This window comes from Burkholderia sola (assembly GCF_905400185.1).
Classification (GTDB): Bacteria; Pseudomonadota; Gammaproteobacteria; order Burkholderiales; family Burkholderiaceae; genus Burkholderia; species Burkholderia sola.
Genome location: NZ_FR989676.1, coordinates 1,536,458 through 1,593,667, shown reverse-complemented (window position 1 = coordinate 1,593,667; position 57,210 = coordinate 1,536,458). Strand labels below are relative to the sequence as shown.

Below are 57,210 nucleotides of genomic sequence, written 5' to 3'. Positions count from 1 at the left end.
CGATGTGATACACCGCATAGGAGTTGCCAAACGTCGCGAATGCCAGTGTGGCGCGGTCGATGAACGCGCACGAGCGGGCCCAGATCTCTGCGGGCAGTAACGCCGTGGCGATCTTGTCGAGCGTCTCGCCGACGTGCCATACACACAGTGTGCGGTCATAGCTGAGACTGACGAGCAGCTTCGCACGCGAGTTGTACACTAGACGCTTGATACCCGCCGCATGTGCGCGGATCGTCTCGACGCGACCGCTGCGGATTACTACGATATTGCCCTCGTCGTTGCCCGCGTAAATACCGCCCGCTGCGTCGATCGCGATCGTGTCTGTTTCGACGCCGCCCACGTCGACGTCGGTCACTAGTTCGCCGGTGTCGAGCGACCAGCGTTTGACGGTGCCGTCGTCGCTCGACGAAATCAGGTAGTCGCCGCACGACGACCACACGACCGAGATTACGTCGGCGCGATGGCCATTGAAGCAGCGCACCAGATTGCCGGTTAGGTTGTAGACCATGATCCGCTGATCGCGCGATGCGGTCGCGATTAGTTCGCGATCCGGGTGGAACACTGCCATCTCCACGTCGTCGACGTGATCGGACAGCACCGCGTGCAGTTTCATATCGGGAAGCATCCATACCCGTGCGGTGTGGTCGCTCGACGCGCTAACGAGATATCGGCCGTCCGGACTGAACTCGACCTGGTTCGCCAAATGGTCGTGCAACCCGCGGCCCAGCGCGCGCTGGGTAAGCGCGTCCCATAGGATCACCTGGTTGTCGTAGCCGGCCGTCGCGACGAAGCGTCCGCCGAATGCGGCTACGCCGCTGATGGGAGAGCGATGCGCGATCATCTGATCACCTCCGGATTGTCCATGCTTATTGTGTGGTGCGCGACCCGCACCTTCGCTTCCAGATAGCGCCGATTGTGCTCGGCGACGAATACACCCGTCGGTATCCGCTCAGCGACGATGATGCCCGCCGCCTCGAGCTGCGCCTGCTTGTCGGGGTTGTTGCTCAACAAGCGGATCCGTGACACGGACAGGGCCACGAGCATCGCCGCCGCACTCCCGTACTCGCGTTCGTCGTCGCGAAAGCCGAGCAGTCGGTTCGCTTCGAACGTGTCATGCCCGTCGTCCTGAAGACGATACGCGGCAAGTTTCTGGTACAGGCCGATTCCCCGCCCTTCCTGCCTCAGATACAACAGGTAGCCGCCCGCGTCGTGCAGACACTGGATCGCCTCATTCAGTTGAGGGCCGCAGTCGCACCGGATCGATCGGAGCACGTCACCGGTCACGCATTCTGAATGCACACGAACCAGCGGGCACAGCGGATCGGGCGAACCCAGCACCAATGCGAAATGTTCGAGCCTATCGTGGAGCCCCGAAAAGCTCACGATCTTGCCGGACGAGACGCCGCCGCCCGGCAACTCGAGCGGCAGCGTCACCATCGACCTGATGGTTGCGGATTTCTTCATAGGACACCGTGCATTCCAAGGTCGGCAAGAATCGGCCGACAATCGATGGCCACGTCGCGTGGCATGCTGGCTACCGTCGTACTTCGCGCATGCCGCGCGGCCGGAGCGCTTGCGCGTAGTTCACTACATGCCGTACGGGTAAGCGCCGGGCTCGCTTCCTTGGGACCTGACCTCGGACAACGCGTCCGCATAGCGCGCGAGCTTCCGGATCGCGTAACGGCAACGCTCAGCGATCGGATCGCCGGCGAACTGCGGCGCCGTTGTGAGTGAGTTCTCGACGTCCCGAATAATCACGTGCTCAGGGATGTAGCAGAGTTTCGTGTTCTTGTAGCCGCTCGACCGCAGTTCCGATACGACGTACGCACCGCCGACCCCTGCGCTAATGGCCACGATAAGGGCTGGCTTGTCCTCAAGGCTGCCGGTATCGCCGAACAAGAAATAGTTCTTCAAGCGCGGCGGAGCCATCCCGTTCCACTCGGGACAAACAAAGATCAGCGCGTCGGCTTCGCGCTGATCGCGGCGTACCCGCTCGAGCTTCGCATCCCACGGCGATGCGTCGTCCCATACCGCCTCGTCCCAGAACGGAAGATCCATTTCGCTTAGATCGTGGATGGTGATGCTGGAGAAATGTGCAGGCAGGAAATGCTGACACAGGGTTTTCGCCACCCGGCCGCTTTGCGACTGTGCTCGATGGCTACCGCTGACGATCAATGCTTTCAAGATTCACTCCACGAGTGATTGCCGAAGGCTTTCGGAAACAATGCAGCATAATCGGAGGCGCCTTCCTGCTTGTCCTTTCCTAGCAGGTTCCTCAGATGCGGCGCGAACGGGATGATAAGCGTCGCGACTAGCGCACAAGTGAAGAGGCTGCCCAGCAGCGCACCGCTTCCCCACCCGCGAGCGACCCAGCCGGCGACGTACAAGGCGCCCGGCAGAAAGATAGACGAGATGAACATGGTGTTGGCGATCACGCGTGTCCGATAGTCGGGCGGCGTCGCTTGAAGACGCAGCGCGGTGAGATTGGTCGCGACGAGCACCGACGCGAAGCCGAGCGCGAAGCCGCCGGCCACCACCAAGGGCACGACCCTCGCACACGCGAACAGCACGACGAACGCCGCAACGTGCATTAGCAAGCCGAGGACCACCGTGCCGTAACGGCCGAATCGTCCGTTCAACGGTTTCACGACGAGGGTCGCGGCCACGAAGACGCCGCATCCAAACGCACCGTCGACCGCGCCCATTACCCATGCGCCGAGCGTCTCCTGCGCGAGCTGGGGCAGCGCGATCAACATGAACGTGCTTACGGCGACCGTCAGGAACGAGTTGCCGAACGCGATCGCCAGCTCGGTCCGAATCGCGATCACGCTGAGGAAACCATGCGCCAATTCTCGGACCCATCCGCTGGACTTGCGCGACGTAGCCCCCACTTGGGCACGAGCGCGCGGGCGTCCCGCGTCGGATGCCATGCACATGTAACCGCCGACGACCAGCGCCGCTGCGGCGAGATACAGCGTGATGGACGGCCCCATCATCGCAGTAACCGCCCCCCCGACAACCGGCCCGAGGATTCGAGACAGCGTGCCAAGCGCCCGACGCACGCGCTCACCGTCGACCAGTGCGTCGTTACCGATTAGTTGCGGAAGCAATGAGTCCGCGAGAGGATCCCGCGCGGCGTCGGCGAGTTGCGAGATCACCAATAGAGGCACGACGGCGACGAGGCTGAACGTCTTCAGAAACAGCGCGGCCGACGCGAGCATGAACAGGCACAGCGCTTGGATCGCGAACGTGACTTTGATCAGCTTTGCGCCGAAGCGATCGCCGAGCGGCGCCGCGAGCGGAACCGCGAGCAGTTCGAGTAGCACGGACGCGGAAATGACCGAGCCGAGCGCCACGGTGCTGTGCGTTTTTGCAAGACACCACCACGACGTGCCCAGGACCATCAGGCGCAATGCAAAATACCCAAATATGATCCCGCCTTGGAAGAGATAGAACTGCCGCGGCAACGAAAAATAGATAGGATTCTTGATCATGGTGTCATCCGGAACGGGCATCCGCGTCACGCTGCGTGAAAGATTCAGTGCTTCGTCTTCTCGAATATCTTCATGCAGATCACCTGCGCATCGTGCAGGCAAAACTGCTTCATGATCATGTCGCGGCCGTAGACTAGGAATTCACTCTCCGAGTCTTGGACTCGAATCATCCCCTTCGCGTAGTCGAAGTCCCAGTAGCTCGAACTCAGAAGTTCGCCCGTAGCAACGTCCCACACCATGATCAGTTTGTTATATGTGATGCCGACCAGAAACTTGCCGTTCTCGAGCGCGAGGAAATCCTCGACGGTGTTCGATTGGCCGTTGTAAAAATTCTCGTCATGGCGCCACTTGCCGGCGACGCACGTAATCCTGTCGATCGCGGAGCTGTGCACCGCGAGCAAGACGTCCTGATTCAGCCATTTCATCCGCTTGGGGATGCGCGACGATGTGTCGATCACTTCCTGCATCTCGCCTGCGTCGTCGCGCGTCAGAATGACGATTCGGCCCATCCGCTCGCCGACCGCGACTGTTCGGTTGTCCGGGTGGATCGCCAGCGACCAGAGCGGCTCGCTGGCACTCTTGAAGACCGTCCGGCAGGCGTCGGAATGTCGCCATGGGATCTCGACCAGACTGCCATCCTCCAAGCATGCCAGCACCGTCTCGGCGTCGACGAAGGCCAGATCGCGGACTGCCGCGCCAACTTCGCGGCGGCGGATACCGTCCGGATCGACGAGGACCATCGTCTTCGCAGACGTCCCGCAAGCCAGCTTGTTGCCATGCGACACCAGACGCTTGATGTAGTGACCGCCCGGGACGATGTCGTCGTCGCCCGGCGAGGGCCAGCCGGCGACGGTGTCGCCTACTGCGCGGAACAGCCCCCCCTCGCCACCGATCACCAAATCGTTGCCGAAATAGGCGGCGCTCCATAGAGCTGGAAGCGCCGTATGAATCGCCGCCTCCACGTGCCCGGTGTCGTAATCCACTTTCAGGAAGCTGCCGTTCCGGACTTGCAGGTACAGCTTCACCGCACCCGCTTCCGTGCCGGCCCGGATCCAGCGCAGCTTGAACGGCGCCTTGAATGCGACGCGCGTCGGTGCTAGCGACAACGGGTCGATCTCGTACACGTTGCGATCGAACGACGACGCGAAGATCTTGCCCGTCGACGGCTCGCGCGTCACGTGCTCGAAATCGTCGTTCGCGAATGGAGGGCCGATCTCATATTCGAGCGTCCGGTCGTCGAACCGAACTAGACGCCGTGCGTCTGTCGCGACAAGCCATGTGCCGGACGGCTCGCGCTCGAACCAGTGTATCGTTTCGTTGATGCCCTCGATGCGGGTCAGCGTCTGGTGCTCGCTCTGATAGTCATAACGCACAATGCTGCCATCAATCAGGCCAACCAGCAGAACGGTATCGGACGCCCATGCTGCGGTGGTCGGTGCCGCCGGGCTTTCATGCCGCAACGAGCGCCACGCGACGATCTGCATCGCATCGTTCAGATCGAAGATCAGCGTCTGCCCGGTCGGACCGTTCACCGCAATCCGATGACCACCAGGACTGAACGCTATTTCCTGACTTTCCGAAAAGGCAATCTGATAACCGTCTTCAACCATGTACTCGAGACTGTTGATCGACGTGACGATTTCAAGATTTTCATATGAAACCTTCAATATCGTGATCGTGAAATTCTTGTTCAGTGTGGCCACGAGATGACGCGCGTCGCAAACCGAGATGGCCTGAATCGTTGTGCTGCCAACGCTCGTCAGAGAGACAGTTTTCAGGTCCTCCGACTTAACCAGTTCTACACTTCCTTTCTTGTCACCTAGAACAAAAAGACCATCCTCTCTGAAATAGGCCAGGGAATTGATATGGTGCATGGTTTATGGTCGCGCATTCGTTCCAATCGACTCCGAACGAGTCGTTCCGCATGGCGTAACGCCAAACCATGCGGAACGACCTACAGATGATGCCGTTACTTTTGCGTGAAGATCTTAACCGCACGATCCGAGCGGGTTGTGCTCGTCTTTTCCATTTTCGTACTCCTAAATGTAAATTTAAGAACGCAAAAACCACATGCGCACTATTGGCCGAAATGGCCCTTCACGTCGCCGAGGCGAGGTGATCCACTGCCGGATCGAAAAGGTGGGGTCACCTTGATCGAACGGCGATTCCTGAAAAACTGAAAATCTTCTGCCTATTGCGCGAAGCGAATCAATGGAGAGCCGTCTCTGTCATTAGGTTCGCTTCGAATGTTCGCACGATATTTCCAGACAAAAAACGTCGCGTCAACATTTTTTTGACCACATCAAAAAAGTTTTGATGCACGCCAGATCCCTCATTATGAGAAATGTAATATATCGTTTAATAATAAGTAAGTTATTGATTTGTAAGTGTCTCGCTTGAATGCTGAAATAACCAGAGATAAACCCCGCAATGCGTTCAGTGTTGATTTCCATCGAATCTTGACCCCCACCCGTAACGGCGTCGAAGTGTGAAACTGCAGCGCGCGCTACGCCGCTGCGCACTTCGACGTTCAGTCCGCTTAGGAAGACCTGCCGATGAGCCAGCTTGTTCAGATTGCGCCGGGTGTCGTGTTCTCCGCCGATGTACTCGGGGCCGACTGGGCACGTAAGTATCAGCAGATCACTGAAATTGAAGTGCCAAACGGGCATGCGCAATCCGCAGCTCGGCGGAACCGGCCCGCGAAGGAAACCGATCAGGCGATCGACGAAAGCACATCGAGCCAGATGTCGTTGTTGTAGACGACCGGTGCGCCAACCTCTGCCCGTCCGCCTCGCATAGAGAAGATCAAGCGGCGCATGTTCATTGTTCGGCCAGCCGCTCGAGCTCGTCGAATTCACCAAAGAAGTCCTGCTGCCCTGGCAGTGCCGCCGGCGACCGACGTGCTGCTCGCGGCCGCGGATGCCCCGCTCTCTTCAACGTGCGCGCAATCGCATGAAGCTGCACCCAAATCTGATCTGCTTCGGCGCTCGACAAAGTGTCGGCCGCCACTTCGAGCGCACCAACGAGCCTCTCGAGCTGTTCGGGTGCGCCGGCCAGCACGGGGCGCACTTGATCGCGCGCCTTGCTTTCCCGATATGCTTCGAGCCATCGCTCGAGCAGCTTGCGCTCGTCGCGGGACAGAGTGTCAAGCAGCCCAGTCGGGACAGGTTCATCGACACGAAACGTACCGATGACGCATTCGCGCGCCCGCGCCCTGATGGAAGGCCGCTTCGGCGGCGCGGCCCGAAGCAACTTGATGAGGCGCCCTTGTTCTCGAATGAGCATCGTTCGTCTCTGATTCCATGCGATCACACCAGAGCATAACAAAACAGTACGTCATGGCCGGCCTCCCAGCGCTGGACCTGGCGCTCCTTCACGCCGAGCAGCGCGGCGGCCTACGCCCGGGTGCGCCGGCCACGCTGCCGCATCGCCTTGATCTCGTCGGGTGTCGGCCCGCCGTCGTACGGCGCGACTTCGAGCGTCACACCGCCGTCCCACTCCAGCGTGACCGGCTCGTAGCACTTCGCGCAGGTAGCGGCCGCGCCGTCGTCGCTGTCGTCCGGGTGATGAACCTCGCCGCGTTGGCCGCAGGCTCGGCAGCGATACACGTACAGCACGGACATGATGCCTCCTGAACAGAACCCGTCTTAAAGACGTGCACGAAAAGGACGATTACCCGGTCCTCGGTACTACCGAAAACACCCAAAAGAACCGTTCGGTTTAAAATGGTTGATATCATCACACGGTGTGACGGACATGGGCAGACCCAAGAAATTCAGTCGCGAAGGCGTGCTGCAAAAGACCCTCCCGCTCTTTTGGAAGTACGGCTTCGCCGGCACGTCGCTCCAGCAACTGGAACAAGCGACCGGCGTCAATAAGTCCGGCCTCTATTCGGAGTTCGAGGACAAGGAAGACCTGTTCCTGCATACCCTCGTCTACTACTACGAACATCGCGGTGCTCTGCAAATTCTCACCGCGGAACCGAAGGGCTACGGCAACATCGAGCGCTTTCTACGGCTGGGCGATCCGCAAGAGGACGGCTGCGTAGGCTGCTTCTCCGTCAATTCGATCCGCGAATTTCCGTCGCTGTCCGAACGCGTGCGCAACGTGGTCGGCGCGTATCACCACCGGCTGATGCCGCACATCGTCGAGAACATCGAGGCGGAGGCACACCGACTGCCCGCCGCGGCCATCGCCACCCTCGTGACGGTGTTCTTTACCGGTTACTGCATCGAACGCAACCTCCCCGCCGCCGCTGAACAGGACGCGGTCGGCGCATTCATGCAGGCGTTACGGCTGCTCTGACGCGCGGGCCGGGCGGCCGCCCATCGATAGGCCGACCATTTTGAACCGATTGGTTTTTTTAATTGGCGCCACATCACTTATCCGCACATAATGAACCGATCGGTTCAATAACGTGCCGATCCACAGCGGAGAGCAGCCATGAGCTTGAAGATTCACCCGATCAACTTCGGCAACATGTCGCTGGATTCGAGCGGCCTCGTCCTGTTTCGCGAACCGGGCAAGCAGGTGACGATACCGGTGCTCGGGTTTCTGATCACGGGCGGCACCGAGCCCGTGCTCGTCGATACGGGGTCGCGCAGCGTCGAGCAGTACGCGGCGTTCGGCCTGCCGTACGAAGTCACCCCGGAAATGACGATCGAGCATCACCTTGCGCAACATGGCCTGAAGATGGCCGACATCCGTCACATCGTGCATACGCATGCGCATATCGATCACGTCGGCATGACCGATCGGTTTCCGATGACGACCACGGTCGGCATCTCGCGCCTCGAGCTGGAATTCGCGGCCTCCGGAATCATGGGCCCGTTGATGTATACCGCGGCAGACACGAAGCATCTGATCGACCGCCTGCACACGCGCGGCGCAATCCGGCTGTTCGACGTCGACGGCACGTTCGAAGAGGAAGTCATTCCGGGCGTCGCGGTTCGCCTGTCGGGCGGCCATACGCCGGGGTCGCTGTCGGTGCTCGTTGAAACCGACGAGGGAATCGCGAACATCAGCGGCGACATCGCTTACAACCTGCAGGATCAGTTGATCGATCCGATCCTCGATCAGGCTGCGCACGAGCCGACGATCACCGCCAATCGCGCGATGTCAACGCTCGACGAGAAGCGCGCGATCAAGCGCGCGCTCGCGACGAGCCGCTTCCTGCTGCCCAGCCACGACGTGCCAGCGCTGGTAAGCGGCGGCAAAGTGGTCGGCGTGATGGAAAACGCCATCTCGAATCCGCACGCCGATGTCACGAAGGCGGCGAATTACACGCCCTTGACGCAGCATTGACCCGCCATGCGCGCCCTTCTGCGTCGAAGCGTCGGACTTCTGATTATCGCCGCGGGCGCATTGCACGCGATGTCCGGTCTGGTTCGGCACGCGCTCGGCACTTAGTTGGCGACCCGGTGCGTGCCCGTCGCAGCGTAACGGGGCGCGTACTTCTCGAGCCTCGAAAGGAACCCTGATGGCTACGCCCTTTTCCGCGCGCACGGCGCGCGCGCTCCGCATCCTCAGTCTCGCGTACTTCGTCCAGGCGACGGGCGCGCTGTCCGTCGTCGGCAGCCTCGATGCGATATCCCGTCAATGGGGACTCGCGGATTCGCAAAGCGTCTACCTCGTTACCGTGTTCGGCGTGACGTTCGCCTTCGCCGCTCCGCTGCTGCAAGTCGGTTTCGGCCATCTGCGGCGCCGGCGCCAGGTACTGCTCGGCCTGGCGCTGTTCAGTGCGGCAGCGCTCCTCCTCGCGGCCGCGCCGAATTACCCGGTGCTGCTGCTGTCACGCGTGCTGATGGGGCTCGGTGCAGGTTTCATCGGCCCCGTACTCGGCGCATTGGGCTCGAGCCTCGTCGAGCGCGACCAGCAAGGCAGCGCGATTGCGAGCGTGCTGCTCGGCCTGAGCGTCGCGGGCCTGGTGGGAATGCCGCTGTCCGCATGGATCGCGCACGCGTGGGGCGCACGGTCGCTTTTCGTCGCGGTCGGGCTCGCCGGCGCCGCGACCGCCGCGCTCATCGTCTGGGCCGTGCCCGACACGAGCAAAGGCGAGAACATCGAATTCTCGACGATGGTCTCGCTTCTGACGCGCATCGATACGCTCAGTGCGTTCCTCGTCGTGTTCTTCATCGCGGCCGGCGTCTATTCGACGTACGCCTTTATCGCGCCCATCATCCGCGACGTGTTCCACGCGGGCGCCGACATGGTGTCGACCTCCCTCGTGGTGCTCGGCGTAGCAGGCGTCGCGGGCAACCTCTTCGTCACGCGCGCCGCCCGGCGCCATAGCGCGGAAGCCGTGCTGCTCGCCGGCCTGGCGCTGCTCGCGGCGGACCTGGTGTTTCTCTGGTTTACGCCGCCGAGCCTGCACCTTCTTTTCGTCGCGCTGACGGCGTGGGCATTCGCAACCGATCTGCTGTGGCCGTCGCAGCAACGGCGCATCGTCGAGCTGATGCCGCACTGGCGCGGCATTGCGTTGGCCCTGACCGCATCGTTCGTGTTTTGCGGAATCGGCGTCGGGTCCGCCGTCGCGGGGTGGGTCTATCCCGCGTTCGGCCTGACGGGGTCGATCGGCAGCTCGCTGGTCTTTCTTGCACTGGCGACGGGCAGCCTGCTCGTGTCCCGTGCGTCGGTCAAGATCAAGGCCGGTGCCGCCGTGCACGCGCCATCCCTTCCGTCATAGGCGGCCGGCGCATCGCGCCGGCATGTGCGCATGCCGCCATCTCGTGAACGTCGGATGCCGACGGGGCACCGCGCATGGCAGTGCCGACCCGGTGCGGGCGGATGCCTTTTTCCGTTTGTCGCAGAAACTGTTTCTCGGTGTTTCGGGCTACACCGCGGCAAAGCGGCCGACGACAATTCGGATACCACTCCCATGCACACGAACCATGAGGCCGGAACCGCATGTTGAATGCCTTGTCAACCCTCCTCGCCAGCCAGCTCATTGGCGAGACGCTCGCGCATCTGACGGGTGCGCCCGTTCCTGGTCCGTTGATCGGCATGCTGCTACTGCTCGCCTTTCTCGTCAGGAACGGCGGCCCTTCACCGGAACTGGAAGGATTCAGCAAAAGCCTGCTGTCATGGCTCGCGATGCTGTTCGTGCCCGCGGCGACCGGCCTCGTGACAGGATTCCATCAGTTGACCGCGGACTGGTGGCGCATCGCCGCCTCCATCTTCGTGTCGACGTTGCTCGGCCTGGCCACGACGGGATTGATCATGGAGCGCCTCAGCAAAACGCTTCGCGCCGAATCGGAAGCAAAAGATGATGTCTGATCTCTCGCCCGTTTGGGCCGTGCTCCGGCACCAGCCGCTCTGGGGCTTGCTGGCAACGCTTCTCGCCTATCGTGCCGGCCTGGCCGCGAATCGCGCCATGCGGGGAAATGTGCTGGCGCATCCGGTGCTCATCGCCGTGGTGATCCTGGTCGCGTTCCTGGCGGCCACGGGCATCCCCTACCGTGACTACTTCGCAGGCGCACAGTACGTCCACTTTCTGCTGGGGCCGGCGACCGTGGCGCTCGCCATCCCGATGTTCCGCAGCTTGCATCACATTCGCCGAACGGCTCGCGCGCTCGTCCCTGCGCTCGCGAGCGGCTCGATCGTGTCCGCGGGCAGCGCCGCGTTCATCAGCAAGGCGCTCGGTGCCGCGCCCGTCGTGACGACGTCGCTGATTGCACATTCGGCGACGACCCCCGTCGCGATGAGCATCTCCCGCCACATAGGCGGCGACCCGTCGCTGACCGCGACGTTCACGCTGTTTACCGGCATCGCAGCGGTTCTGCAGATCGGTGTAGCGATGAAGGCCATGCGAATAACGGATGCCCGCGCGCACGGGCTTGCGGCCGGAACGGCAGGCCACGGACTCGCGACGGCGCGCATGCTGGCCGTCAACGAAACGGCGGGCGCGTTCGGCGGTCTCGCCATCGGAATGAACGGTGTGCTCACCGCCGTTGTCGCGCCGGTACTGGCGCTGCTCGCGCGATGAGCCACCCCGCCGCGCCGCTTCCGGCCACCAAAAATCACGGCGGCCGGAATCAATCCGGTCGCCGCGTCGTCACATGGGATGATTTCCGCTCGCTCAGATCAGCTTCTCGAGCAGTACCACGTGCAGCGTCGCCCTGCCTTCGAGCTCGCTCGCCAGTTTCCGGAATGCCGGCGCTTTGCCATGGATGTCGAGCGCGCGCTCGTCCCGCCATCGCTCGAGCATCGTAAAGCGATGAGGCGCTTCGCGGTCCCGATGCAGGTCATACTGCTCGCATCCTTCCTCGGTACGGACAACCGGGACGGCCGCCAACAACGCCGCTTCCACCATGGCGGCGTGTTGCGGATCTGCGGTAATCGTTGCAACGACAAACTGCCTGGTCATTTTCATCCTCCATCTCAAAGGGTTCATTCGAACTGCCATATCGTCGCGGCGCACCTCGACAACGTGCTTCACGCGTACGAAATCAAGCAGCGCCCGATGGGCGCTGCATGACGTTTCGCCAGGAAATACCACGGGTGAGGCGCCGGTCGACCCGGCGCCCGCCCCGTTCAGTCGACCGCCGGAAAGTCCAGCGTCGTGTCGTTCACACGGTTCACCAGATTGGTGAAGAGGATCGACGTCATGACGAGAATGATCTCGATGACCTGGCGCTCGGTATACCCGGCCGCCAGCACGGCCTGCAGCACGTCGGCGGGTACGGTGTCGCGCGTCGTCGCAATCGATCGCACGAACGAGAGTAGCGCATCACGCCGAGCATCGCCGGACGCGCGACCGGCACGGATATTCTTCATCACTTCCGGCGTGAGACCGGACATCTTGCCGAGCATCGTATGAGCGGCAAGGCAATAGTCACAGCCGGACAGCGCGCTGACCGCGAGACGCACCGCTTCAACATCGGCCTGATCCAGCGAACTTGCCGCGATGGCTGCGTCGACGTTCAACATGGCCGCGAGACCGGCCGGGCTGTGCGTGCCGATGGTCGCGTAGGCGTTCGGTACTTTCCCGAGTGCGGCCTTGATCTGACCGAATACGGCCGCGGTTTCGCCGGTTGCTTCCGACGGCTTCAGAGTAGTCAAGCGTGTCATAAATTCCTCAACGGGTTGAATAATGAAATGCCGGCTGGAAACGGCCGGCACGATGGCGGCGATGACGAGTCAGCGACTGCATCTCGTTTTTTACCGAGAAATAATCAATCCAATAAATGCAGCCACGAAAACCGCATGAGAACGCTCCGGCATCGCAAACCGGCGGCGACTACTCGATTACGGCAGTCGTCATCATAAGAAATTGCGATTTGAATCTGAATGCGATTTACCCGAAAACTGACTTTACTCAGCAACGGGCCTCGCGCATTCGCGCCGCGCAGGCGCGGGCCGTGCGCGAACGCAGCCGTATGCGCACGACGGGTCGCGGTGACGGGAATCAGCGGCCCGGCTCGCCCGGCACCAGATTGTTGGCGACGGACGTCACGCCTGCGACGCGAGCGGCACTGTCACCGGCGAGCTGCACCTGTTCGCTGTCGGGCACGTATCCGGTCAGCGTCACGGCACCGTGGCGAGCGAGCACCATCACGTTGATTGCATTCAGCCCTTTCGTTTTCGACAGCGCCCATACGATTTGCCGCGACAGCGAGCGATCGGCAGCGCGTTGCGCCTTCTTTTCGCTCTTCGTCGCTTCCTTCTGGCCGACGACCTGATCCGACGACGGTGCAGGCGTCTGCTCCGCTGCATGGACCGACATACCGAAAGCCAAATAGGTTACGTAGAGCATCGACGCAATGGTTTTCTTCATCATCTTCTCCTTAGCCAATGTGAGCGGAAAGTTATCCGGGGATAAAACCCGACTGAATGCTAAGAAAACATTTATCCGCTCTCAATGGCGTTTCTCCTAAAACAGCTTTCAATGCGCTCGCTGCATTCAGCACGACGCCCGTCGGCCACCTATACCGACGCATAGGTGCATTCATTATTTTCGACTAGCTCGAATACACGGCGAGACGATTTTCCGGCCCACATCGAAACGGCAAACTCATTGCATGTGCTGCTCGCCGGCCTGCGATCGATTATCGGCAAAGGGATCGGAAACCAGCGTCCGCGAGCCGCAAAGACCGACGCTGACGAAATTTCGGGACGGCATGCCGTCCCGCATTGGAGTGAGAAACCGATGAATACTACGTTGGGTGCCTTTCTGCATTCAGGCGCGCACCGCGGCGGCCGCGCGACGAAGAAGGCCGCGTCATGCCATCGCGTCGCCGACGTAATCGCGCATCGCGGCGATCATCGGCGAAATCTGCTCGCGCAGGTGAGCGTGGAGGTACCTGACCGCCTGCGAAAACTGGCGACGGTGCGGACACACGAGGCTCAGCGGCGCCGCCTCGCCTCGCTGCTCCGGCAGCAAGACCTGCAGCCGTCCCGCCCTGACGTCGTCATGAACGTCGAGCCAGGACTTGTACGCGATTCCCCTGCCCTCGACGGCCCAGCGCCTCGCGATTTCGGCATCGTCGCACAGCAGCACGCCCTTCACCGCGACTTGCCGCCTCACACCGCTGGTCGGAAACGACCAGCGGTCGTAGACGCGTCCGCCGAGCACGAAGGGCAGGCACTCGTGCAAAACCAGTTCGTCGAGCGATGCCGGCGAGCCCCGCCGTTTCAGGTATTCCGGAGCGGCGACGAGCACTCTCCGGTTGCTTTCGGCGAGCGGAAGCGCGACGTAGCTCGCGGCCTCCGGCGCGCCGTAGCGGATGGCCACGTCGACGGGATCGCGAAATACGTCGGTCACGTAATCGGACAACGAAAGCTTCAACACAAGCTTCGGATGCGCATCGCGGAATACGCCGAGCCACGAAAGCAACGCATTGCGTCCGATATCCGACGGCGCGGTGATGCGCAACGTGCCTTGCAGCGCGTGCTTTCCTCCGTGCAACCGCTCGCGCCCCTCATGAATCATGGAAAGCACTTCTTCGGCGTACGGAAGGTACTGCTCGCCTTCCGCCGTGAGTTTCAGGCTTCGGGTGGAACGCGCAAAGAGGCGGGTATCCAGCTCGCGCTCGAGCCTTTGAATCGCGGCGCTCACCTGCCCTGGCAGCAGATCGGCTTCCCTCGCCGCGCGCGAGAAGCTGCCAAGCGCGGCCGACCTGACGAACAGTTGAAGATCCTCGAGCCGAACCATTTTCATTCCTGGAGTGAAAGTCCTCCCTAATGTAACTCGTTTTTTCAGAAGTCGCGGTCGAGCAGTATTTCATCCACGCACAGGCGCCCGATCCCCGACGTACGGCCGGGCGCCACTCGCACACCATCCGGAGTTCATCCATGAAGGCGGTTGTCTACACACAGCACGGCCTGCCCGCCGAGCGCCCCGAGTCGCTCATCGATGCCGACGTCCCCCAACCCGAAGCCGCGCCGCGCGACTTGCTGGTTAAGGTGGATGCGATCGCCGTCAACCCCGTCGATACGAAGGTGCGTATCGGCTCCCCGACCGTGCAACCGCGGATTCTGGGCTGGGATGCGGTCGGAACGGTCGAGGCGATCGGCAGCAACGTTTCCATGTTCGCGCCGGAAGACAAGGTCTTCTTTGCCGGCTCGATTTCCCGGCCCGGTGCGTACGCGCAATACGTTCTCGTCGACGAGCGCATTGCAGGGCGCAAGCCCGCGACCCTCTCCGACGCTCAAGCGGCCGCATTGCCGCTGACGTCGCTGACCGCGTGGGAGCTGCTCTTCGATCGCCTGGGCATTGCCGAGGGCGGAGGCGACGGCGATGCGCTGCTGATCGTCGGTGCAGCCGGCGGCGTGGGCTCCATGCTGACGCAGCTGGCACGTCGGCTGACACGGTTGCGCGTGATCGGGACGGCATCTCGCCCCGAAACGCGCGCATGGGCGCAAGCGCTCGGTGCACATGACGTCATCGACCATACCGAGCCGCTGCTCGAAGGATTGCGCCGCATCGGCGCGCCGCAGGTGCGCTACGTAGCCAGCCTCACGCAGACGGACGTCCATTACCCGCAGCTGGTCGAGGCTCTCGCGCCGCAGGGGCGACTTGCCGTCATCGACGACCCCGACACGCTGGACGCCATGCCGCTCAAGCGAAAGTCGATTTCCCTTCATTGGGAGCTCATGTTCACGCGCTCCCTGTTCGAAACCGATGACATGGTCAGGCAGCACGACATTCTCGAGCGCGTCTCCACGCTGATCGACGACGGCACGTTGCGCACGACCATGGCCGATCACTTCGGAACCATCGAAGCCGAAAACCTGCGACGCGCCCATGCCCTCATCGAGAGCGGCCGCGCACGGGGAAAGGTCGTGCTGGAAGGCTTTTGAAGCGACCCGACCCACCCTTTATCGCCATTCCGTAAAAGCTGGACAAGCCCGGAGAACCAACATGCATTTCCCGCATCAGCACATCACGAGATTCGCTTCCGTCCGACGCACGGCAACCGCGGTGGCGGCCGGCCTGGGTATCACGCTGTTCGCCAGCCCGTTGCTCGCACAACCGTCCGCGCAAGCAGCACCGCCAGCGGTGCAGGCGGCCGACCGCACGATCGGCGCGATGGATACGGTCGCGACCTTTTCCGGGCCGATGCCCACCGGCGTGACGGTTGCCGAAAGCGGCCGGATCTTCGTGAACTTCCCGCGCTGGGGGGACACCGTGCCGTTCACGGTCGGCGAATTGCGCGACGGTCGCGTCGTCGCATATCCAAACGCCGAGATCAACCGTGCCGATGCGGCGCACCCGTCCACGCACTTCCTGAGTGTCCAAAGCGTCGTTGCCGACGGTCACGGTCGGCTCTGGATCCTGGACACCGCCGCGCCCAATTTTTCGGAGCCGGTCGCCGGCGGCGCCAAGCTCGTCGCCGTCGATCTGGAGACGAACCATGTGGTCAAGACGATCGTGTTCCCCGCGAACGTGATGCGCGCCCAGACCTATGTGAACGACATGCGCTTCGATTTTCGCATCGGAAAGGCCGGAGTCGCTTACGTGACCGACTCCTCGCTGTCGGGCATCGGCGGCCTGATCGTGATCGACCTCGACAGCGGAAAGGCGATACGCCGCCTGACCGGCGACGTGTCGACGTCGGCGGATCCTCGCTTCGTCCCGGTCGTCGAAGGTCAGTCGTTGAAAGTCCGCGACCCGAACGGGACCACCAAGCCCTTTTCCGTGGCGTCCGACGGCATCGCGCTCTCCGCGGACGGCCAGACCCTCTACTACTGCCCGCTGTCGAGCCGCCATCTCTACTCGATTCCGACCGCGATGCTGCGCGATCCGTCGATCAGCGACGCGCAACTGGCGGCCGCCGTGAAGGATCTCGGGGAGAAAGGGGCGTCCGACGGTCTTGCCAGCGACGCGAGCGGGAATGTCTATGCCGGCGATTACGAGCACAACTCGATTCGCAAGCTCGAGCCGGGCGGCGAATGGCAGACGATCCTGCACGATCCGCGCGTGCTCTGGCCCGACACGCTGTCGGTCGGCCCGGACGGTTACCTCTACTTCACCGCGAATCAGCTTCACCGCCAACCGGTATTCCACGGCGGCAAGGACGAGCGCCAGAAGCCGTACGCATTGTTCCGCATACGCATCGGCGCAGGTCCCGCACCGACCCGTTAATCCCTTTCGCCATCGCCGACAACCGGAGTCCCGCACATGAATCTCGCCGACGCCATTCATGCCCGCCATACCGTCAAAGCCTTCGAGGGCGGCAAGTCGCTGCCCGCCACGCAGGTCGAAACATTGCTGTCGCTGCTTCACCAGTCGCCGTCCTCGGTGAATTCCCAACCGTGGCACTTCGTGGTGGCCGCGACACCGGAAGGCCGCGCGCGCATCGCGGCCGCCACAACGGGCGCCTATGCGTACAACGAGGCCAAGGTGGTCAATGCATCGCACGTCATCGCGATGTGCATGCGGACTGATATGGACGAAGAACACCTTCAGGCCATTCTGGAGCGCGAATCGGTGGATGGTCGATTCAAGACCGCCGAAATGCGCGCCGCGCAGAACAAGAGCCGCCGCTCGTACGTCGACATGCACAAATACGAGCTGCGCGATACGCCGCAATGGATGGAAAAGCAGGTCTACCTGGCGCTGGGCGGCCTGCTGCTCGGCGCGGCGGTCCTCGGCGTCGATGCAACGCCGATGGAAGGGTTCGACAGCCGCGCGCTCGATGCGAGCCTCGGCCTGCGCGAACAGGGCCTGACGAGCGTTGTCATCGTGTCCCTGGGTTTCCGCAGCGGCGACGACTTCAACGCGGATCTGCCCAAATCGCGGCTGCCGCGCGAACGGATATTCACATTCATCTGATCACCCGAAGCAGGCTTGCCGCCCGCGTGGCAGCGTTCCGAGCTACCGTTTCGCACACGCTCGGCTGCACGACTTCGAGGAGCGTCATCATGTCCGAGTTTGTTCGGATGGACACGCACGGCCGCACCGCGACCGTGCCCTTGTCCAGATATGGCGGTGCGCTGTTATTGGGCGCGGCGATTTTGTTGTGGGGTGCGAACTGGCCGGCGATGAAGCTCGGCCTGGCACACGTCACACCGCTGTGGCTGTCGGCAGCAAGGTTCGCATCCGGGGCGCTGTGCCTGTTCGTCGTGCAAGCTGCGACCGGAACGCTGCGCTTGCCGAAGCGCGCCGACCTTCCGTTTCTCGCCAGCGTCGGCTTGCTTCAGATGTTGGCGTTCACCGCGATGAGCGCCGTCGCGCTGCACCACGTGAGCGCCGGCCGTTCCGCCGTGCTCGCCTATACGACGCCGATCTGGGTGACGCCCGTGTCGGTGCTGGCATTTCGCGAACACCTGTCCGTGCGTAAAGCACTCGGCACGGCGCTTGGCGTGGCCGGGGTCCTGCTGCTTTTCAATCCGCTCGATGTCGACTGGCACGACCGTCAGGCCGTTGTCGCGCACGCCATGCTGCTCGGCGCGTCGCTCTGCTGGGCGGTCTGCATTCTCCATCTCCGGCATTTCCGCAGCGCGTCGAGCGCCTACGTGCTCGCGCCGTGGCAAATGCTTGTTGCCGCCGTACCGCTCACCGTGCTTGCCGGAGTGCTCGAGGGACCCTACACGGGCGACGGCAGCCTCAGCTTGACATCGGCGCTGATCTACATTGGTCCGATCGCGACGGCATTTTGCTTTTGCGCGGTGAATGCCGCCAACACGCGCATGTCGAGTACGAGCATGGCGACGGCGATGTTAGGCGTTCCCGTCGTCGGCCTCATGACGTCGGTCCTCTTTCTTCACGAGCATCTCACGACGGGACTCGCGGCAAGCGTCGTTCTCATCGTGGCCGGCATCGCGCTCTCTATCGCATCACGCTGACCTTGATTGTCTGAACCAGGAGAATGCCATGGTCGATCTCGACCCGACTCAACCCAGACTCACGCTCGTTACCATCGACCTGTCGTTCCATCGCGCGGCCTCCGGCGCCGTGCGGCGGATATTGAACGAGCATGGCGTAACGGTCGACGAAATATTCGCACCGCACGAAGAAGCCTTCCGGATTCTGCGGGAAGGGAAAGCCGACATGCTGAGCAGCGCGTGGCTCCCCAGTAGTCATAGTCTCTACCTCGCTCCGTTCGAGCAGGACGTGCACAAGATCACCGTCCTTTACCGGCCATATGCATTGTGGGGCGTACCCGACTACGTGCCCGAAAGCGCGGTGAGCTCCATCTCCGATCTGAAACGGCCGGATGTGGCGTCGCGGATGGTGAAGCGGATCCAGGGCATCAATCCTGGTGCGGGCATCAGCAGATTTTCCCGCGAAATCGTCGCGCAGTACGGCCTGGCGGACGCAGGGTATCACTTCGAGAACGGCACGCTCGACGATTGTGTACGCGCCTTCGAGGAGGCCGTCTCCGCAAGGCGGTGGGTGGTGGTTCCTCTTTGGACTCCACAGTATCTTCACGAGCAATACACCATCCGCGAACTCAAGGATCCGAAGGGTCTGCTCGGCGGCACGGACGACGCCACGTTGATTGTCAGAAATGCGTCGCTTGACGCGATCCCGTTGGCCGCATTGTCCGAACTGCGCAATCTCAGCCTCGGCAATCGGGAAACGAGCCGTCTGGACCATGTCCTCTCACGCACCGGCTCGCCGCGAACGACTTGAGGCGCCACGGCCGAGCACCGTCGATGACGAACGCGTAGACGACGCGTATCGACCAGAACCGCCGCGAACGTCGACGGCCGTTATGCAGTTCGCGAGAACGAATATTCGGAGTAGGTGAAATGACTTTATGGGCGGAGCGCGTTGATCGACACGTCGCCTCGCCAATAAACTGCATCGCACTACATCGCAATCGCCGAGAAATGGAAGACTGAAACGAGCCGGCTGAGATTACGCAACCGGCTCGGCGTTTCCCGGCATATGTCATTCACTTCGTAACCATTGACGGAACAACATCATGACGCAAGCACACAAAGGCACCGCACTGATCACGGGCGCATCGTCGGGTATCGGTGCGGTCTACGCCGAACGACTCGCACGCCGCGGGTTCGATCTGATTCTCGTTGCACGCAACAAGGATCGGCTCGACGCATTTGCGAAGCGCATTACCGACGACACGCAGCGCGGTGTCGAAGTGATCGCCGCGGATCTCGGCGATTCGCGCGCGCTGGCCGCCATCGAAGCGAAGCTGCGCACGGACGCGAGCATCACGCTGCTCGTGAACAATGCCGGTGTCGGTACGCATAAGCCGCTGCTCGACAGCGACGTCGACGCAATGACGCGCATGATCGATCTCAACGTCACGGCGCTGGCGCGCCTCACCTATGCAGCAGCCCCCGGCTTCGTCGCTCGCGGCCACGGCGCGATTATCAACATCTCGTCCATCGTTGCGATCGGGCCCGAGCTGCTGAACGGCGTGTATGGCGGAAGCAAGGCATTCACGCTGGCCTTCACGCAGTCCCTTCATCACGAACTGGCAGACAAGGGCGTGCAGGTCCAGGCCGTTCTCCCGGGCGCTACGGCGACGGAATTCTGGGAGATTGGCGGGCTCCCGCTGGACAACCTTCCGAAGGAGATCGTCATGTCGGCTTCCGACATGGTCGACGCAGCGCTGACCGGCTTCGACCGTCAGGAACTCGTCACGATTCCATCGCTGCACGCTGGAGAAGAATGGGCCGCATACGACGCCGCCCGCCGCGTCATGATTCCCCATCTCTCGAGCAATACCCCTGCGGCGCGTTACGCCGTCGCGCAATAAGCGCAGCAAGCCTTTTTTCGCAACCACTCCAGTCGTCCATTCAAAGGAACTCCGATCATGAAACTCACCGGAAACACTGTCTTCATCACCGGCGGCACGTCGGGTATCGGCCGCGCTTTCGCAGAAAATCTTCACAAGCGTGGCAACAAGGTCATTGTCGCGGGGCGTCGCAAGGCGTTGCTGGACGAGATCGCTCGGGCCAATCCGGGTATCGACACCGTGGAGCTGGACGTCGGCGACCCCACGCAGATCGAGCGTGTCGCGCGACAGCTGATCGCGGACTATCCGACGCTGAACGTCGTGATCAACAACGCGGGCATCATGCCGTTCGATGACGCCGGCGGTGCGCTGGACGACGCGCAAGCCGTCCGGCTCGTGAACACGAACCTGCTCGGTCCGGTGCGTGTCAGCGCCGCGCTCGTCGAACATCTGAAGGCGCAACCCGAGTCGTTCATCATCAACAACAGCTCCGTACTGGCATTCGTCCCGCTTGCTGCCACGGCGCTCTACTCCGCGACGAAGGCGGCCATTCATTCGTACACGATGTCGCAACGCTTTGCGTTGCGCAATACGAGTGTCCGCGTGCTGGAAATCGCCCCGCCGTGGGTCGACACGGATCTGATCCACAAGAGTGGTGATCCGCGAGCAATGCCGCTGGACGCCTTCATCGCCGAGACGATCCAGCGTCTCGAAACCGCGACGACGGAAGTCGTGGTCGAGATGGCGCAGCCGCTGCGTAACAACGTCGGCCCCGACGAGTATGCGTTCGTCGATCAGTTCAATCAGGCGCTCGTCGAGAACCCCATTCCGGTAGCCTGAGGCGCCGCGAAGAAGGACTCCGGAAGGCGGCCCTGCGACGCCGCCTTCCGCCCCCGCAATTCAATCACTCACCGAACGACAAACGACTTGAGGCTGACAACAATGTCCGACAAGAGCCTGACGACCGCCGCCGGCGCCCCCGTATCCGACAACCAGAACTCGATGACCGCCGGCGCGCGTGGCCCGGTCGTACTGCAGGACATGTGGCTCGTTGAAAAGCTGGCCCATTTCGACCGCGAGGTAATTCCCGAGCGTCGCGTACACGCAAAGGGATCGGGCGCCTTCGGAACGCTGAAGGTCACGCACGACATCTCGCGCTACACGAAAGCCAAGGTCTTCGACCAGGTTGGCAAGGAAACGCCGGTTTTCATGCGATTCTCGACGGTCGCGGGCGAGCGCGGCGCCGCCGACGCGGAGCGCGACGTGCGCGGCTTCTCGATCAAGTTCTACACGGAAGACGGGAACTGGGACGTCGTCGGCAACAACACGCCAGTGTTCTTCGTTCGAGACCCGCTCAAGTTTCCGGATTTCATCCACACGCAAAAGCGCGATCCGCGCACGAACCTGCGCAACAACGTCGCGGCGTGGGATTTCTGGTCGCGCCATCCCGAGTCGCTTCATCAGGTGACGATCGTGATGAGCGATCGCGGCATCCCGAAGAACTACCGGCAAATGCACGGCTTCGGCTCGCACACGTTCTCGTTCGTCAATGCCGCCAACGAACGCTTCTACGTGAAGTTCCATTTCAAGTCCGCGCAGGGCATCGAGAACTATACGGACGCGGAAGCCGCTCGTCTGGTCGGCCAGGATCGCGAATCCGCGCAGCGCGATCTTTACGAGGCGATCGAACACGGGAACTTCCCCAAATGGCATTTCCGCATCCAGGTGATGCCGGAAGCGGACGCATCGAAGGTGCCGTACAACCCGTTCGACATCACCAAAGTCTGGCCGCACAACGATTACCCGCTGATCGACGTCGGGACGATCGAGCTGAACCGGAACCCCGAGAACTATTTCGCGGACGTCGAGCAGGCCGCGTTCACGCCGGCAAACATCGTACCCGGCATCGGGTTTTCGCCGGACCGCCTGCTGCAGGGGCGCCTGTTTTCGTACGGCGACGCGCAGCGCTACCGGCTCGGCATCAATCATCACCAGATCCCCGTCAACGCGCCGCGCTGCCCGTTTCACTCGTTCCATCGCGATGGCGCGATGCGCGTCGACGGCAACCTCGGCAGCACCGTGAACTACGAACCCAGCCGTCAAGGCGACTTCGCCGCGAATCCGGCAGCGGCCGAGCCGCCGGTGCAGGCAGGCACGGTCGACCGTTACGACCATCGCGACGATGACGACTATTACAGCCAGCCCCGCGCGCTGTTCCGCCTGTTCAGCGCCGACCAGAAGGAGCGGCTGTTCGCCAACATCGGGCGGGCGATCAGCGGCGTCCCGCAGGACGTGGTCGACAGAGTGCTCGTCCATCTCGAGCGCATCGATCCGGCGTATGCCGCCGGTGTCCGCACCGCTATCTGGGCAGAGTAAAACCGGCGCGCGCGTCGTGCAAACGGCGCGCGTCGATCTCGCGGATTCGTCTCTCGGATCAATCAAGGAGTAACGTCATGGAAAGCGCGAAGCAATACGAATATCTGTTCCTCGGCGGCGGCAAGGGCGGAAAATCGCTGGCGATGGATCTCGCCCGAAGCGGCAAGCGCGTCGCCATCATCGAACGCGGCATGATCGGCGGATCATGCATCAACGTCGCTTGCATCCCCAGCAAGACGTTGATTCAGAATGCACGCAACATGCATGCGTGGCGAGCGGCATCCGCCGACGCACACCCTTTTGCGGACATGTCGCGCGTGCATGCGAACGTACGCGCCGTCGTCGACGGCATGGTGGATATCAACCGTCGCGCTTTCGAGCAGTCGGGCCTCGATCTCGTGATCGGTTCCGGTCGATTCGTCGCGCCGCGACGCATCCTCGTTCGGGCCGGCGATGGCACCGAACAGCTGTTCGAAGGCGAGAACGTCTATATCAACACGGGCACCGTGGCGGCGGTTCCCGACGTGCCGGGCCTGCGTGATTCGAGCCCGCTCACGCACGTGGAGGCGCTGGACCTCGACGTGTTGCCGAAGAAACTGATCGTGATCGGCGGCGGCTACATCGGCCTGGAGATGGCGCAGGCATTTCGACGCCTCGGCAGCGAAGTCGCACTCATTCACGACGCACCGCGGGTCGCCATGCGCGAGGACGAGGACGTCAGCGTCGAAATCCAGCGCGCGTTCGAGGACGACGGCATCTCCCTGCATCTGTCCGCCCGGATCACCGGCGTCACCGGACGATCCGGTACAGGCGTCAACGTCGTACTCGACGACGGCACGTCGATCGACGGCAGTCATCTGCTCGTCGCGGCAGGCCGGCGGCCAGTCACCGACGAAATCGGCCTGGATCTGGCAGGCGTCGAGCGCGACGCGCGCGGCTTCATCAAGGTCGACGAGGCGCTCGCGACCACCGCGGAACGAACGTGGGCGATCGGCGAGGTCGCGGGTACGCCGATGTTCACGCACGCGTCGTTCGACGACTATCGCGTACTGAAGGCCGGTATCGAAGGGCGTGCAGGCAGCACGGCAGCGCGCATCATTCCGTACGCGTTGTTCACCGATCCGGAACTGGGGCGCATCGGCCTGAACGAAGCGGACGCCAAGGCGCGCAATACGCCCGTCATCGTCGCGAAATTGCCGATGGCGGCCGTACCGAGAGCCCGCACCAACGGAACGACGCGCGGCTTCATGAAGGCACTCGTGGCGCCCGAAACCGGACAGATCCTGGGCTTCACGATGGTCGGCTCCGGGGCGGGCGAAGTGACGTCGGTCGTGCAAATGGCAATGATCGGCAACCTGCCGTACACGTCCGTGCGCGACGCCATCATCGCCCACCCGCTTCTCGCCGAAGGCCTCAATCTGCTCTTTGCCACCATCAAATAAGCGAGTGCCTTTGCCATTTGCCTGGCTTGCCCCACCGAACGCGGGCCAACCCGATGCTCGTGCCGCCACGACGCGCTTTGCGTCGCGGCGGCTTTCGTGCTTCCAATTCAGTCGTCGCCGCCACGATAAAAATGCTGACAGCCGCTCTCCTGCGATCGACACTATCCGGTAAAATCTCCGGACGAGTTCGAATCGCGCAACGCCAGCCCGTCATGTGCCGCACGGGCAGTTCCGCGATCGCGGGCCCTGAGAAAAATATGCCTTCGTCAACACCGGCGTCCCGGTCCGGATGCCCCGAGTGAACGATGGGCAAAGTCGCCGTTCTTCCACCTCATCCAGCATTGCCTGCGCCTCGTTACCGACGCGAACGAAGTGCGGGCACGGCCGTGCGTCGTGGAGTGGATACATGAATTGCTGCTGGCATCCGATATCGACGCTCACTGGCGTCGATGTCGACACATTTGTGCGGCCTTGCTCGCCGAGCAACGGGGGAACCTCTTGGATCTGAACGCGACGCGCGCATCCGGTCATCCGGTCGATAGCAACGACCCGAACGACGAAGCGCGGGAAAATCGTATTTCGCGGCATCTCGCGCTGCGAATCCTGCCCATTTTCATGTTTGCGTATGTTGCCGCCTACGTCGATCGCATCAACGTCAGCTTCGCGAAACTCCAGATGGGGGTCGACCTGGGTTTCACCGACGCAGTGTTCGGATTCGGCGCGGGTACGTTCGCGCTCGGCTACGTGGTGTTCGAGGTTCCGAGCAACATGATCTTGCAGCGGGTGGGCGCCAAGCGATGGCTCACGCGCATCATCCTGTCCTGGGCGATTGTCTCGGCATTGACGACTTTCATCGCGACGCCCAAGCAGTTCTATGTGATGCGCTATCTGCTCGGGATTGCGGAAGCCGGGCTCGTCCCCGGCATCGTGTATTACATCTCCCAGTCGTTCCCGCGATACCATCGCGTGAGGGTGCTGTCGACCTTCTACGCGGCGCTACCGCTGTCCGGCCTGATCGGATCGCCGCTGAGCGGCTTCATCATGGAATATTTCGACGGAATCGGCGGGCTTTCCGGCTGGAAATGGATGCTGATGGTCGAGGCGCTGCCGGCGTTCGTCGCGGCGCTTCTGTGCTGGAAGTATCTCGAGGACGACGTCACCCAGAGCCGCCACGAGACCGAGGCCGATCGCGCCTATCTCGCCCGCACCCTCGCCGAAGATCGCGCGCTCGCCGCATCGGCCAACAACAGCGCGATGTTCGGCAGCTGGATCTTCTGGGTATTCGGGCTGATCTACTTCCTCGATGTCGTCGGCATTTACGGCTACACGCTGTGGGCGCCCACGATGATTAAGTCGCTCGGCGTGGGTCGGGATTTCTTCATCGGATTGATTGCAGCGCTGCCCAATGCGGTCGCGATGGTCGTGATGATCATGACCGGACAAAGTGCGGATCGCAGCCGCGAGCGGCGCCTGCATACAGCCGCACTGTTCCTGCTGGCCGCGTTGGGCCTGACGCTCGCCCTCGTCTGGCACGGCAATCTGTGGCTTACCGTCATGGCGCTGTGCATCGCCAATGCGGGGTTGCTGTCGCTGCCGCCCGTGTTCTGGGGCATGCCGACGGCGGTGCTCGGCCCGAGCAACGCCGCCAGCGGCATCGCGTGGATCAGCGCGATCGGCAACATCGGCGGCTTTTTCGGCCCTTATATGGTCGGCGTTCTCAAACAGTCATCCGGAGGCTTTGCGCTTCCCGTTTCGTGCATGATCGCGTGCCTGCTGCTGGGCCTGTGCCTGACGCTGTCGTTGCCGAAACACATCGTCAACAGATAGGGCCGCGCCGGGATGGACGCCGCGGGGCGGCCATCGGCGTCGGCAGTTGCGCCGACGCAGCGCGCCGTCCATGCGCGTCGCGACCGACGCCGCTAGTCCGCGTTGGGATCCAGCCCCAGCGACTGCGCGCCCAGCACGAACTCGGGCAAGGTTCGCGCGCCCATCTTCCGCATTGCGTGGCCGCGATGGATCTTCACGGTGATTTCGCTGAGTCCGAGCTCCGCGGCGATCTGCTTGTTCAGGAGGCCGCTCACGACGTATTTCATCACTTCGCGCTCGCGCGGCGTCAGCGTCTGGTAGCGGCGGCGCACGTCGGCAACGCGGCTCTCCGACTTGCGCCTTTTCTCGTCCTTCAGTAACGCATTCTGGACGACGTCCAGCATGTCCTGGTCGCGAAAGGGCTTGGAAAGGAAATCCAGCGCCCCGTTTTTCATCGCCTTCACCGACATCTCGACATCGCCATGAGCTGTGATGAAGATGATCGGCAACTGCACGTCGCCAGCGACGATCTGCTCCTGCAATGCCAGCCCGCTCTGTCCTTTGAGCCGAACGTCGAGAATCAGGCAACTCGGCACATCGGGCTTGTCGAAATCAAGGAACGCCTGCGCGGAGCCGAAGAGCTCCACACCCAGGCCGACCGATCGAAACAGCCGGCCGAGCGCTGTTCGCATGGAATCGTCATCGTCGACGACGTACACGACGGAGTGTGTTGCGATGAGATCGGGACCCTGGCTCATGGCTGAGTGATTCCTTCAAGCGGTAGAACGAACTGCATCAATGCCCCCTTGTTTTCCTGCGACTCGGCCCAGATGCGGCCGCCATGCCCCTCGACGATGGAACGGCAAATCGAGAGCCCCATGCCCATGCCCTCCTTCTTGGTGGTGAAGAAAGGCGTAAACAACGAATTGACGTCTTCGCTGCGAATGCCGGGGCCGGAATCCTCCACGCGCACCTGCACGTTTGCGCCGTCGACGAGCGCGGTCGACACGGTCAGGATGCGCTTGCCGTCAGCGACACCGCTCATCGCCTGGACGGCATTCATCAGCAGGTTGATGATGACTTGCTGCAACTGCACGCGATCCCCGCGGACCCAAAGAGACGGTTCACCGGCCCGCGCGACCTCGACGCCGTGACTCTGCAGCTCCCGACGCATGAGATCGACGGATTGCTCGACGATGGACGTCACGTCGACGAGCGCGTCGTCCCGGTCTCTTCGCTTGGCCATCGCCCGAATCTGCCGAATGATGTCCGTCGCCCGTCTCGCGTCGTCGGTGATCTGTTCGAAGGAATCGCGCACCTCGACGAGATCCGGCACGTCGTGGTCGAGCCAGCGCAACCCCGCCTCGCCGGACGTGACGATCGCCGCCAGCGGCTGAGTGACCTCATGCGCGATCGAAGCCGCCAGCTCCCCCAGCATCGTGACGCGCGTGACATGCGCCAGTTCCGAGCGCGATCGCTCGAGCGCCTGCTCGGCCTGCCGCCGCTCCTCGATGTCCGTGTTGACGCCGTACCAGCGCAGGATCCGGCCGTCTTCACCGCGCAATGGCGCGGCACCGACGATCATGCAACGATACTCGCCGCTGCCGAGCTGGACGCGCGCGGTGACCTCGAACGGGCTGCCGGAAGAAATCGCATCGTGCCACGCTGCGCGCAGCGTCTCGATGTCGTCGGGATGAACGATATCGCGCCATACATCCGTGCCGTCAATGGTCCGCACGCCGTAATCCGTCCAGCGCCGATTGAGATACAGCAGGCGCCCGTCTTCGTCCGTGCTCCACACCATCGCGGGAATCGCGTCGACGGTGGCCACGAGTTCCTCTTTCTGGCGGCGCAGCTCGGCTTCCAGCGATTTCGCCTGCGTGATGTCGCTATCGGTGGACAGGATCGCGATCGGCAGGCCCGACTTGTCACGTGACACGATCCACCGACTCGAAATCACGACGCGTTCGCCGTTCTTGCGAATGCGCGTCAGCTCGCCCTGCCAGTTGCCGTCCGCCACCGTCTTCTCGATCAGCTCCGCAATCGGCAATGCGGCGCCGGTGTGCGTCAACTCGTGGAACGCTTTGCCGAACGCTTCCGGTGCGCCCCATCCGTACAGGCGCTCCGCGCCCTTGCTCCAGAAGCGGATACGCCCGTCGAGCCCGTACACCACGATCGCATCGTGAGTCAGGTTGAGCAAGTCGACCTGGTTCTGCAGCGTCGCCCGGCTGCTCTGATTGCGCAATGCCAAAGCAGAGACGGTCACGATCGCAATGACGCTGACGATACAGCGCGCGAGAGAACTGACTGCGATCTGATCGCTCTGGGCGAGAAGGAATCCGAGGACCGTCAGGGATACGCAGGCCCACGCCACACCGACGGTGACCGTTTGAGACGCGACCGACGCGACCAGCAGGACCACGACGACATACAGCACGGCGACGGCGACGTCGACGGGCGCAAATGCGTCGACGAGGAATACCGCGAGGCCGAGCGCAATCGCTACCGCGTACACCGCGGGCTGACTGTTCCGGAGCTGCGTCTGGAGATTGGGCCCGAGCGCCGACGCACGCGCCGCCGCGAGTTCGGCCGGCGCTATGACCGGATCCAGGTATGCGCCGCGGCCATCGCCCGCCTGGCGATCGTTGTTCATAAAGTCACTCGGTAAAGACGGATTTCCGGATCACGTCCGATTGCGCTCCGAGCCGATATCCTCGAGGCGCTGCTTGATCTGCGCCGGATCCACCGGTTTGCTGAATACGCAGATCGCGCCAAGCTTCATCGCTTGCTCGCGGGCGGCTTCGGATGGAAAAGCTGTGATGAAGATCACGGGTGGGGCCGGCCCGCGCTCGAGAAGCGCCTCATACATCTCCAGCCCGGTGATGCCCTTCATCTGGACGTCCGAAATGATACACGCGACGTCCATGATCAGGTCGGCGTCAAGGAATTCCTCGCCGGACTCATAGACCCTGACTTCCCAGCCGAGCGAGCGAACGAGGCTTCGCGTGGCTCTGCGGATGGACCGGTCATCATCGACGATGGAAACAATACCTTGGTTGGGCATACGAGCGGTCCTTGACCTTCCATTCAGTAACAATTTCGAGAACGCGAACATTTCAGGTCGACGGCTCGACCGAATCGTATGCTGCCGGCATGCGGCGCGCAAACTATACTTCGGTTTAAGTATGGCCTCGGCGAGCATGCTCGCGCGCTGCCGGCACCGGCTACGCGGTCGGGGCCGCCGCCCCAAGGCGCTGCAAACCCGTCGGAATGAACGGCGCCTCCTTGCGGCCGTCGGCGACGCTCCAGTACGGTGCCGCGTCGCGCCCGCCGCCGATCGCGGGAGCGCTGTCGAAACTTGCGATCTCCAGATCGCGGAGCTGGGCCTGAATCCAGTCGATGAACGCCCGAATCGACATGGGCACCTGCCGCCGGTCCGGATACAGAACGGAAATCGGCAGCGGCGGCGGAGCATATTCGTCAAGGATGACGACGAGCGTTCCTTCGGCGAGTTCGTCCGCCACCATGCGCTCGCTCACCTGGGCGATGCCGACGCCCTCCACTGCATAGCGAACGGCGGAACGGACGTCATTGACGCAAATGCGCTCCGCCAGCCTGAGCCGCGATTCCGCGCCATCGACGGTGTAGCGGAATTCCCGGGCCGGGCCGAAGCGCCGCGGGGTGTAATGGATGACGTCGTGACAATGCAGGCTGTCGGGGTCGGCCGGCGTGCCGCGAACGCGCAGATAGTCCGGGCTCGCGACGGTCACCACGTGAAAATTCCCGACGCGCCGGCTGCGCAGCGACGAATCGGCAAGCTGCCCGACGACGACTGCGCAGTCCACGCCGTTCGCGATCAGGCCGTCCGCATCCCCACCTACGTCCACGCGCAGGCCCACTTCCGGGTAAGTTGCGTGAAACGCCGGCACGAACGGCAAAACCGAATGTGCGACTTCCTGGTCGACGTCCACGGCCAACCGACCGCGCGCGATCTTCCCCGCGCCGCTGAGTTGCTGCTGCATGTGCTCGATCTCGCCGAGAATGCGCTGGCAGTGCTCCTGATACTGCGCGCCCTCGGTGGTCAGCCGAACACAGCGGGTCGAGCGCTGAAGCAACGTCACGCCGAGATGCTCCTCCAGTCTCCGGACCAGCGTGCTGGCCGACGCCGCGCTGATACCGAGCATCTCGGCCGCTGCAGTGAAACTGCCCAGTCGGGCGACGTGACTAAACACTGACATCGCGTGCAGGGTACGGTCCATGCTGTTCTCCGGAAATCGTTGCGGTAGAAGGATTAACCAGAAGTCTAGAGAACAGTCGGCCCCGGCAATATCACCTCGTGGGAGCTTAATCCTTATACGATGGTGTTACGAGGCGCACGGCTGGCGCAGCGCGATGAAATCGTGGCCCGCTTGGGATTCCCGGGCCAAATGAAACAGGTCGGCGGCTCGGGTTCCGGCGATGCTACTGCCGCGCGGCCGGAGCCACGCGTTTTGCGACAGCGGAGTTTGAGCAGCCGATCGTGCCATGGTGATAAGGTTCCTTTTTATCTCATTATCATGCTGTTCGGCGATGTCTGCGAACAGCCACGCAGCGACACCGGGTGGCCTTCTCGAGCCGGCCAAAAGGCCCTTTTGCGAACCGACGCACGCTTCTCAGTTAGTCTCTACCCGACCGCTTAGGTACCGACTTGGAAGGTTTGACGGGCCGAGCGCAGGTAGAGACATCGACGACGCAGATTTCGGGATGCGGGCCCGCTGCCGATTCGCTTCGGATACGTACGGCCAAAGTGAGCAGCCGCTGTACCACCCCCTCAAAATTCAAGTAGGTGCCGTCGGGCAGTTCCCAGCCCTTTGGCCGCGGCTTCTGATGCACCACGAGAAGGATGCCTTCGCGGCCATTTTGCGCGCGCAGATATTGCCCGCATAGCTGGCTGACCAGCGCTTCCTCAAGCTGCTGCATCGTCCAACTCTCCGCGACCTTGATTTCAGTGGCCACATTGGCGTCGCTGGCCTTCGCTCTGAAACGCAGGTCTGGTTCCTTCTCATCTGCTACGCGCACTTCGCGCTCGATCGAATAGGCGGTTCCCTGCATTTGTCTTAACCGATCCGCCATCCAGTTCTGCACAGCGGCTTCGTCAGGCTGTGCACTCAAGGTCGTGCCCTGCTGGAAATCGCCATGGACAAGATCGTGTTGCAAGTCTTCTAAGCGCTGCATCGCCATACGCTGCAGTTCGTGGCCAGTCACTGGCTGCCTCTCAAACTGCTGCTCAAAGCGGAGCGGCTCATCCGCACGCCAGGCTGTCTGCTCCGCGTCATTGGCAGCCCGTTCTCGCGCTAGTGCGAGCAGACGTGATCGAGCCACCGGGAAATTGGGTTCATCCATCAAGCGAAGGATAGCGGCATAGGTGGCATGTCCCGGTGTGCTGACCAAAGCTGTGAATGCCGCTGAACGTGCATCTTGCGCATCGTCGCGTTCGTCTGGCGAAAACACGCCATTGTTCGTGCGGTCACGATCCTCTTCCACTCGCACTATGCGATACGCGAGCATGACCAGACGCTCTAGGGTTGCTACATCGAGATGCGCGTCCGGCGGTGCCGACCGCGACCAGCGCGAACCGAATATCTGGGGCAATACACGCTCGACGAGCGCTGTCTTCTGAGCCTCGCCCAGCAGATCGAGCTTTGCCATCAATGTGTCCGTCGCACCTTGCACGTCGATCGCATATGCGGCCCCCAAGTATTGCGCACTGACTTGCGGGTCCGTTGAAGACTGGAACCTGTCAAGCACCAATGTGTAGAACGCCCGCTTTGTGTCTGCTGGCAAGCCGCGCTTGAGGATGAACAGAACTGGACGCAGCGCAACACAATTCAGATCAGATCGAGCCTGCAGTTCGCGCCACAGGGAGGGAGCCATCAGGCGAGTCAGGCTTTCATCGCTGCGGCTGATGGCCTCCACGATTTGATAATGTCCTGGTGGCGTGGGGTCGTCCAGGTTGCTTGTCGCCTCTTGCGCGAACACCTTCTCTACCGCGGCAGGCCAGACTGCAGCTAGCGCTGTGGTCCAATCGGGAAAACCGTTGAGTTCCAGCGTCGCGTATTCAGCGGCACGAATTGCTTGCTGCTCGGTCAGATGCAGCGCCCAATCTGCCCGTGCCGCCGCTTCAATCGAAACCCCGGCGATGCCCAGACAATCAATCGAGCTGATCAGGTTGCGTTCGCCGGGCGGACGCGCACTATGCAGTGTCGGTTTCCAGGCTCGCCAAATCTCGGCAAGCCCGGCGGTAAACGCTGCCGCGACTTCCTCTCCGGCCAGTTCTTTAATGGGCGCGACGCTGTCGATCGCGTAGCGCGAATTGCTGCTGGTGGCCTCACTAAGCAACTGCCAAAGGCTATAAATCCGGTTGTCAACGCCCTTCGGTGTGATGGGGTGCAGGTGATGCAGCTGCGCCGGATTTGCCTGCAGATCCGCGATGAAGTCGACCCACGACTGCTCCTGCTCAACCTGTCTGTGCTCGCTTTCCAGAATAGCCTCTGCCAACTCTTCTTCGCTCTTGATTTCTTCCGCCGACTTGATGCGTGGAGTCATCCATTCGATATAAGCTGCTTGCATTTCCGTGTCCGTTGCGGCGACGCCAGCAATGCGTGCCTTCAACGCCTCTGGCTCGCCAGCCGTGAGCCAGAGATTGAGCGCAGTGTTGATAGCCAGTTGCCGCTCAGTAGCGAGCGGCCGAGATGCACCGTCGGTCAAAAGCCAATCGATGTCGTCGAGCACCAGCCCAGGCGGCCAGCCAAGAAACTTCATTTGGAAAGAGTAGAGCAACGGGCGTCCCGACAGATTTTTGTGGTTGCCCAGTCGGTCGGCAGCTCGCCAGAAGACGGCACGACGGCGCTCCGGCGTACGATGCAACAGTTCGACCGCATCGGCCGCCTTGTTGATTTGCCGCTGCGTCATGTCCAGATGCCCATCACCGATACACAGCACTGCGTCGATCGCTGCGGTTGGCGATACATTGGATGGTGACAAATCCAGTAGACGCTGTGCTGCCACGCCGAGCGCCGTAGCGTACTGCTCATGCCTTGGCGATCTTTCGCCAATACCTACTTCCGGCTCCGCTTCTAGCTGTTGCAAGAGCCCTTCAATCAATCGAGTCAGGTCAGCCGCGCTCGTCAGCCGCTCGACGAGCTTTGCCCCGTCCCAATCGAATCTGAAGCCACCGCCCTCGGCGTCACCCAGGTGAATGACCGCCAGGATCGCCAGCAGGTCATCGACACCGAGCAGTCGCGGGAACAAGTCCTCGACGGCTTCCCGGACGACTGTTGGCGAGATTGATGCACACTGCATCTTGATGTATTCGGCATAGTCTCTGTGTGCGGCTTCACCACCAGCAGCAAGAAGAGCGCGACCGGCGGTGATGGCTGTGTAGAGATCTTGGTATCGGCCGAACGACGCGGCGACCGCCAGATCAACACAATCTTTGATCTTGCCCAACCAAATCAAGCGCAACACGAAGCGTCGAATTTCGTCGTGTTCCTTGTCCGCCGCCCAGATGCCGCGCAGCGTCGTCGCGATATCCGGCTGAGCAAATCGCGCAAGGCTACTCAGATCTAGGTGTGGCACTTCTTCCTCCCGGCGCATCCGCTCCACCAGCGCCGTGAGCAATGTTTGCCGTGTTTCAAGAGAAAGGCTTGCCGGGTCTCCTGCGGTGAACAGCAGAAAGGGCGCGCGACGCACAACCTCCCTGGCGACGCTTTCGTCCCAGAGAGCAAGCCAAGCCGCCGTTTCCAACATCGAAGGCTTGACCAACTCGACTTCGTAGGTCCGTGAAAAAAGCAGATCATGCAGTCGGCGTTGCGGGAGGTTTGCACGCCGCAACCGCTGCAGCCAACGTGCCGCAAGATAGGCGCGCACCACGCCTTCGTTGTCGTTGTGCAATCTGGCGCGGCCGAAAGTCGCTGGGTCGAATGCCGGCCTCGTGAGCAGTTTCATCCGATCTTCGCTAGACCAGTCCGGAAGCACGTCGTCGATCTTGGCTACGCTTCCTTCGGTTTCGAGCCGGGTATCGTTATCCGGTATTGCGACGGTCGTCTGCCGTCCAAACACGAGGGCTGCACCGATCCGTTCTAGGCCCTGTTTAGCGCGCTCGGTGTCAAGGCTATCCCGGCGACCGCGTTCCGGGTCTGTTTCCTGGAGTCGTTCACGCAGGCCCACTTCCGTCATCACGGTGAAGCTGCCAAGGTGCCCGTGGCTGTCCCAGTAGCTCACGATCCAGTCTAGGTCTAGCGGCCGGCACGCGAATCCCCATAGGCTCGCAGCCTCGATAGCGTCCATTAGCCCTTCGAGGTTCGGGGCGTTTTTGGCTGCGGCATAAGTCCGTACCTGCTCGGTATCGAGCTGGGCCATCACCACGATGAGAGGCGTTTCAGCCGGCGTCGGTTCTGGGCGTTTTTCGCGGCGGAGGACGCGGCGGACCAGCGTTCCGAGCGGGGGAAGAGGATCGGCGGGGTTGTCGTGGGGCAGTGGCAGTTCGTCGTTCAGCCGCTGCGCATCGCGCGCGAATTCCCAATCAGTGTGCCGTCCGGACAGAACGATGTGGGCGCGGCTCTCTCCACCGGCAATCCCTTCAGCAATTTGTCGCAGCGCTCTTTCCAGGCGGATATTGTCGAGTTTCGCCTCATCAATGGAGTCAATGAAAAACCATCCCGGTTCATTGCTGTTGCGCCAATCATTTAACCGTTGCCGGTCGGCAGGCCGCAAAGCCTTATCGAGCCCGTCGCGACCAACATCTTGAACAGTCGCGTAGACAGCAAATCTGCCTGCAGCCGTCTGCTGGCGTGCTTGCTCGGACAGTTCCACGGTCTTGCCACTACCTGCCTCAGCTAGGATAACGACGCGGCGCTTAGCAATAAGCTCGGACCAACCCAGCAAGCCATTCGACAAGCCAGCCGCGGCCCGAAACCGTGAACGGGCGAGCGGATCTGTATTTTCTCGCCATTCATAAAACTGGCGATTCAGCGGGATGGCGGTCATTGGTATAGGTGCGCAGCGGCAGTAGGTCTCTGTTGAGGGCGATTGGCCACGGGAGGCGCCTCAGAGATTGCCAGCGCCGGGCGTTGGCTGGTCAGCTGGATACAGGATGGTGTCGGTGATGCGGCCGGCGACCCCGTCGAGGTCCGGGAACAACACACCGCGATTGATGCCGGCCCGCTGAAGCTGTCCCCGAATGATGCCGAATTTTTCGCCTGGAATACGAATATAGCGCAGCCGGTCGCGAAACTCAGGGTTGGTGTCGAGCGCGAAGTACTTCGTGTCGAGCCCACTCTGCTTGCCGCGATGCACTGTAAACCAGCCATCCTGGGCAGCGATACGGCGGGACACGTGCCGCGGCTTAAGCAAACGTGTTTGGCCGAGCCCGAGCGGATCTTTGCTCTCATCGGAGGAGATCAGATCGCCATGCGTAACGGGCAACATCCAGACCGCGCCCGGCAACACGCCGCGGCCCTCCTCGTTTTCACACGAGCGGTTCTCGCACGGTTTCTCGACGGCTGGCTTTTTCACGGCGAACCAAAGAGCCGACAATGCACTCCCCGACCAATCCAGCAAGCGGGTTGGCATCGCGTGGTGTTGCGCGATCGCGAGCCAGTCGGCATTCGTCAACTCCACGGTCGATTCGACGTGAGGCACGGCACGCTGCTTGAACTCGTCGAGCATGCGTTGCTCGGTGCCGGGCCGAAGCCGCATCTGGTACGGTGCGCGTCCAATGGAGGGCAGCAGCCGCCACGACTCGACTTCCTGACCGCGAAACAACGGGAAATCGAGATCCATCACGGGGACGCTGGCAAGCCAGTTGTCGACGTGTTGTAGAAAGCTCACGAGGTCCGTCGCTTCCCCGACACATTGGACATCGCGGAGATTGGGATCGAGACTGGATGAGGTGCTCATTGGTGAATCCTTTGTTCGTGGGTCAGGGTAACGGCCCGAAGGCTGCGCTTTCGATCATGTGGGGACGACATGGCATGACGCGCACATCGGTGCTCGGCACGCCGTAGTGTGCGCGCAAGATCGGCTCGTCGAGCTCCCCCAGATACGCGCGATACAACGCGAAGTGAGCGGGGGTCAGGCGGGTCAGCATCGTCAACCTCTCAGTTTCCGTCCGCGCCGACGCCAAATGTGGCATCGGGCAGGCCTATCGCATTGATCGGATCGATCCACTCCGGCGTGATCTCGCCAACCGCAATCCGATGCGCGGTCGGCAGAAACTCAATATCGCGTACCGTCACCCGATGGGAGGTGTCGCCGTCGACCGTGACAAGCATCCCGCAGGGGATCTCATCATCGAACACCATCGTCGAGCCGCCAACGGTAACGGTCCCGTTACCTGCGCCCGTCATGGCCGAAAACGTGAAGTAGACCGCGATTTTTGTCTGGAGCGCCCCCTTGACCCGCACCACCACTTTTCCGTCGCGGTGATCAATGGCTTCGCATTCGTCGAGCACCCCGTCCGTCGCGGGCCACCGGATCGCTTCAACATGGACGTCATAGGTCCAGGTAAAGTCGAACGCCGAGCGAACATCGAGCCCCACTCCGATTTGACGCGCGAAGGACCGACCGGCCGCCAGCAATGCCTGCGCCAGTTTCCCGTCCAGGCCCTCGACCAAAGTCTCAGCCAGCCGATCGGCGGCAAACTGCGCACTTTCGTCCTGAAACGCCGCCAGCGCCCCGCCCAAATTATTGGTCCAGAGCAGCCGCGGATGTGCCGTACAGAAGCGTTGCCAGTCAGCATCGGTGGACACCACCAGCACCGCCGTGTCGTGCTCGCCGGCCCAGTGTTCGAGCGCCAGCAGCGCCACCGCGTCGGGGAACTCGTGCTTCTTCTTGCTCGACTCCGCAAACGGCGGCTGCGCCGCAAAGTACCGGTCGAACAGGGTGCGCATGTCGACCCGCGCGGCGACGTCGAGCACCTCGGCGCGCGTGCCCGCCAACCAGCCTTCCATGCGCATCCTCGCTGCGAGCGCCGGCTCGTCCATCTGATACTCGATGACCCGCAGCTGCTCGAGCGCGTCACTCGACAGCAGCTGCGCCCGGGCCGCCATCCGCACCGAGCGCGCCAATCCACTGCGTGCTTCGGCGGCATCGCGCTGCACATGCGCCTCCACCTCACGTCGCACCACGTCCGGCATCAGCACCTGGACTCGGTCGCTGCGATGGAACTGCTCGACACGGCGCAACAGCCCGCCCTCCAGATTACGTTGTTGCGCGTCGAACACCGAGGTGTCGAGTGCAATCGCGCCGAGCCGATTCGTGGCGATCAATTCGATGATGCGGGTATCCATCACGTGTTCCTGGCGAGTAGGTATGGGTTAGCGCGGCGCATCGATCGCGAGTATCGCGCGCAGGTTGGCCTTGGTCTGCACGAGCGCGCGTTGCTGCGCCTGCTTCTGGTCGACGAACTCGGCGGACATCTGCTCGCTGCCCCCGAGCTCGGCCACGGCATCAAGCAGCAGTTGGCGAATCGCCGCCAGGTGGCCACCCTCGTCTTGGGCGTCGCGCCGCAAATTTGCTCAGCAGGAAATGCTGCCAGGAGGGAAGCGTCTAAGCAGACTGGGCGTCAAAGATGTTGAATGTCGGCTGAGCCATGATGATTCACCGCCCCAATACAAGTGCACGCAGCTCAGATAGTTTCGAGCCTGCCTGATGACTCTTCGCGCGCCAAGTCACCGGAAACATATCCGTCATCCGCGCAGCATGCCCTTATACCCTTCTGCGTAGGCGATGTTAAAAAATCGAATGTTCGGTAAGCGTTGTTAGCCATTCCAACGATTTGACGCCGGCGAGCGAGTTACCGTTTGCATCAAGTCCGGGTGACCATACGCATACCGCCATCTCCCCCGGCAGTACCGCGACGATGCCGCCTCCCACACCACTTTTCGCCGGCAGACCAACTCGATAGACGAAGTCGCCCGCTGCATCATAAGTGCCACAGGTCAACATCAACGCGGACAAGCGCTTTGCAGAACTCGCATCGAGGACACGCTCCCCTGATACAGGGGCAATTCCCCCGTTGGCGAGAAAAAGCGTAGCCGTGGCAAGCTCGATGCAATTCATCTCGATAGCGCACTGACGACAGTAAGCATCGACGACGGTTTCAGGCGGCATCTCCATGTTGCCGAAGCTTGCCATGAAATGCGCCATCGCGCGGTTACGGTCGGCGTGCCGAAGTTCGGAGTCAGCAACACGCAGGTTATAGTCAAGATCGGAAACGCCAGTCAGTCTTCGCACGAACTGCACTAGGGCCGTTTCGGCGCCAACGAAGCGCCGACACAATACGTCGGTCACAACGAGCGCGCCTGCATTGATAAATGGATTACGTGGTACGCCGCGCTCGGTTTCAAGTTGGACGAGGGAGTTGAATGCGGTCCCCGATGGCTCCCGACCGACACGCTCCCAAAGTTCGTCACCGAGGAGTTGAAAAGCGAGCGTACACGCAAACAGCTTGGAGATACTCTGGATGGAGAAGCGCTCTCGCGCATCACCAACCGCAAATACACGACCGTCTAGCGTCACTATAGCCATGCCAAAACGGTGAGCGCTTACGTTGGCGAGTTCTGGGATATAGTCGGCGACCCGGCCAGCAGTACGCCAGGGAGCAATATCGCGATGAATCTGTTCGAGGATCGCCGGATAGTTCGGGTCAGTCATTACAGGGGGCTGAGCATCAACATGCAGGGACCGCGATAATAGCGCAACCGCTCCACGCCCGACCCTCCGAGGATTGACGACTTCTCTCCGTTGCATGTCAACAAATCGTGCCTCCAAGCGGCGATTGGATGCTTGCTATTGACTACTTCCCGTGATTTGGACCCAATATGGCTCACGGACCCCAATGAATAATTGGCTTCCCGCACTTATTGACGCTTGACAGGTCACCATAAGTTGAACAGCTCGAAAGCGAGCGCGGCAAGCCGCGCAATCCGTTCATCAATGCGGGCGCGCTGGTCGTCACCGACGTGCTGTGCCGCCGCTTCGTGAAGGCCGAGACGGCGCTCGTCGAATTCGTGCGGCGGCTGATCGGCGCGAACGACATCGACTACGATTCGCGCGTCGCGACGTCGGAGTTGCAGCATGCGGAGCGCAACCGCGCGATGGCGCATTTCATGGCGAGCTTCGGCAACATGCAGATGCCGCCTGATACGGTGATCGACGCGTATTGCCGGCAGTGTGCGATCGAGATGAATTGCGTCGAGCTGGCCAGCGCCGCGCTGTTTCTTGCGAACGGCGGTGTCGCGCCGGCGACAGGCGAGCGGATCGTCGATTCGAGTTCCGCGAAGCGGCTGTCGGCGCTGATGCTGACCTGCGGGACCTATGATGCGGCCGGTGATTTCGTGTATCGGGTGGGGCTGCCGGCGAAGAGCGGCGTCGGCGGCGGGATCGTCGCGGTGCTGCCGGGGGAGATGGCCGTGTGCGTGTGGGCGCCGGGGTTGGATGCGAACGGGAACTCGTTGGCGGGGACACTGGCGCTGGAGTGGTTGACGACTTATTCGGGAAGGTCGATTTTTTGAGGCGTCTCAGTGGCGCACCCGGTCGTCCGGACACCTCGAATGAACATCTTTGCTTGGCGCTACGACCACCCGCTACAAGGATCCAGCGTGATGCAGGTCAAGAACGGAAATCACGTCGCTTCGACCGGCCGTACCCGGCGCGGATTCTTCCGCCCCGTGACGGTCATGGCGGCATTGAGTTTGTGCCTCCCGTTTGGCGGCGCACATGGGCAGCCGGCAGACGCCCCGCCCAACAGCACGGGGGCGTCGCAGGTCGAATCTCGAACCGAGGCAAGCCTGACCGTCACGCAAGCGCTGCAAGGCATGCTGGCGCTGATACGGGTCAGCAATCAGGTTACCGACATGACGCCCGACGCGATGCACCGCAGCTTTGGCGTGCAGACCAAAGCGACCGCCAAAGACAGCTTCGGCTACGGCCAGCGCTTGCCTGGCAACTGGGCGTTCGGTATCGAAAGGTTCGTGGTCCCGGGAAGGGGGACACAGGTGGAACTGGGCTTCGATCCGATTCCCGGAATGCAGGCTGCGCCGCTGACGGCATGCGAGCCGAACTTCGCGCAATTCACGGCAGCACTGGAATCCTTGGGGTTCAATCATCGTACTCGGTACGGCGAACACGGCCGCCGGATCTCCGAGATCTTCTGGCGTCAGGAGATCTCTGTGGAGGTAGCCCCCTATAGAGCATTCAGCGATAACGGTGAGCCATTGGGTCCGGCTTGCGTAAGAACGGTACGGGTGCGATAGATCGCCGTCACCGCGCGATGCAATTACGGCAAGCGTATGGACGAAACGCCGTGATCCTCTGCTGTCAAACACGCAGGAAATCGCTCGACTCGTGGATACCCCGAACCCAATCCGGCGAAGATTTCGCGACGCGTGGGCACGCCGGCGCCGACGTGATTGACGACGTATCGAACGACCAATTTTCCGACATTTCGCAGCGATGACTGGAGAACGCAACGCATGAATCGGGACAACGCATCAGAAGTCACAACGTCAGCCCCCGCGCGCGCGGGCAGCAATTCCTCCTCGCCGATCCCGCCCATCGCGCCATCCAAAACCGCGCTGCTCGTCATGCATTACCAGACCGACATCCTCGGCCTCTTCCCGTCGGTCGCGCCTGAATTGCTCGCCAATACGCGCCGTCTCTGCGACGGGGCACGCGCTGCCGGCGTCGGCGTCTGGTTCGCGAATCTGAGGTTCAGCCTCGGCTATCCGGAAGTCAGCCCGCTCAACAAGAACGGCCAGGGCATCAAGCAACTCGGCCTGTTCATCGACGATGCCCCGTGCCCTGAACTCGCCAGGCGGCCCGACGAACCGCTGATCCTGGCCCACCGCGCGAGCGTATTCTTCGGCACCGATCTGCAGGCGCGGCTCATCGCACAAGGTGTCGATACGCTGATCATGGTCGGCATCGCGTCGACCGGCGTGATGCTGTCGTCGATAGCCCACGCGAGCGACGCCGATTTCCGCCTCTACACGGTCAAGGATTGTTGCTACGACCCGGACCCGATCGTCCACGAGCATCTGTTCGCCACCGCGTTCGAATCGCGCACGACGGTGCTGTCGCTCGCGGATGCGCTGCGGCTGCTCGCGTGACAACGGACTCGTCGCACCGCCGTTCGAAACCATGCATCCGACGGCGGGCCTACCGGGTCGCCGCCCCAATCCCCGCCAAAATCAGATCGATGCCGGCCAGGAACTGCGCACGCTCGTCGTGCGCGGCCAGTTGCTCGGCCACCTTGCGCACGAACGGATACTGCGCCGGTTCGAGCTGCGCCCACCGCTCGGCCACGACCGCGACGACCTCCGACTGCCCCGTCTCGCGCGGATGCAGCCGCGCACCCGCCGCGTACTGGCCGGCCAGCCCGAAGATGTAATGCATCAGCGCCGACGCCGCGTTGAATTGCGCGGGCTCGGGCACGCCCAGCGCCTGAAGCTGCCCGCCGACGCGCTCGAGGATCCGCAGCACCGCCTGCTGCCACGGCGCCCGGAACAACTGCGCACCGACCCACGGATGCGCGCTGAACGCGTCGAACAGGCGCAGCGCGACACGCCGGAGCGCTTGCGCCGCATCGCCGTCACGCTGCGTCGGCACGTCCGTCAGCGCAGCCGCGATCACGTGATCCGCGGCCGCCGCGAGCAGATCGTGCTTGTCGGCGACGTGCCAGTAGATCGCGCCGCTTCCGGTCGCCAGATGTGCGGCGAGCGCGCGAAACGTCAGCGCACCCTCGCCGGCATGGTCGAGGATTCCGATCGCGGCCTCGACGATCCGCTCTTTCGACAGCGCGTCCGCGCGCCGCTCGGTCCGTTTGCTGGTTTTCATGCGCGCTAGCTTGACACATCTGGAACAGCGTTCCAATATCGCACCGATGGAACAACGTTCCACCAGTTTCCTGACGCATGCGCAATGCCGGCGCGTACCGCCCTCTCGATCACACCGGGCTGCCTTGGCCCGAAACCGAGCCACCGATGAATCTGCCCGTTACCCATGATGTCGTGATTGCCGGAGCCGGCCCTGTCGGCCTGTTTCTCGCCTGCGAGCTGCGCCTCGCCGGTGCATCCGTGCTGGTGGTCGAGCAGGCGGACGATCCGGAATCCCCGCTGAAGCATCTCCCGTTCGGCATGCGCGGCCTGTCCGCGCCGACGATCGACGCGCTCTACCGCCGCGACCTGCTCGACGGCATCGCGCTGCCGGGCCGCGCCACGGACACCGCGCACTGGATGCAGCAAGCGCGTCGTCCGGCCGGTCATTTCGCCGGCATCCAGTTCTTCCACGACGACATCGACGCGTCACAGTGGCCGTACCATCTGCCCGGCCCGGCCGGCACGCACATGGCGACCGACATGGCGCGCGTCGAATCCGTGCTGACCGCCCGTGCGCACGCGACGGGCGTCGAGATTCGGCGCGGTCTTGCCGCCGAAGGCTTCGATCAGTCGGACGATGCGGTCACGCTGTACGCAGGCGGCGAGACATTCCACGCACGCTGGCTCGTCGGCTGCGACGGCGGCCGCAGCGCGGTCCGCAAGGCCGGCGGCTTCGCGTTCGCCGGCACCGACGCCGAATTCACCGGCTACTCGATCGAAGCCGAGTTCGCCGATCCGGGCGCGCTGCTGCCGGGCCGTCACTACACGCCGGCCGGCACGTACACGTACACGCCACCCGGGACCGTCGCGCTCGTCGAGTTCGACGGCGGCACGTTCCACCGAAGCGGCCCGGTGACGCTCGAGCACGCGCAGGCCGTGCTGCGCCGCGTGTCCGGCGTCGGCGTCACGGTGACCGCGCTCCGGCTCGCCGCCACGTGGACCGATCGCGCGTACCAGGCATCGACGTACCGCGACGGCCGCGTGCTGCTCGCGGGCGATGCCGCGCACATCCACTCGCCGCTCGGCGGCCAGGGGCTCAATCTCGGGCTCGGCGATGCGATGAATCTCGGCTGGAAGCTGGCCGCGACGATCCGCGGCGACGCACCGGCCGGGCTGCTCGACAGCTACACGGACGAACGGCATCCGGTGGGCGCGCGCGTGCTCGACTGGTCGCGTGCGCAGGTCGCGCTGATGCGGCCCTCGCCGGGTTCGCGCGCGCTCGCGGCGATCATGCGCGATCTCGTCGACACGCGCGACGGCGCGACGTACTTCGCCGAACGCCTGTGGGGCGTGTCGCTCGCGTACGATCCCGGCAGCGGCCATCCGCTGGTGGGCCGTAGCGTTCCGGACGTCGAACTGGCCGACGGCACGCGGCTCGGCGAACACGTAAGGCACGGCAAGGGCGTGCTGCTGGACTTCGATGCGGATCGGCCGCTTCAGTCCGTGGCAGGCCGCTGGCGCGACCGCCTCGCCTATATCGCGAGCGACGCGAAGGACCGGCTCGGATTGCGTGCGATGCTCGTGCGTCCGGACGGTTTCGTCGCGTGGGCCTGCGATGACGATGCGGACGTGGACCTCGACGCCGCCACGCAGGCGGTCACGCGATGGTTCGGCGCGCCTTGCGCGGCACATTGAGCGCAGCCGCCCAACGCAGGAAGCGGATGTGTGTCGCCGAGCGCCAAACGTGCATGGGCGCCAGCAACGGCGCGCCCGACATCCTCGAATGCCCACCGCCCGCGACGTGCGCGATAGCGCGCACGCCGGCCGCGCCCCTCACTTCGCGATCAACACCCCCGACGTCGGGCACGTACCCTGCGTATTGCCGTCCGTCACGAGCGACGCGGCACTCGGAAACTGCGCGGTCGCATTCGTCTTCACCGCGATCCATGCTTCGGTGAAGTAGCTCACGCCGTTCGTCTTCGTGCATTTCAGCGACACCGCGCTGCGCGTGTTGCTGCCGAATGCGCCCTCGAACGCCGACAGCAACTGGTTACGCGTGACCGTCTTGCCCGCGTTCGCCTGCAGGAATGCGTTGAACGACGTGTTGCCCAACCGGCTGATCATGCCCGACGCCTGGTTCCAGTACGCATCGGGCGTCGCCGAATTCGAACAGGTGCCGTGCTTGAACCACTCGTGCTTGTCGAGACACGATGCGACGCCAGGCATGTATGTCGACAGCGTGTTGCGCGTTGCGCTGCTGATCGGGTACGCGTCCATGCTGCACCACTGGTGCGCGTTGTCGAGGTCGATGTCGTTCTGCGGCACGCCGCAGTAGAACGGCTGGTTCCCGTCGTAGCGGTTCGGCCACAGCCCGTGCAGCGACAGGCTCGTCGCCGCATACGAGCCGGCGAGGTTCGTGCATTCCGGTGTGTCGTGCGACGCGCAGAAGCCGGGCTCCCACGACGCGGCAAGCAACAGGTAGTCGTAGCTGGTCTGCGCGGCGGCGTGCAGTGAAACGGAAGCGACGGCGAGTGCGGCAGCGGCGCGGGCGAGCGTCTCGAGCATGGCGTGTTTCCTCGGAAAAGGCTTGCGGTCGCGGGATGCGCCGCAAGATTGTCGAATGTCTGCCCGCGATTGTTGCTGCCGCAACATGGCACGAATGTGAAGGTGCACGAAAGAATGCGCGGTTCGCTCAGGTGCCGAGCTGCGTGCACGCGCGCGCCGACGCTTCGGGGCCCTCGAGCGAGAGAATCTGCCACACGCCGACGCTGACGCGCCGGCGCGCCGCCATCGACGGATCGGCCAGCAACGCCTCGACACGCGGCGCGGCGTCGGGCGCCTTCTGCTTCAGCGCCGCGTGGTGCCGCGCCCGCGCCGCCGGCTCCGGTTCGTACACGTCGCACAGACGCACCATGCCGGCGAGGCCGGCCAGCGTATCGTCCTTGTCGATCGCGGCCGGCTCGACGGGCGCGAGCCCGTCGCGCTCCGCCGGCGGCAGCTTGTTGCGCGCGCCTTCGTCGATCGCCGTGGCGGAAGCCGGCGGCAGGCCGCCGATCGCCGCGACGATCCGGCTGCCCGCGGCGATCATGTCGCCCTGGCACGCGATCTTTTCGGCGGCCGCGACGTTCGAGCAGAACGACACCGACATCCGGTACACGTCGTTGCTCATGCGCGGCACTTCGTCCGTGTCTGCCTGCGCGAGGCCGGCACTCGCCAGCGACAGCCCTAGCACCAGCGTCAGCGCGGCGGGAGTCTGGATGCGCAACGCTCTCGTCTCGTTCATCGTTGTCGTCCGTGGGTTTTTATCGCGGGCAATCTCGCCGGGCCGCACGGTGGCGCCCCTTGTGATGCCGGGCCCTCATCCGGCGCCACGCGTTCACTTCATCGACGCCGCCTCCGATCCGCCGGGCGACAGCGCCGCACTGTCCTGCTCGCGCCACGCGCGGCGCGACGCCATGATCGCGCTCACCGCCGAGCGCGCGACCTTCCACCACGCGAACGGACGCGGATCGGCGAGCATGCTGAGCGCGCGCGCATAGTCGAGCGTGAGCCCCGGCGTCCACGCCATCGTCACCGCGCGCTTGCGGATCTGGGCGGCCACCCACAGCTCGGGCGTGAGCAGCAGCCGCACGAACGCGCCCCACCCGGCCCGCGCGCCCTTCAGCCGCCACACGGCGCCGTCGAGCGCGGCCTCGAGCGCATTCGACACGGTGCTCGAGCAGTTGCGGTGCGTGAGGTTGTACGTTGTGTTCTGCCGGTACGACGACCAGAACGCATCGAGCTTGGCCGGATCGTAGTTGCGGATACGCACGCGCACGGTCGACGGGCACCACGCTTTCGACTCGGTCGCGTAGTCGGGCTGGAACAGGCCGGGCACGTCGTTCTCGCGCGTTGCGCGCAGGATGCGCGTGAATTCGTCCGGAGAGCGATCGATTTCGACGCCCGGATACAGGCTGATGTAGATGCCCTCCGGCGATTCCAGCGCCGCATGCCCGGTCGAGATCACGCCGTTGACGTCCACCGCCGCGATATAGCGGTCGATCAGCGGATAGCGCTGCGCCTCGGCCTTCGACGTGCCGGTCGGTGTCCATACGTGCACGGTGAGCGCCCGCTCGCCGTCGGCCGGCGGGCCGTCCCATTCGGATTGCGCGAACTGCGGCAGGCCCTGCGCATCGTCGAGATCCGGCGCGAGCGCCGGCGCGGGCGACGTCGCGAACGCCGGGTTGCGCGTCAGCCGCCGCACGCGTGCGGCGAGGCTCAGCAGGTGCATGCCGCCGAACATCAGCAGCAGGCCCAGGCAGTACGGCACGGTGCCCGCGTAGTGCGTCGGGTACGGCTGGAAGAAGAAGATTGCCAGCAGGATCTCGACGAAGCCCCACGAGAACGCAACGTGCCAGCGGCGATAGCGCACCATCCATGCGGACGTGCACTGCAGCAGCCCGTCGACGAGAAACAGCGTGCCGAAGATCATCGACAGCAGGAAATGGCCGTGATGATGGCCGGCAAACACGAGCCCCGCGGCCACGACGACCGCGATGCCCTTCACGTAGCGCAGGATGCGCTGCCCGCCGACCCCGCTGCCGGCCACCGCGAGCGTCGCGAGCCCTTCGATCAGGAACAGCCACGCGAACAGCTCGATCGGGAAATGCAGCGCGCCGTCGAGCGCGTCGACGAAAATGCCGACGCCCGCGACGACCCACAGCCAGCCGAGCACGGTCAACCCGCGCCAGCGGGTTCGCAGATATTCGATGCCCAGCAGCAGCAACACCAGTCGTACCATCGCGCCCTCGTATCTTTTTCGGGACACGCGCGGCCTCGCGCGCCCTGTCGTGTCGACCGCGCGTCGGGCGACGCGCCGGCCGGAAGGCGGTCATCGTTGCCGGCGCATCATGTCGTCGACATGATCGCTGGTAGCCGGCACGCGCCGCTCTGGCCGAATAATAAGATATGGCGGGATAGGTTGAAAGCGTCGCGGAAACGTTGTCGATGGCGCGGATGCGCACGGCGGCCCGCTGCCGCGGCAGCTTTCCGGTTCGACAACGTGCGGTGGATACGCGAGAATCCGGCTTCCGAGGGCGAAAGCCACTGAACTGAACCGAACCGCCCAGACGGGACAACAAGAAATGAGCCTATCCACCACGCGCCGGCGCCTGCTGGCCGCCGGCGTCGCCGCGAGCAGCGTTGCGCTGTCGGGGTGTTTCACGCCGAAGCTGTACAAGAACGACGCGTACAGCGAACACGTATCCGCGTTCATGATGACCGAAGACGGCAAGAAACTGGTCGTCCTCGGCACGCGCTACCATTACATCTTCGATCTGCCGGCCCGCTTGCGGCCCGTCCTGCTGTCCGGCTACCGCAAATCGGTACGCACGACGTTCGCGGACTTTCATGCGAGCGGCGGCAGCGTCACCGGGCATTACCGGATCGTGCTGCCGAAAGACGCTTCGGACGACGATCGACAAGCCGCCTCCGCCGACGGCTTCGCGAGCGAGCCGACCGGCCTCGTGCTCGAAGGCGACATCGACGGCAAGCGCTACTCGACGGAAGGCTTCGTCCAGAAGGACAACGCGGCCGCGCAACCCTTCAACCGCCCGTACTCGGTCTACATCGTGGAATCGCCGTCCGTCGTCGGCATGGGTCTGCGGATTCTCGCGACGCCGATCACGGTGGCCGCCGACGGCGTACTCGTGCTGGGCGGCATCGTGCTCGTGCCGTTCGCGGCCATCGCGATCCAGGCAAGCGGCGGCATCCGGATCATGTAACGGTGCGGTAACCACGCGCCTGGCACGACCGCAACAGGAGCATCGCCATGACCGCCTCACCGCTTCATTCGTTCTCGCTCGGCCCGCCACTGAAGCGCTGGCGCGCGCTGCACCGCGTGAAGCAAAGTCACGCGGCCGAACTGTTCGGCGTCGCGCAATCGACGATTTCGCGCTGGGAGGCGGGCCTCCAGCAGATGTCGCCCGACGAGCGCGCGACGGCCGAACGGCTGCTCGCCGCGCGCATCGATTCGGCGGGCGACCGCGCGCTCGCGCGGCTGATCGCCGGCAGCGCGGGCCGCATGCATCTCGTCTGCGATCTCACGCACCGGCTGCTGGCCAGTTCGCCGGCGCGCGCGGCCGAATTCTCGCAGCCGCTTTCGATGCTGCTCGGCACGTCGCTGTGGCGCTACGCGACGCCGGAAATCGTCCGCATGGAAGCCGCGCTCGACCCGCTCGGCTGGCACGATCGCGCGGGGCCGCCGAGCGTCGAGTTCGATACCGGCGCGAATGCGTCGCGCGTCGTGCCGATTCGCGGCAGCCGCTGCCGGTGGACGCGGATGACGCTGTCGGACGGCTCGGCCGTGCGGCTCGTGGAAACGCTCGACGCCCTCTGACGCGCCGCGCATATTTCATGCGTGGACGCAGCGTGGCCGGCCCGCTTACGCTTGGTGGCTCATCGCAAAGACGCCGACCATGAATCCCGACACGATCCACGCGCGGCTCGCTTTCCTGCGCGAAGCCGAACGCCTGAAGAACGTGCTGCGCAGCGGCTACACATCCGCCGGACGCGCGGAAAGCACGGCCGAGCACAGCTGGCGGCTGGGCCTGATGGCGCTCGTGTTCGCCGACGCGTTGCCCGGCGTCGACACGCTGAAGCTGCTGAAGCTGTGCGTCGTCCACGACCTCGGCGAGGCGCTGCACGGCGACATCCCCGCGATCGAGCAGGCCGCGCACCCCGACAAGAGCGCACACGAACGCGACGATCTGCTGACGCTGACCGCGTCGCTCGACCGCACGCTGCGCGACGAGATCGTCGCGCTGTGGGACGAATACGAGGCGGCCGCGTCGCCGGAGGCCCGCGCGGCGAAGGCGCTCGACAAGCTCGAAACGATCCTGCAGCACAACCAGGGCAGCAATCCGCCCGGTTTCGACTATGCGTTCAACCTCGGCTACGGCCGGCGCTACACCGACGCTACACCGCTGTTCAGCGCGATCCGCGAGATCGTCGACGCCGACACGCAGCGCAGGATCGACACGGGCGGACGCCGCGCGTAAGCGTGCGGCACGGCGCTAGCGCGAGGCATCCTGTTGTCGTACCCGTCGCCGACTGTTCGGTACATCCGTAGTCACTAGCGGCGCGCGAACCCCTCCACCCGGAAGCCATGTTCGACTGACACGACTGGCAAAGCCGCCGCGCGTCGCATTCGGCACCAGCACGGACGGGCTACATATCTGCCCGCCTTCCCTACCATACACCCCTACGCGAACGCCATCTGTTCGATGCCTTCGCCTCCTCCGGGCAGTCCGCCCGCTGCTTTTACCGGACCGGACACAACATCCACGCCATTCCCCAACGGCACTCCAATTTCCTGCCCCGGATAAGCAAAACCCCTTGGCCCTGCCGCTCGCGAGAATTCCGAGTCAACTCGGATTGCAATTGGCAAACGCCAACCAGTCCGATTTGACAAATTTAACAAAAATGACAATCGGCAACAATTTGATTATCTCAAAAAAATAAATCCCTGAAAAACCACCGATCGAAAAATTAATCTATCAAACACAGGAATACTAAATTGAAATCGGCAAATAAATCTCAAAAACATACCCGTTGCATCAAGCAGTCATTGTCTTTCCTCAACCCGCCACAAAGGAGGTTTCGATGCATTCCAAGCAACGCTTCTTCACTCGAAAGGCCACCAGGTCGGCTGCAGTCACCTTTGGCATCGTCATTGCCTTGCTTCATCCTGGCAGTGCTGCAGCCGATGGGCTTGCGAGCAAAATCCTCGAGGGCCCGAACACTTCCAATCAACGAGCATTCACAAGTTGCTCTGTTTTCTACACAATGTGCATTCAGCGATACGGCAGCAGACCCGGTGGCACGGCTGGCATGACACGATGCGCAGATTGCTTGAATAACTGCAATCGCTCGAATGGATGGTGGCCGATGATCAGCGGTTGTGCCGTATAACGACAGTGATGTGCTTCGTCGCGAGTAGTTATGTCGATGGCGGTCAACCGAGCCAAAATCCACCGTTCGCTCGCGACGAGGTTGAAATTTCTACCCGAAATCAAGGCATACCAATGCTCCGAAACAACGATTACCAAAATTTGATCCACGCATCATTCTCGGACATCACGTCCAACGTCATCGCATCCGCAATTTCGGAAGGGCAGTTGATGGGGTCACATGTTCTTATTGGCGGAAACTGGCACCTCGGCCCTCTCAAAGAACGCAACATCTCGACACTGTCGGCGTGGTTTTCCGATATTTTTGGATATATCCCAAACGACTTGACTATCGACACCCCAATCATCCCCACCCACGAGTCGATCAAAATATGCGCATGGGTAAGTCCCTTATCATCAATCGAATACGCGAATTTCATACACTGGATAAGTCATGATACTCCACACGATTTCCTGTTGATTTCGGTCTCAGAAAAGTGCATCCATTCGGCTGCGGAGAATTTCTTCGATCTCGCCGAGCTTCTCGGCAATGCAGTTGAAATAAAATCGAACGATGTCAGTCCCTATATCACAGAATGGGGTTCCCTGGTTGAGGAAAATGCCGATTTCAGAATGATCAACGAAATTGGAAAAATTCAATCATTCCGATCTACAGATTTCGATGAATACATCATCAATTCCATGACCAGGAAGTGGGAGCCCACGCCGATAGTAGTATTGCGCATAATAGAAACAATCCACTCGGAAGGACATGATTTTCCGGGAGACATTTTTCTCTATCATCGACTCGAGAAATTCTTCTTGAATGGCATCATCGAGAAACAAGCTGAAGTCAGCATCACGCAAACACAGATACGAATTGCAAGTTCCTGACATCGCCATTCCTCAGATGTGAAAATTTCATCTTCCACACGTCATGCCGAATAATCTACAGCTCCTCCTGACATCACTATTTACAATTGCGCTCGCAACAGCGCACACCGAAGCAGCTGCCGCCGATGTAGAAGCGAACTTGCAACGAAAATTGCAAGCCAAGCTCCCCGAACTGAAGATAGAGCACGTTGTCCCGTCAAAAATCGACGGACTGTATGAGGTCACTGCAAATTCCCAAATTTTCTACAGCAATTCATCGGCATCGCACATTATTATCGGCAGCCTGTTCGACACCAACAGCCAGGAAAACATAACAGAAACACAACTCAACAAGATTAACAGCATAAACATCAATGACCTTCCATTTCAATACGCCATCAAACAGAAAAATGGAACCGGAGAGCGCGTGATTGCTACATTCTTCGATCCGAACTGCTCGTTTTGCAAGAAAATGAGTCCCGAGCTAGGCAAGGTTCCCAACGCAACCGTATACATTTTTCTGTATCCAATTCTTTCTACCGACTCCATCATCAAATCCGAAGTCATTCTGTGCGCCGACAACCGACTCCAAGCATGGAAGCAATGGGTCGAAAGAGGGAAAACCACCGTCCCCCGCAAGCGTTGCCAGTCCATCATCACGAAAGAACTCCTTTCACTGGGAAAGAAGCTCAACATCAAGGGAACACCCACCACGTTCCTGCCTTCCGGGGAAAGAGTCACGGGATTTATTTCCGGGAAAGACTTGGCTGACAAGATTGATCGCAATAACCACGTTGAGCCTAGAACCCCATCCCGCCCCTGAAGTTTGAAGGGTCATTCCGCGATCACGGTAGCGTGGATTGAGCCCGGATGACGATCCTCTCCGTACCCTTGTATTGACCTGCCATTCCATGAATTGAAACACCGACAGAGCTCGGCAGCCCCCGTAGAACTGCCGGCACAATTCAGCACAATTCCTACACGAATTCACGAAATTACCTCAATTATCATGGCCGCCTGACCCGAACCTGCACCGCCGCGCGGTATCCATCCGACTCCTGTATCGATCTGCACTGCATGCCACGATTGCAGGACCACCCTGATTGGCCGCCCACGCCGCCGACGCCCGACTCATCCATGCCGTATGTATTCTCATGAATAAGAAGATCCGCCGCCGGCTCACCGTGCTGGCCATCAGCGGTGCCGCCATTGCCACCGCTGTTGTAGCAATAACGATAGCCACACCAAACAAGCACCCGCAATACCTGTCCGCGCCCGTCACGCGCGGCGATCTCGAAAACGCGGTGCTCGCGACCGGCGCGCTGCAGGCGTTCAGGCAGGTCGATGTCGGCGCGCAGGTGTCGGGGCAGTTGAAGACGCTGAAGGTCAAGCTCGGCGACAAGGTCACGAAAGGCCAGTGGCTTGCCGAGATCGATCCCGTGATCTCGGAAAACGCGCTGCGCCAGGCGCGCGCCAGCGAAGAAAGCCTGCGCGCGCAGCAGCAATCGGCGGCCGCGCAGCTGACGCAGGCCGAACTCGCATTCCGCCGCCAGCAGGCGATGCTGCCCGACGACGCGACGTCGCGCGAATCGTTCGAGGCCGCGAAGGCGACGCTCGACGTGCAGCGAGCCACCGTTGCGTCGCTCGCCGCGCAGATCCGTTCGGCGCGCATCCAGATCGAGACCGCGCAGGCCAACCTCGGCTACACGCGCATCGTCGCGCCGATCGACGGCCAGGTCGTCGCGATCGTCACGCAGGAAGGCCAGACCGTGATCGCGCAGCAGCAGGCGCCGGTGATCCTGAAGCTCGCGAATCTCGACACGATGACCGTGAAGGCGCAGGTGTCGGAAGCCGACGTGATTCGCGTGAGCGCCGGCCAGACCGCGTATTTCACGAGCCTCGGCGAACCGGACAAGCGGCACTACGGCAAGCTGCGCGCGATCGAACCGGCGCCGCAGAACTACGCCGACGCGCAAAGCCCGCTCGGCGGCGGCGGCGCGAAGCCGAACGCCGCGGTGTTCTACAACGCGCTGTTCGACGTGCCGAATCCCGAGCACCGGCTGCGCATCGCGATGACCGCGCAGGTCAACATCGTGCTCGGCGACGCGCGCAACGCGCTGATCATTCCGGCCGCCGCGCTCGGCGAGAAGCGTAAGGACGGCACCGTCGCGGTACGCGTGCTGCGCGCCGACGGCAGCACGGAAACGCGCCATGTCCGCATCGGCATCAACAACAACGTGCGCGTCGAAGTGCTGGCCGGCCTGAAGGACGGCGAGCGCGTGGTGATCGGCGAAGCATCGGCGGACGAACGCGTACCGCTGTCGGACGTGGTGTAACGATGCGCCAGCCCCTGCTCAAACTCGCTGCCGTCACGCGTCGCTTTCCGGCTGGCGACAAGGACGTCGTCGTGCTGAACAACGTCAACCTGTCGATCGATGCGGGCGAGATCGTCGCGATCGTCGGCGCGTCGGGGTCCGGCAAGTCGACGCTGATGAACATCCTCGGCAGCCTCGATCATCCGAGCGAAGGCACGTACACGGTCGGCGGACGCGACACGCACATGCTCGACAGCGACGAGCTCGCGCAGCTGCGCCGCGAGCACTTCGGCTTCGTGTTCCAGCGCTATCACCTGCTGCCGCACGTCGACGCGGTCGCGAACCTCGAAATGCCGGCGATCTATGCGGGCACCCCGCGCGCCGAGCGGCACGCCCGCGCCCGCGCGCTGCTCGCGCGCCTCGGCCTCGCGGATCGCGCGCATCACCGGCCCGGGCAACTGTCCGGCGGCCAGCAGCAGCGCGTGAGCATCGCGCGCGCACTGATGAACGGCGGCCAGGTGATCCTCGCGGACGAACCGACCGGCGCGCTCGACACGAAAAGCGGCCAGGACGTGATCCGCATCCTGCACGAGCTGAACGCGCTCGGCCATACGATCGTGATCGTCACGCACGACAAGGCCGTGGCGCGCCATGCGCGGCGCATCATCGAGATCAGCGACGGCGAGATCGTCGCCGACCGGCCGAACCGCCACTACGCGGAAGCGCTCGCGGAATCTAGCGTCGGCGCGGACGCAACGCCAGCAACGCCCGAAACGGTAACCGACACGCCGCCCGCACCGCCTTCCGAAGATGCACCGCCGCCCGCCAGCGCTGACACCGACATCGCCCCGCGCACCCGCCGCTTCGCCGCCGGCACCGGCCGCTTCGCCGAAGCGTGCCGGATGGCGTGGATCGCGCTCGTATCGCACCGGCTGCGCACGCTGCTAACGATGCTCGGCATCATCATCGGCATTACGTCGGTCGTGTCGATCGTCGCGGTCGGCGAAGGCGCGAAGCGCTACATGCTCGAAGAGATCGGCAGCATCGGCACCAATACGATCAGCCTCTATCCGGGTACCGACTGGGGCGACAGCCGCGCGGACACGATCCAGACGCTCGTGCCCGCCGACGTCGCCGCGCTCGCCGAGCAGCCGTACGTCGACAGCGCGACGCCCGAAACGTCACGCACGCTGCTGCTGCGCTACCGCAACGTCGACGTCCACGCGCTCGTGAGCGGCGTCGGCGACAGCTACTTCCAGACGCGCGGGATGCGTTTCGCGCTCGGCGTCCCGTTCGACGACGATGCGGTGCGCCGCCAGGCGCAGGTCGCGGTGATCGACCAGAACACGCGCCGCAAGCTGTTCGGCGTGACGCGCAATCCGGTCGGCGAGGCGATCCTGGTCGACAACGTGCCGTGCGTGGTGATCGGCGTGACCGCCGACAAGAAAAGCGCATTCGGCAGCGTGAAGAGCCTGAACGTATGGGTGCCGTACACGACCGCGAGCGGGCGCCTGTTCGGCCAGCGCCATCTCGACAGCATCACCGTGCGCGTGCGCGACGGGCAGCCGAGCGCCGCGGCCGAGAAAAGCCTCGAGAAGCTGATGATCCAGCGCCACGGCCGCAAGGATTTCTTCACGTACAACATGGACAGCGTGGTCAAGACCGTCGAGAAAACCGGCCAGTCGCTGACGTTGCTGCTGTCGCTGATCGCGGTGATCTCGCTCGTGGTCGGCGGGATCGGCGTGATGAACATCATGCTGGTGTCGGTCACCGAGCGCACGCGCGAGATCGGCATCCGGATGGCGGTCGGCGCGCGCCAGTCCGACATCCTGCAGCAGTTCCTCGTCGAGGCCGTGCTCGTATGCCTGCTCGGCGGCACGATCGGCATCGCGCTGTCGTTCGGGCTCGGCGCGCTGTTCTCGATGTTCGTCGCGCAGTGGAAGATGGTGTTCTCGGTCGGCGCGATCGTGACCGCGTTCGTGTGCTCGACGCTCACCGGTGTGATTTTCGGGTTCATGCCCGCGCGCAACGCGTCGCGGCTCGATCCGATCGATGCGCTCGCGCGCGACTGACGAAACATGGCCCTCACGCATTCCTCCCCGCTTCACCGTCTCGGCGCATTCGCGTGCGCGGCCGCGCTGCTCGCCGGCTGCGCGGGCGCGCGCCACGATCCGCTGCCGGCCGTCGCGATGCCGGCGAACTGGGCCGCGCCGGTCGCGTCCGACGCGCCGGCCGCCACGCGCGACTGGTGGCGCAGTTTCGGCGATCCGCAACTCGACGCGTTGATCGACGACGCGCTGCGCGCCAACAGCGACCTCGCGATCGCGGCGATCCGCGTGTATCGCGCGCAGTTGCAGGCCGGGCTCGCCGATACGAACCTGACGCCCAACGTGACGCTCGGCGCGAACGGCGCCGTGTCGCGTACGCTCGATACGCATCGGATGAGCCGCTCGAGCGGCGTCAATGGTTCGCTCAGCTACGAAATCGACCTGTGGGGCCGGCTGGCCGCGCTGCGCGATGCCGCGCACTGGGAAGCCGACGCGACGGCCGCCGATCTCGAGGCCGCGCGGCTGTCGCTGATCGGCACGACCGCGGCGCTGTACTGGCAGATCGGCTATCTGAACCGGCAGATCGCGCTCGGCGACGCGAACATCGCGTATGCGGAGCGTACGCTCGCGCTGGTCCGGTCGCGGCACACGGCTGGCGCCGTGTCGGGGCTCGACCTCGCGCAGGCCGAACAGAGCCTCGCCGCGCAGCGCGCGGCGCAAACGCAGCTGATCCAGCAGCGCACCGAGAACCGCCACGCGCTCGCGATCCTGTTCGACCGGCCGCCGCAGCAGCGCGCGGCCGAACCGGCGGCGCTGCCCGACGCGGCACCGCCCGACGTGGCGGCCGGCTTGCCGGCCAGCCTGCTCGGCCGGCGCCCCGACCTGCGGGCGGCGGAATTCCGGTTGCGCGAGTCGCTCGCGCAGGTCGATGCGACGCGCACGAGCTTCTATCCGACCTTCACGCTGACCGGCAGCGCCGGCACGACGAGCACGAGCCTCGAGCGCGTGCTGACGAACCCGGTCGGCACGCTCGGGCTCGGCCTCGCGCTGCCGTTCATCCAGTGGAACACGATGCAGTTGCAGATCAGGGTGTCGAAGACGCAGTACGAGGAGGCGGTGGTCGGGTTCCGCCAGCGGCTCTACACGGCGCTCGCGGAAGTGGAGAACGCGCTGTCGGCGCGCGTGCAGCTCGAACGCGAAGCCGAACAGCGCGCGCTGTCGCTCGCGCAGGCGCAGCGCGCCGAACGGCTGGCCGCCGCGCGCTTCGTGGCCGGCGCGACCGCCGTGCAGCCGTGGCTCGACCAGCAGCAGGTGCTGAGGAGTGCGCAAAGCGCCGACGAACTGACACGCCTGAACCGGCTCAACAACCAGATGAAGCTGTACCGCGCGCTCGGCGGCGGGACTTCCTGACCGGCCGTCACACACCACACGCCACACGTCACGCGCCACACGCCGGCCGCGTCACTCGCACACGGCCGCCCCGCGCCGCGCCGGCGCGAACGCCACCGCGCTCGCGGTCGCGAGCACGGCCACGCCCGCCGCGCCATACACCATCACCCAGCCGAAGCCATGCACGAGCGCCGCGTGCAACGCCGCGCCGCTCGGGTCGGCCTGCGCGAGCGCCGGCGCGATCGCCTGCAGCCCGTCGGTGCGACCCGACGCGATTTCCTGCGCGAGCCGGCGCAGCGCCGCGTCGCCAATCGCGCCCGCCGGGCCGCCCTTCAGGCTCGCGACGATCCCCGCCACCAGCACGAAGCCCATCGTCGCGATGTTCAGCGCGAGCGAGATCATCCGCGCGCTCATGTCGATGCCCGACGCCATCCCGGCCCGCGCACTCGGCACCGCGCCCGTCGTCGTGTTGGTAACCGGCGTGTTGGTCAAACCGAGCCCGATTCCGGCGATCGCGCAACCCGGC

54 protein-coding genes and 1 pseudogene (2 of these 55 only partly in view) are annotated in these 57,210 nt (G+C 63.1%); 28 read left to right on the top strand and 27 right to left on the bottom strand.

Translation table 11 applies throughout. The features are described 5' to 3' along the window. From KR541_RS23665 to KR541_RS23645, 5 genes are all read right to left on the bottom strand, one after another. On the bottom strand, positions 1–841 hold the 5' end (the start) of the coding sequence (locus tag KR541_RS23665; RefSeq protein ID WP_216089826.1) for a WD40 repeat domain-containing protein. It extends 887 nt beyond the left edge of the window; only the first 841 of its 1,728 coding nucleotides appear in the window; its start codon is at positions 839–841; the stop codon falls past the left edge of the window. After that, positions 838–1,437 carry a GTP cyclohydrolase II RibA gene (ribA, locus tag KR541_RS23660; RefSeq protein ID WP_239468995.1) on the bottom strand — a complete coding sequence of 200 codons (600 nt, stop codon included), beginning with the start codon at positions 1,435–1,437 and terminating at the stop codon, positions 838–840. Before ribA ends, KR541_RS23665 begins: the two co-directional genes overlap by 4 nt. 150 nt (positions 1,438–1,587) lie before the next feature. Continuing rightward, entirely contained in the window at positions 1,588–2,184 is a 597-nt protein-coding gene (locus KR541_RS23655) for an NADPH-dependent FMN reductase (protein ID WP_176016976.1), read from the bottom strand. Further along, a complete protein-coding gene (locus tag KR541_RS23650; RefSeq protein WP_176016975.1) occupies positions 2,181–3,494 on the bottom strand; it encodes an MFS transporter in 1,314 nt (437 codons plus the stop codon). Before KR541_RS23650 ends, KR541_RS23655 begins: the two co-directional genes overlap by 4 nt. Positions 3,495–3,538: 44 nt before the next feature. Further along, positions 3,539–5,368 carry a WD40 repeat domain-containing protein gene (locus KR541_RS23645; protein ID WP_124631587.1) on the bottom strand — a complete coding sequence of 610 codons (1,830 nt, stop codon included), beginning with the start codon at positions 5,366–5,368 and terminating at the stop codon, positions 3,539–3,541. Between the two features lie 681 nt (positions 5,369–6,049). Here KR541_RS23645 and KR541_RS23640 point away from each other — a divergent pair. Beyond that, on the top strand, positions 6,050–6,253 hold the full coding sequence (locus KR541_RS23640; protein WP_050018297.1) for a hypothetical protein: 204 nt from the start codon (positions 6,050–6,052) through the stop codon (positions 6,251–6,253). Positions 6,254–6,314: 61 nt separating this feature from the next. Here the strand turns inward: KR541_RS23640 and KR541_RS23635 are convergent, their stop codons facing one another. Next, positions 6,315–6,779, bottom strand: coding sequence for a hypothetical protein (locus KR541_RS23635; protein WP_179233177.1), 465 nt, complete (start codon positions 6,777–6,779; stop codon positions 6,315–6,317). A 110-nt stretch (positions 6,780–6,889) separates the two neighbouring features. Then, positions 6,890–7,117: a zinc ribbon domain-containing protein gene (locus KR541_RS23630; protein ID WP_249746056.1), complete on the bottom strand. Its 228-nt coding sequence runs from the start codon at positions 7,115–7,117 to the stop codon at positions 6,890–6,892. 133 nt (positions 7,118–7,250) lie between these two features. Here KR541_RS23630 and KR541_RS23625 point away from each other — a divergent pair, with 133 nt between their 5' ends. The 5 genes from KR541_RS23625 (at position 7,251) to KR541_RS23605 (ending at position 11,478) form a co-directional block, all read left to right on the top strand. Beyond that, entirely contained in the window at positions 7,251–7,799 is a 549-nt protein-coding gene (locus KR541_RS23625) for a TetR/AcrR family transcriptional regulator (RefSeq protein ID WP_050012438.1), read from the top strand. A gap of 138 nt (positions 7,800–7,937) precedes the next feature. Next, positions 7,938–8,798 (top strand): N-acyl homoserine lactonase family protein, encoded by an 861-nt coding sequence (locus KR541_RS23620; RefSeq protein WP_089489581.1) that lies wholly within the window; start codon positions 7,938–7,940, stop codon positions 8,796–8,798. Between the two features lie 175 nt (positions 8,799–8,973). After that, positions 8,974–10,179, top strand: a complete 1,206-nt coding sequence (locus KR541_RS23615; protein WP_204384404.1) for an MFS transporter — start codon at positions 8,974–8,976, stop codon at positions 10,177–10,179. A gap of 221 nt (positions 10,180–10,400) precedes the next feature. Next, positions 10,401–10,769 (top strand): CidA/LrgA family protein, encoded by a 369-nt coding sequence (locus KR541_RS23610; protein WP_216089825.1) that lies wholly within the window; start codon positions 10,401–10,403, stop codon positions 10,767–10,769. Further along, the gene (locus KR541_RS23605; RefSeq protein ID WP_050012434.1) at positions 10,759–11,478 is read left to right on the top strand and encodes an LrgB family protein; all 720 of its coding nucleotides are present in this window, start codon (positions 10,759–10,761) and stop codon (positions 11,476–11,478) included. The genes KR541_RS23610 and KR541_RS23605 overlap by 11 nt, the downstream gene beginning before the upstream one ends. A gap of 93 nt (positions 11,479–11,571) precedes the next feature. On the opposite strand, the gene KR541_RS23600 is transcribed toward KR541_RS23605, so the two are convergent. From KR541_RS23600 to KR541_RS23580, 5 genes are all read right to left on the bottom strand, one after another. Continuing rightward, positions 11,572–11,865: a putative quinol monooxygenase gene (locus KR541_RS23600; RefSeq protein ID WP_235590083.1), complete on the bottom strand. Its 294-nt coding sequence runs from the start codon at positions 11,863–11,865 to the stop codon at positions 11,572–11,574. A 161-nt stretch (positions 11,866–12,026) separates the two neighbouring features. Beyond that, the gene (locus KR541_RS23595) at positions 12,027–12,563 is read right to left on the bottom strand and encodes a carboxymuconolactone decarboxylase family protein (protein WP_050012432.1); all 537 of its coding nucleotides are present in this window, start codon (positions 12,561–12,563) and stop codon (positions 12,027–12,029) included. Positions 12,564–12,900: 337 nt separating this feature from the next. Next, positions 12,901–13,272, bottom strand: coding sequence for a BON domain-containing protein (locus tag KR541_RS23590; protein ID WP_252996677.1), 372 nt, complete (start codon positions 13,270–13,272; stop codon positions 12,901–12,903). Between the two features lie 234 nt (positions 13,273–13,506). After that, on the bottom strand, positions 13,507–13,671 hold the full coding sequence (locus KR541_RS23585) for a hypothetical protein (protein WP_160300504.1): 165 nt from the start codon (positions 13,669–13,671) through the stop codon (positions 13,507–13,509). 42 nt (positions 13,672–13,713) lie between these two features. Continuing rightward, entirely contained in the window at positions 13,714–14,646 is a 933-nt protein-coding gene (locus tag KR541_RS23580; RefSeq protein WP_050012430.1) for a LysR family transcriptional regulator, read from the bottom strand. 140 nt (positions 14,647–14,786) lie between these two features. On the opposite strand from KR541_RS23580, the gene KR541_RS23575 reads away from it, so the two are divergent. The 10 genes from KR541_RS23575 (at position 14,787) to KR541_RS23530 (ending at position 26,292) form a co-directional block, all read left to right on the top strand. After that, complete coding sequence (locus KR541_RS23575; RefSeq protein ID WP_216089824.1) at positions 14,787–15,794, top strand: zinc-binding alcohol dehydrogenase family protein; 1,008 nt, start codon at positions 14,787–14,789, stop codon at positions 15,792–15,794. 61 nt (positions 15,795–15,855) lie between these two features. Next, positions 15,856–17,079, top strand: a complete 1,224-nt coding sequence (locus KR541_RS23570; RefSeq protein ID WP_050012428.1) for an L-dopachrome tautomerase-related protein — start codon at positions 15,856–15,858, stop codon at positions 17,077–17,079. Positions 17,080–17,115: 36 nt separating this feature from the next. After that, positions 17,116–17,769 (top strand): oxygen-insensitive NAD(P)H nitroreductase, encoded by a 654-nt coding sequence (nfsB, locus tag KR541_RS23565; RefSeq protein WP_089489583.1) that lies wholly within the window; start codon positions 17,116–17,118, stop codon positions 17,767–17,769. Positions 17,770–17,858: 89 nt separating this feature from the next. Beyond that, positions 17,859–18,782, top strand: a complete 924-nt coding sequence (locus KR541_RS23560) for a DMT family transporter (RefSeq protein ID WP_216089823.1) — start codon at positions 17,859–17,861, stop codon at positions 18,780–18,782. A 28-nt stretch (positions 18,783–18,810) separates the two neighbouring features. Continuing rightward, entirely contained in the window at positions 18,811–19,572 is a 762-nt protein-coding gene (locus tag KR541_RS23555; RefSeq protein ID WP_050012425.1) for a glycine betaine ABC transporter substrate-binding protein, read from the top strand. A 295-nt stretch (positions 19,573–19,867) separates the two neighbouring features. Further along, positions 19,868–20,668 (top strand): SDR family NAD(P)-dependent oxidoreductase, encoded by an 801-nt coding sequence (locus KR541_RS23550; protein ID WP_050012424.1) that lies wholly within the window; start codon positions 19,868–19,870, stop codon positions 20,666–20,668. A 57-nt stretch (positions 20,669–20,725) separates the two neighbouring features. Beyond that, positions 20,726–21,487 (top strand): SDR family oxidoreductase, encoded by a 762-nt coding sequence (locus tag KR541_RS23545; RefSeq protein ID WP_050012423.1) that lies wholly within the window; start codon positions 20,726–20,728, stop codon positions 21,485–21,487. A gap of 102 nt (positions 21,488–21,589) precedes the next feature. Next, positions 21,590–23,023, top strand: a complete 1,434-nt coding sequence (locus tag KR541_RS23540; protein WP_050012422.1) for a catalase — start codon at positions 21,590–21,592, stop codon at positions 23,021–23,023. 77 nt (positions 23,024–23,100) lie between these two features. Beyond that, entirely contained in the window at positions 23,101–24,465 is a 1,365-nt protein-coding gene (locus tag KR541_RS23535) for an FAD-dependent oxidoreductase (RefSeq protein WP_050012421.1), read from the top strand. 498 nt (positions 24,466–24,963) lie between these two features. Continuing rightward, complete coding sequence (locus KR541_RS23530) at positions 24,964–26,292, top strand: MFS transporter (protein ID WP_050012420.1); 1,329 nt, start codon at positions 24,964–24,966, stop codon at positions 26,290–26,292. Positions 26,293–26,384: 92 nt separating this feature from the next. On the opposite strand, the gene KR541_RS23525 is transcribed toward KR541_RS23530, so the two are convergent. The 10 genes from KR541_RS23525 to KR541_RS23480 all read right to left on the bottom strand — a co-directional run bounded on the left by KR541_RS23525 (position 26,385) and on the right by KR541_RS23480 (position 38,967). Next, positions 26,385–27,029: a response regulator transcription factor gene (locus KR541_RS23525; RefSeq protein WP_050012419.1), complete on the bottom strand. Its 645-nt coding sequence runs from the start codon at positions 27,027–27,029 to the stop codon at positions 26,385–26,387. After that, positions 27,026–28,924 (bottom strand): PAS domain-containing sensor histidine kinase, encoded by a 1,899-nt coding sequence (locus tag KR541_RS23520; RefSeq protein WP_050012418.1) that lies wholly within the window; start codon positions 28,922–28,924, stop codon positions 27,026–27,028. Before KR541_RS23520 ends, KR541_RS23525 begins: the two co-directional genes overlap by 4 nt. Before the next feature lie 30 nt (positions 28,925–28,954). Then, entirely contained in the window at positions 28,955–29,335 is a 381-nt protein-coding gene (locus KR541_RS23515) for a response regulator transcription factor (protein WP_216089822.1), read from the bottom strand. Between the two features lie 160 nt (positions 29,336–29,495). Beyond that, positions 29,496–30,530: a LysR family transcriptional regulator gene (locus tag KR541_RS23510; protein ID WP_050012416.1), complete on the bottom strand. Its 1,035-nt coding sequence runs from the start codon at positions 30,528–30,530 to the stop codon at positions 29,496–29,498. A 397-nt stretch (positions 30,531–30,927) separates the two neighbouring features. Further along, positions 30,928–35,298, bottom strand: coding sequence for an NACHT domain-containing antiphage protein HyoA (locus KR541_RS23505; RefSeq protein WP_050012415.1), 4,371 nt, complete (start codon positions 35,296–35,298; stop codon positions 30,928–30,930). Between the two features lie 60 nt (positions 35,299–35,358). Next, a complete protein-coding gene (locus KR541_RS23500; protein ID WP_050012414.1) occupies positions 35,359–36,210 on the bottom strand; it encodes an FRG domain-containing protein in 852 nt (283 codons plus the stop codon). A gap of 22 nt (positions 36,211–36,232) precedes the next feature. Beyond that, positions 36,233–36,400, bottom strand: a complete 168-nt coding sequence (locus KR541_RS23495; RefSeq protein ID WP_162484452.1) for a hypothetical protein — start codon at positions 36,398–36,400, stop codon at positions 36,233–36,235. Positions 36,401–36,410: 10 nt separating this feature from the next. After that, a complete protein-coding gene (locus KR541_RS23490; RefSeq protein WP_050012412.1) occupies positions 36,411–37,601 on the bottom strand; it encodes a PIN domain-containing protein in 1,191 nt (396 codons plus the stop codon). Between the two features lie 27 nt (positions 37,602–37,628). Next, the gene (locus KR541_RS23485; RefSeq protein ID WP_050012411.1) at positions 37,629–37,823 is read right to left on the bottom strand and encodes a hypothetical protein; all 195 of its coding nucleotides are present in this window, start codon (positions 37,821–37,823) and stop codon (positions 37,629–37,631) included. Between the two features lie 220 nt (positions 37,824–38,043). Then, positions 38,044–38,967: a glutaminase gene (locus KR541_RS23480; protein WP_060734314.1), complete on the bottom strand. Its 924-nt coding sequence runs from the start codon at positions 38,965–38,967 to the stop codon at positions 38,044–38,046. 239 nt (positions 38,968–39,206) lie between these two features. Between KR541_RS23480 and glsA the strand changes: the two are divergent. The 3 genes and pseudogenes from glsA to KR541_RS23465 form a co-directional block, all read left to right on the top strand. Further along, positions 39,207–39,827: pseudogene (glsA, locus tag KR541_RS23475) on the top strand (glutaminase A); the annotation flags it as partial. A gap of 39 nt (positions 39,828–39,866) precedes the next feature. Next, positions 39,867–40,568 carry a hypothetical protein gene (locus KR541_RS23470; protein WP_239468990.1) on the top strand — a complete coding sequence of 234 codons (702 nt, stop codon included), beginning with the start codon at positions 39,867–39,869 and terminating at the stop codon, positions 40,566–40,568. A 219-nt stretch (positions 40,569–40,787) separates the two neighbouring features. Beyond that, the gene (locus KR541_RS23465) at positions 40,788–41,423 is read left to right on the top strand and encodes a cysteine hydrolase family protein (RefSeq protein WP_089489588.1); all 636 of its coding nucleotides are present in this window, start codon (positions 40,788–40,790) and stop codon (positions 41,421–41,423) included. A 49-nt stretch (positions 41,424–41,472) separates the two neighbouring features. Here KR541_RS23465 and KR541_RS23460 read toward each other — a convergent pair whose 3' ends face one another. Further along, positions 41,473–42,150, bottom strand: a complete 678-nt coding sequence (locus tag KR541_RS23460; protein WP_050012408.1) for a TetR/AcrR family transcriptional regulator — start codon at positions 42,148–42,150, stop codon at positions 41,473–41,475. 146 nt (positions 42,151–42,296) lie between these two features. Between KR541_RS23460 and KR541_RS23455 the strand changes: the two genes are divergently transcribed. Next, positions 42,297–43,826 carry an FAD-dependent monooxygenase gene (locus KR541_RS23455; protein WP_050012455.1) on the top strand — a complete coding sequence of 510 codons (1,530 nt, stop codon included), beginning with the start codon at positions 42,297–42,299 and terminating at the stop codon, positions 43,824–43,826. A 138-nt stretch (positions 43,827–43,964) separates the two neighbouring features. Here the strand turns inward: KR541_RS23455 and KR541_RS23450 are convergent, their stop codons facing one another. The 3 genes from KR541_RS23450 to KR541_RS23440 form a co-directional block, all read right to left on the bottom strand. Further along, positions 43,965–44,696 (bottom strand): ribonuclease T2, encoded by a 732-nt coding sequence (locus KR541_RS23450; protein WP_050012407.1) that lies wholly within the window; start codon positions 44,694–44,696, stop codon positions 43,965–43,967. A gap of 127 nt (positions 44,697–44,823) precedes the next feature. After that, on the bottom strand, positions 44,824–45,414 hold the full coding sequence (locus KR541_RS23445; protein WP_050012406.1) for a hypothetical protein: 591 nt from the start codon (positions 45,412–45,414) through the stop codon (positions 44,824–44,826). Positions 45,415–45,507: 93 nt separating this feature from the next. Further along, the gene (locus KR541_RS23440) at positions 45,508–46,911 is read right to left on the bottom strand and encodes an HdeD family acid-resistance protein (protein WP_216089821.1); all 1,404 of its coding nucleotides are present in this window, start codon (positions 46,909–46,911) and stop codon (positions 45,508–45,510) included. A 343-nt stretch (positions 46,912–47,254) separates the two neighbouring features. Here KR541_RS23440 and KR541_RS23435 point away from each other — a divergent pair, with 343 nt between their 5' ends. From KR541_RS23435 to KR541_RS23400, 8 genes are all read left to right on the top strand, one after another. Further along, positions 47,255–47,893, top strand: coding sequence for a hypothetical protein (locus tag KR541_RS23435; protein WP_089489589.1), 639 nt, complete (start codon positions 47,255–47,257; stop codon positions 47,891–47,893). A gap of 47 nt (positions 47,894–47,940) precedes the next feature. Beyond that, entirely contained in the window at positions 47,941–48,507 is a 567-nt protein-coding gene (locus KR541_RS23430; protein ID WP_050012403.1) for a helix-turn-helix domain-containing protein, read from the top strand. Between the two features lie 79 nt (positions 48,508–48,586). Further along, entirely contained in the window at positions 48,587–49,168 is a 582-nt protein-coding gene (locus KR541_RS23425; RefSeq protein ID WP_050012402.1) for an HD domain-containing protein, read from the top strand. Positions 49,169–50,050: 882 nt separating this feature from the next. Beyond that, the gene (locus KR541_RS23420; protein ID WP_235356164.1) at positions 50,051–50,953 is read left to right on the top strand and encodes a DUF3658 domain-containing protein; all 903 of its coding nucleotides are present in this window, start codon (positions 50,051–50,053) and stop codon (positions 50,951–50,953) included. Positions 50,954–50,996: 43 nt separating this feature from the next. After that, positions 50,997–51,755, top strand: a complete 759-nt coding sequence (locus KR541_RS23415) for a DsbC family protein (RefSeq protein ID WP_060734312.1) — start codon at positions 50,997–50,999, stop codon at positions 51,753–51,755. A gap of 331 nt (positions 51,756–52,086) precedes the next feature. Further along, positions 52,087–53,268, top strand: coding sequence for a macrolide transporter subunit MacA (gene macA, locus KR541_RS23410; protein WP_050012400.1), 1,182 nt, complete (start codon positions 52,087–52,089; stop codon positions 53,266–53,268). 2 nt (positions 53,269–53,270) lie between these two features. Continuing rightward, positions 53,271–55,319 (top strand): MacB family efflux pump subunit, encoded by a 2,049-nt coding sequence (locus KR541_RS23405; RefSeq protein ID WP_216089820.1) that lies wholly within the window; start codon positions 53,271–53,273, stop codon positions 55,317–55,319. A gap of 6 nt (positions 55,320–55,325) precedes the next feature. After that, positions 55,326–56,705: an efflux transporter outer membrane subunit gene (locus KR541_RS23400; RefSeq protein WP_050012398.1), complete on the top strand. Its 1,380-nt coding sequence runs from the start codon at positions 55,326–55,328 to the stop codon at positions 56,703–56,705. Positions 56,706–56,756: 51 nt separating this feature from the next. Here the strand turns inward: KR541_RS23400 and KR541_RS23395 are convergent, their stop codons facing one another. Further along, positions 56,757–57,210, bottom strand: partial view of an MFS transporter gene (locus KR541_RS23395; protein WP_050012397.1) — the 3' portion only. It continues 1,085 nt past the right edge of the window; the window shows 454 of its 1,539 coding nt (coding positions 1,086–1,539); the start codon falls outside the window, past its right edge; it ends in the stop codon at positions 56,757–56,759.

What these genes read in the sequence shown, in the direction of transcription:
- ribA (WP_239468995.1), bottom strand. Translation starts at nt 1,437, where the DNA reads ATGGTGACGCTGCCGCTCGAGTTGCCGGGCGGCGGCGTCTCGTCCGGC.
- KR541_RS23650 (WP_176016975.1), bottom strand. Translation starts at nt 3,494, where the DNA reads ATGATCAAGAATCCTATCTATTTTTCGTTGCCGCGGCAGTTCTATCTC.
- KR541_RS23645 (WP_124631587.1), bottom strand. Translation starts at nt 5,368, where the DNA reads ATGCACCATATCAATTCCCTGGCCTATTTCAGAGAGGATGGTCTTTTT.
- KR541_RS23640 (WP_050018297.1), top strand. Translation starts at nt 6,050, where the DNA reads ATGAGCCAGCTTGTTCAGATTGCGCCGGGTGTCGTGTTCTCCGCCGAT.
- KR541_RS23635 (WP_179233177.1), bottom strand. Translation starts at nt 6,779, where the DNA reads ATGCTCATTCGAGAACAAGGGCGCCTCATCAAGTTGCTTCGGGCCGCG.
- KR541_RS23630 (WP_249746056.1), bottom strand. Translation starts at nt 7,117, where the DNA reads ATGTCCGTGCTGTACGTGTATCGCTGCCGAGCCTGCGGCCAACGCGGC.
- KR541_RS23625 (WP_050012438.1), top strand. Translation starts at nt 7,251, where the DNA reads ATGGGCAGACCCAAGAAATTCAGTCGCGAAGGCGTGCTGCAAAAGACC.
- KR541_RS23620 (WP_089489581.1), top strand. Translation starts at nt 7,938, where the DNA reads ATGAGCTTGAAGATTCACCCGATCAACTTCGGCAACATGTCGCTGGAT.
- KR541_RS23615 (WP_204384404.1), top strand. Translation starts at nt 8,974, where the DNA reads ATGGCTACGCCCTTTTCCGCGCGCACGGCGCGCGCGCTCCGCATCCTC.
- KR541_RS23610 (WP_216089825.1), top strand. Translation starts at nt 10,401, where the DNA reads ATGTTGAATGCCTTGTCAACCCTCCTCGCCAGCCAGCTCATTGGCGAG.
- KR541_RS23605 (WP_050012434.1), top strand. Translation starts at nt 10,759, where the DNA reads ATGATGTCTGATCTCTCGCCCGTTTGGGCCGTGCTCCGGCACCAGCCG.
- KR541_RS23600 (WP_235590083.1), bottom strand. Translation starts at nt 11,865, where the DNA reads ATGAAAATGACCAGGCAGTTTGTCGTTGCAACGATTACCGCAGATCCG.
- KR541_RS23595 (WP_050012432.1), bottom strand. Translation starts at nt 12,563, where the DNA reads ATGACACGCTTGACTACTCTGAAGCCGTCGGAAGCAACCGGCGAAACC.
- KR541_RS23590 (WP_252996677.1), bottom strand. Translation starts at nt 13,272, where the DNA reads ATGATGAAGAAAACCATTGCGTCGATGCTCTACGTAACCTATTTGGCT.
- KR541_RS23585 (WP_160300504.1), bottom strand. Translation starts at nt 13,671, where the DNA reads ATGCAGAAAGGCACCCAACGTAGTATTCATCGGTTTCTCACTCCAATG.
- KR541_RS23580 (WP_050012430.1), bottom strand. Translation starts at nt 14,646, where the DNA reads ATGGTTCGGCTCGAGGATCTTCAACTGTTCGTCAGGTCGGCCGCGCTT.
- KR541_RS23575 (WP_216089824.1), top strand. Translation starts at nt 14,787, where the DNA reads ATGAAGGCGGTTGTCTACACACAGCACGGCCTGCCCGCCGAGCGCCCC.
- KR541_RS23570 (WP_050012428.1), top strand. Translation starts at nt 15,856, where the DNA reads ATGCATTTCCCGCATCAGCACATCACGAGATTCGCTTCCGTCCGACGC.
- nfsB (WP_089489583.1), top strand. Translation starts at nt 17,116, where the DNA reads ATGAATCTCGCCGACGCCATTCATGCCCGCCATACCGTCAAAGCCTTC.
- KR541_RS23560 (WP_216089823.1), top strand. Translation starts at nt 17,859, where the DNA reads ATGTCCGAGTTTGTTCGGATGGACACGCACGGCCGCACCGCGACCGTG.
- KR541_RS23555 (WP_050012425.1), top strand. Translation starts at nt 18,811, where the DNA reads ATGGTCGATCTCGACCCGACTCAACCCAGACTCACGCTCGTTACCATC.
- KR541_RS23550 (WP_050012424.1), top strand. Translation starts at nt 19,868, where the DNA reads ATGACGCAAGCACACAAAGGCACCGCACTGATCACGGGCGCATCGTCG.
- KR541_RS23545 (WP_050012423.1), top strand. Translation starts at nt 20,726, where the DNA reads ATGAAACTCACCGGAAACACTGTCTTCATCACCGGCGGCACGTCGGGT.
- KR541_RS23540 (WP_050012422.1), top strand. Translation starts at nt 21,590, where the DNA reads ATGTCCGACAAGAGCCTGACGACCGCCGCCGGCGCCCCCGTATCCGAC.
- KR541_RS23535 (WP_050012421.1), top strand. Translation starts at nt 23,101, where the DNA reads ATGGAAAGCGCGAAGCAATACGAATATCTGTTCCTCGGCGGCGGCAAG.
- KR541_RS23525 (WP_050012419.1), bottom strand. Translation starts at nt 27,029, where the DNA reads ATGAGCCAGGGTCCCGATCTCATCGCAACACACTCCGTCGTGTACGTC.
- KR541_RS23520 (WP_050012418.1), bottom strand. Translation starts at nt 28,924, where the DNA reads ATGAACAACGATCGCCAGGCGGGCGATGGCCGCGGCGCATACCTGGAT.
- KR541_RS23515 (WP_216089822.1), bottom strand. Translation starts at nt 29,335, where the DNA reads ATGCCCAACCAAGGTATTGTTTCCATCGTCGATGATGACCGGTCCATC.
- KR541_RS23510 (WP_050012416.1), bottom strand. Translation starts at nt 30,530, where the DNA reads ATGGACCGTACCCTGCACGCGATGTCAGTGTTTAGTCACGTCGCCCGA.
- KR541_RS23505 (WP_050012415.1), bottom strand. Translation starts at nt 35,298, where the DNA reads ATGACCGCCATCCCGCTGAATCGCCAGTTTTATGAATGGCGAGAAAAT.
- KR541_RS23500 (WP_050012414.1), bottom strand. Translation starts at nt 36,210, where the DNA reads ATGAGCACCTCATCCAGTCTCGATCCCAATCTCCGCGATGTCCAATGT.
- KR541_RS23495 (WP_162484452.1), bottom strand. Translation starts at nt 36,400, where the DNA reads ATGCTGACCCGCCTGACCCCCGCTCACTTCGCGTTGTATCGCGCGTAT.
- KR541_RS23490 (WP_050012412.1), bottom strand. Translation starts at nt 37,601, where the DNA reads ATGGATACCCGCATCATCGAATTGATCGCCACGAATCGGCTCGGCGCG.
- KR541_RS23480 (WP_060734314.1), bottom strand. Translation starts at nt 38,967, where the DNA reads ATGACTGACCCGAACTATCCGGCGATCCTCGAACAGATTCATCGCGAT.
- KR541_RS23470 (WP_239468990.1), top strand. Translation starts at nt 39,867, where the DNA reads ATGAACATCTTTGCTTGGCGCTACGACCACCCGCTACAAGGATCCAGC.
- KR541_RS23465 (WP_089489588.1), top strand. Translation starts at nt 40,788, where the DNA reads ATGAATCGGGACAACGCATCAGAAGTCACAACGTCAGCCCCCGCGCGC.
- KR541_RS23460 (WP_050012408.1), bottom strand. Translation starts at nt 42,150, where the DNA reads ATGAAAACCAGCAAACGGACCGAGCGGCGCGCGGACGCGCTGTCGAAA.
- KR541_RS23455 (WP_050012455.1), top strand. Translation starts at nt 42,297, where the DNA reads ATGAATCTGCCCGTTACCCATGATGTCGTGATTGCCGGAGCCGGCCCT.
- KR541_RS23450 (WP_050012407.1), bottom strand. Translation starts at nt 44,696, where the DNA reads ATGCTCGAGACGCTCGCCCGCGCCGCTGCCGCACTCGCCGTCGCTTCC.
- KR541_RS23445 (WP_050012406.1), bottom strand. Translation starts at nt 45,414, where the DNA reads ATGAACGAGACGAGAGCGTTGCGCATCCAGACTCCCGCCGCGCTGACG.
- KR541_RS23440 (WP_216089821.1), bottom strand. Translation starts at nt 46,911, where the DNA reads ATGGTACGACTGGTGTTGCTGCTGCTGGGCATCGAATATCTGCGAACC.
- KR541_RS23435 (WP_089489589.1), top strand. Translation starts at nt 47,255, where the DNA reads ATGAGCCTATCCACCACGCGCCGGCGCCTGCTGGCCGCCGGCGTCGCC.
- KR541_RS23430 (WP_050012403.1), top strand. Translation starts at nt 47,941, where the DNA reads ATGACCGCCTCACCGCTTCATTCGTTCTCGCTCGGCCCGCCACTGAAG.
- KR541_RS23425 (WP_050012402.1), top strand. Translation starts at nt 48,587, where the DNA reads ATGAATCCCGACACGATCCACGCGCGGCTCGCTTTCCTGCGCGAAGCC.
- KR541_RS23415 (WP_060734312.1), top strand. Translation starts at nt 50,997, where the DNA reads ATGCCGAATAATCTACAGCTCCTCCTGACATCACTATTTACAATTGCG.
- macA (WP_050012400.1), top strand. Translation starts at nt 52,087, where the DNA reads ATGAATAAGAAGATCCGCCGCCGGCTCACCGTGCTGGCCATCAGCGGT.
- KR541_RS23405 (WP_216089820.1), top strand. Translation starts at nt 53,271, where the DNA reads ATGCGCCAGCCCCTGCTCAAACTCGCTGCCGTCACGCGTCGCTTTCCG.
- KR541_RS23400 (WP_050012398.1), top strand. Translation starts at nt 55,326, where the DNA reads ATGGCCCTCACGCATTCCTCCCCGCTTCACCGTCTCGGCGCATTCGCG.